This is a genomic window from Pseudoalteromonas sp. ABE4_541, from assembly GCF_056312285.1.
The window spans coordinates 115,344-173,014 of sequence record NZ_JBSVEM010000003.1 but is presented as its reverse complement, the minus strand read 5'-3'; the positions used below and the strand labels follow the sequence as shown (position 1 = coordinate 173,014).

50 protein-coding genes (2 of these 50 cut by a window edge) are annotated in these 57,671 nt (G+C 41.7%); 19 read left to right on the top strand and 31 right to left on the bottom strand.

Going from position 1 to position 57,671, the window contains the following annotated elements; genetic code table 11:
• A protein-coding gene (locus ACW689_RS04705; RefSeq protein ID WP_476288824.1) for an Ig-like domain-containing protein crosses the window boundary here: on the bottom strand, nt 1-7,970 show its 5' portion. 2,929 nt of this gene lie to the left of the window's left edge; the window shows 7,970 of its 10,899 coding nt (coding positions 1-7,970); the start codon lies at nt 7,968-7,970; its stop codon lies beyond the left edge, outside the window.
• A gap of 256 nt (nt 7,971-8,226) precedes the next feature.
• Here ACW689_RS04705 and ACW689_RS04700 point away from each other — a divergent pair, with 256 nt between their 5' ends.
• Both ACW689_RS04700 and feoB read left to right on the top strand, forming a co-directional pair.
• Nucleotides 8,227-8,484, top strand: a complete 258-nt coding sequence (locus tag ACW689_RS04700) for a FeoA family protein (protein ID WP_476288822.1) — start codon at nt 8,227-8,229, stop codon at nt 8,482-8,484.
• A gap of 13 nt (nt 8,485-8,497) precedes the next feature.
• Nucleotides 8,498-10,600: a ferrous iron transport protein B gene (gene feoB / locus ACW689_RS04695; protein ID WP_476288820.1), complete on the top strand. Its 2,103-nt coding sequence runs from the start codon at nt 8,498-8,500 to the stop codon at nt 10,598-10,600.
• A gap of 45 nt (nt 10,601-10,645) precedes the next feature.
• Here feoB and ACW689_RS04690 read toward each other — a convergent pair whose 3' ends face one another.
• A complete protein-coding gene (locus ACW689_RS04690; protein ID WP_476288818.1) occupies nt 10,646-11,482 on the bottom strand; it encodes a trypsin-like serine protease in 837 nt (278 codons plus the stop codon).
• 207 nt (nt 11,483-11,689) lie between these two features.
• Here ACW689_RS04690 and ACW689_RS04685 point away from each other — a divergent pair, with 207 nt between their 5' ends.
• Nucleotides 11,690-12,541, top strand: coding sequence for a DUF417 family protein (locus ACW689_RS04685; protein WP_476288816.1), 852 nt, complete (start codon nt 11,690-11,692; stop codon nt 12,539-12,541).
• 78 nt (nt 12,542-12,619) lie between these two features.
• Nucleotides 12,620-13,348 (top strand): substrate-binding periplasmic protein, encoded by a 729-nt coding sequence (locus ACW689_RS04680; protein WP_476288814.1) that lies wholly within the window; start codon nt 12,620-12,622, stop codon nt 13,346-13,348.
• A gap of 7 nt (nt 13,349-13,355) precedes the next feature.
• Here ACW689_RS04680 and ACW689_RS04675 read toward each other — a convergent pair whose 3' ends face one another.
• Nucleotides 13,356-13,787 (bottom strand): Lrp/AsnC family transcriptional regulator, encoded by a 432-nt coding sequence (locus ACW689_RS04675; protein ID WP_476288812.1) that lies wholly within the window; start codon nt 13,785-13,787, stop codon nt 13,356-13,358.
• A gap of 340 nt (nt 13,788-14,127) precedes the next feature.
• Here ACW689_RS04675 and ctlX point away from each other — a divergent pair, with 340 nt between their 5' ends.
• The 3 genes from ctlX (at nt 14,128) to ACW689_RS04660 (ending at nt 18,831) form a co-directional block, all read left to right on the top strand.
• A complete protein-coding gene (gene ctlX, locus ACW689_RS04670) occupies nt 14,128-15,036 on the top strand; it encodes a citrulline utilization hydrolase CtlX (protein WP_476288810.1) in 909 nt (302 codons plus the stop codon).
• A gap of 38 nt (nt 15,037-15,074) precedes the next feature.
• A complete protein-coding gene (locus tag ACW689_RS04665) occupies nt 15,075-16,490 on the top strand; it encodes an alanine/glycine:cation symporter family protein (protein WP_476288808.1) in 1,416 nt (471 codons plus the stop codon).
• 133 nt (nt 16,491-16,623) lie between these two features.
• Nucleotides 16,624-18,831: an immune inhibitor A domain-containing protein gene (locus tag ACW689_RS04660; protein WP_476288806.1), complete on the top strand. Its 2,208-nt coding sequence runs from the start codon at nt 16,624-16,626 to the stop codon at nt 18,829-18,831.
• Between the two features lie 76 nt (nt 18,832-18,907).
• On the opposite strand, the gene ACW689_RS04655 is transcribed toward ACW689_RS04660, so the two are convergent.
• Nucleotides 18,908-19,324, bottom strand: coding sequence for a VOC family protein (locus ACW689_RS04655; RefSeq protein WP_476288804.1), 417 nt, complete (start codon nt 19,322-19,324; stop codon nt 18,908-18,910).
• Nucleotides 19,325-19,642: 318 nt separating this feature from the next.
• Between ACW689_RS04655 and ACW689_RS04650 the strand changes: the two genes are divergently transcribed.
• A complete protein-coding gene (locus ACW689_RS04650; RefSeq protein WP_476288802.1) occupies nt 19,643-20,065 on the top strand; it encodes a cupin domain-containing protein in 423 nt (140 codons plus the stop codon).
• On the opposite strand, the gene ACW689_RS04645 is transcribed toward ACW689_RS04650, so the two are convergent.
• The gene (locus ACW689_RS04645; protein WP_476288800.1) at nt 20,062-20,646 is read right to left on the bottom strand and encodes a DUF6151 family protein; all 585 of its coding nucleotides are present in this window, start codon (nt 20,644-20,646) and stop codon (nt 20,062-20,064) included. The genes ACW689_RS04650 and ACW689_RS04645 overlap by 4 nt on opposite strands.
• A 201-nt stretch (nt 20,647-20,847) precedes the next feature.
• Between ACW689_RS04645 and ACW689_RS04640 the strand changes: the two genes are divergently transcribed.
• The 4 genes from ACW689_RS04640 to ACW689_RS04625 all read left to right on the top strand — a co-directional run bounded on the left by ACW689_RS04640 (nt 20,848) and on the right by ACW689_RS04625 (nt 25,359).
• Nucleotides 20,848-21,492 (top strand): DUF6058 family natural product biosynthesis protein, encoded by a 645-nt coding sequence (locus ACW689_RS04640; RefSeq protein WP_476288798.1) that lies wholly within the window; start codon nt 20,848-20,850, stop codon nt 21,490-21,492.
• Between the two features lie 130 nt (nt 21,493-21,622).
• Nucleotides 21,623-22,780, top strand: a complete 1,158-nt coding sequence (locus ACW689_RS04635; RefSeq protein WP_476288796.1) for a PKD domain-containing protein — start codon at nt 21,623-21,625, stop codon at nt 22,778-22,780.
• Between the two features lie 127 nt (nt 22,781-22,907).
• Nucleotides 22,908-24,053: a PKD domain-containing protein gene (locus ACW689_RS04630; protein WP_476288793.1), complete on the top strand. Its 1,146-nt coding sequence runs from the start codon at nt 22,908-22,910 to the stop codon at nt 24,051-24,053.
• 130 nt (nt 24,054-24,183) lie between these two features.
• On the top strand, nt 24,184-25,359 hold the full coding sequence (locus tag ACW689_RS04625; RefSeq protein ID WP_476288790.1) for a PKD domain-containing protein: 1,176 nt from the start codon (nt 24,184-24,186) through the stop codon (nt 25,357-25,359).
• Between the two features lie 69 nt (nt 25,360-25,428).
• Here the strand turns inward: ACW689_RS04625 and ACW689_RS04620 are convergent, their stop codons facing one another.
• The 14 genes from ACW689_RS04620 to ACW689_RS04555 all read right to left on the bottom strand — a co-directional run bounded on the left by ACW689_RS04620 (nt 25,429) and on the right by ACW689_RS04555 (nt 37,413).
• Nucleotides 25,429-26,295: a Hint domain-containing protein gene (locus tag ACW689_RS04620; RefSeq protein WP_476288788.1), complete on the bottom strand. Its 867-nt coding sequence runs from the start codon at nt 26,293-26,295 to the stop codon at nt 25,429-25,431.
• Between the two features lie 214 nt (nt 26,296-26,509).
• The gene (locus ACW689_RS04615) at nt 26,510-27,214 is read right to left on the bottom strand and encodes a Hint domain-containing protein (protein ID WP_476288786.1); all 705 of its coding nucleotides are present in this window, start codon (nt 27,212-27,214) and stop codon (nt 26,510-26,512) included.
• Between the two features lie 372 nt (nt 27,215-27,586).
• Complete coding sequence (locus ACW689_RS04610) at nt 27,587-28,111, bottom strand: hypothetical protein (protein ID WP_476288784.1); 525 nt, start codon at nt 28,109-28,111, stop codon at nt 27,587-27,589.
• Between the two features lie 41 nt (nt 28,112-28,152).
• Nucleotides 28,153-29,022, bottom strand: a complete 870-nt coding sequence (locus tag ACW689_RS04605; RefSeq protein ID WP_476288782.1) for a hypothetical protein — start codon at nt 29,020-29,022, stop codon at nt 28,153-28,155.
• 72 nt (nt 29,023-29,094) lie between these two features.
• On the bottom strand, nt 29,095-29,499 hold the full coding sequence (locus ACW689_RS04600; protein WP_476288780.1) for a hypothetical protein: 405 nt from the start codon (nt 29,497-29,499) through the stop codon (nt 29,095-29,097).
• A gap of 70 nt (nt 29,500-29,569) precedes the next feature.
• On the bottom strand, nt 29,570-30,103 hold the full coding sequence (locus tag ACW689_RS04595) for a hypothetical protein (protein ID WP_476288778.1): 534 nt from the start codon (nt 30,101-30,103) through the stop codon (nt 29,570-29,572).
• Nucleotides 30,104-30,258: 155 nt separating this feature from the next.
• On the bottom strand, nt 30,259-30,702 hold the full coding sequence (locus ACW689_RS04590) for a hypothetical protein (RefSeq protein ID WP_476288776.1): 444 nt from the start codon (nt 30,700-30,702) through the stop codon (nt 30,259-30,261).
• Between the two features lie 48 nt (nt 30,703-30,750).
• Nucleotides 30,751-31,278 carry a hypothetical protein gene (locus ACW689_RS04585; RefSeq protein ID WP_476288774.1) on the bottom strand — a complete coding sequence of 176 codons (528 nt, stop codon included), beginning with the start codon at nt 31,276-31,278 and terminating at the stop codon, nt 30,751-30,753.
• Nucleotides 31,278-32,075: a hypothetical protein gene (locus ACW689_RS04580; protein ID WP_476288772.1), complete on the bottom strand. Its 798-nt coding sequence runs from the start codon at nt 32,073-32,075 to the stop codon at nt 31,278-31,280. Before ACW689_RS04580 ends, ACW689_RS04585 begins: the two co-directional genes overlap by 1 nt.
• Before the next feature lie 46 nt (nt 32,076-32,121).
• On the bottom strand, nt 32,122-32,988 hold the full coding sequence (locus tag ACW689_RS04575; protein ID WP_476288770.1) for a Hint domain-containing protein: 867 nt from the start codon (nt 32,986-32,988) through the stop codon (nt 32,122-32,124).
• 14 nt (nt 32,989-33,002) lie between these two features.
• Nucleotides 33,003-33,836, bottom strand: coding sequence for a hypothetical protein (locus tag ACW689_RS04570; protein WP_476288768.1), 834 nt, complete (start codon nt 33,834-33,836; stop codon nt 33,003-33,005).
• A gap of 928 nt (nt 33,837-34,764) precedes the next feature.
• Nucleotides 34,765-35,634 carry a Hint domain-containing protein gene (locus ACW689_RS04565; protein WP_476288766.1) on the bottom strand — a complete coding sequence of 290 codons (870 nt, stop codon included), beginning with the start codon at nt 35,632-35,634 and terminating at the stop codon, nt 34,765-34,767.
• A gap of 10 nt (nt 35,635-35,644) precedes the next feature.
• Nucleotides 35,645-36,478: a hypothetical protein gene (locus tag ACW689_RS04560; RefSeq protein ID WP_476288764.1), complete on the bottom strand. Its 834-nt coding sequence runs from the start codon at nt 36,476-36,478 to the stop codon at nt 35,645-35,647.
• A 419-nt stretch (nt 36,479-36,897) separates the two neighbouring features.
• The gene (locus tag ACW689_RS04555; protein WP_476288762.1) at nt 36,898-37,413 is read right to left on the bottom strand and encodes a flavodoxin family protein; all 516 of its coding nucleotides are present in this window, start codon (nt 37,411-37,413) and stop codon (nt 36,898-36,900) included.
• Between the two features lie 170 nt (nt 37,414-37,583).
• Here ACW689_RS04555 and ACW689_RS04550 point away from each other — a divergent pair, with 170 nt between their 5' ends.
• The 3 genes from ACW689_RS04550 (at nt 37,584) to ACW689_RS04540 (ending at nt 40,910) form a co-directional block, all read left to right on the top strand.
• Nucleotides 37,584-38,459: a LysR family transcriptional regulator gene (locus tag ACW689_RS04550; protein ID WP_476288997.1), complete on the top strand. Its 876-nt coding sequence runs from the start codon at nt 37,584-37,586 to the stop codon at nt 38,457-38,459.
• A 97-nt stretch (nt 38,460-38,556) separates the two neighbouring features.
• The gene (gene ltaE, locus ACW689_RS04545) at nt 38,557-39,570 is read left to right on the top strand and encodes a low-specificity L-threonine aldolase (protein WP_476288760.1); all 1,014 of its coding nucleotides are present in this window, start codon (nt 38,557-38,559) and stop codon (nt 39,568-39,570) included.
• Between the two features lie 23 nt (nt 39,571-39,593).
• Complete coding sequence (locus ACW689_RS04540) at nt 39,594-40,910, top strand: serine hydrolase domain-containing protein (RefSeq protein ID WP_476288758.1); 1,317 nt, start codon at nt 39,594-39,596, stop codon at nt 40,908-40,910.
• A gap of 90 nt (nt 40,911-41,000) precedes the next feature.
• Here the strand turns inward: ACW689_RS04540 and ACW689_RS04535 are convergent, their stop codons facing one another.
• On the bottom strand, nt 41,001-41,393 hold the full coding sequence (locus tag ACW689_RS04535) for a hypothetical protein (RefSeq protein ID WP_476288756.1): 393 nt from the start codon (nt 41,391-41,393) through the stop codon (nt 41,001-41,003).
• 54 nt (nt 41,394-41,447) lie between these two features.
• Between ACW689_RS04535 and ACW689_RS04530 the strand changes: the two genes are divergently transcribed.
• Nucleotides 41,448-41,921, top strand: coding sequence for a MarR family transcriptional regulator (locus ACW689_RS04530; RefSeq protein WP_476288754.1), 474 nt, complete (start codon nt 41,448-41,450; stop codon nt 41,919-41,921).
• Nucleotides 41,922-42,103: 182 nt separating this feature from the next.
• Here ACW689_RS04530 and ACW689_RS04525 read toward each other — a convergent pair whose 3' ends face one another.
• The 6 genes from ACW689_RS04525 to ACW689_RS04500 form a co-directional block, all read right to left on the bottom strand.
• Nucleotides 42,104-42,418 carry a hypothetical protein gene (locus ACW689_RS04525; protein ID WP_476288752.1) on the bottom strand — a complete coding sequence of 105 codons (315 nt, stop codon included), beginning with the start codon at nt 42,416-42,418 and terminating at the stop codon, nt 42,104-42,106.
• Nucleotides 42,419-42,750: 332 nt separating this feature from the next.
• Nucleotides 42,751-44,781, bottom strand: a complete 2,031-nt coding sequence (locus ACW689_RS04520; protein WP_476288750.1) for a tetratricopeptide repeat-containing sensor histidine kinase — start codon at nt 44,779-44,781, stop codon at nt 42,751-42,753.
• Between the two features lie 82 nt (nt 44,782-44,863).
• Nucleotides 44,864-45,265: a hypothetical protein gene (locus ACW689_RS04515; protein ID WP_476288748.1), complete on the bottom strand. Its 402-nt coding sequence runs from the start codon at nt 45,263-45,265 to the stop codon at nt 44,864-44,866.
• Nucleotides 45,266-45,484: 219 nt separating this feature from the next.
• Complete coding sequence (locus ACW689_RS04510; protein WP_476288746.1) at nt 45,485-46,036, bottom strand: hypothetical protein; 552 nt, start codon at nt 46,034-46,036, stop codon at nt 45,485-45,487.
• 32 nt (nt 46,037-46,068) lie between these two features.
• Nucleotides 46,069-46,212: a hypothetical protein gene (locus tag ACW689_RS04505; RefSeq protein WP_476288744.1), complete on the bottom strand. Its 144-nt coding sequence runs from the start codon at nt 46,210-46,212 to the stop codon at nt 46,069-46,071.
• Between the two features lie 390 nt (nt 46,213-46,602).
• Nucleotides 46,603-47,496 carry a LysR family transcriptional regulator gene (locus tag ACW689_RS04500; RefSeq protein ID WP_476288742.1) on the bottom strand — a complete coding sequence of 298 codons (894 nt, stop codon included), beginning with the start codon at nt 47,494-47,496 and terminating at the stop codon, nt 46,603-46,605.
• Nucleotides 47,497-47,645: 149 nt separating this feature from the next.
• On the opposite strand from ACW689_RS04500, the gene hutH reads away from it, so the two are divergent.
• Entirely contained in the window at nt 47,646-49,139 is a 1,494-nt protein-coding gene (gene hutH / locus ACW689_RS04495; RefSeq protein WP_476288740.1) for a histidine ammonia-lyase, read from the top strand.
• 11 nt (nt 49,140-49,150) lie between these two features.
• Nucleotides 49,151-51,151, top strand: coding sequence for a urocanate hydratase (locus tag ACW689_RS04490; RefSeq protein WP_476288738.1), 2,001 nt, complete (start codon nt 49,151-49,153; stop codon nt 51,149-51,151).
• A gap of 49 nt (nt 51,152-51,200) precedes the next feature.
• Here ACW689_RS04490 and ACW689_RS04485 read toward each other — a convergent pair whose 3' ends face one another.
• Nucleotides 51,201-52,868, bottom strand: coding sequence for a hypothetical protein (locus tag ACW689_RS04485; protein ID WP_476288736.1), 1,668 nt, complete (start codon nt 52,866-52,868; stop codon nt 51,201-51,203).
• A 309-nt stretch (nt 52,869-53,177) separates the two neighbouring features.
• Nucleotides 53,178-53,564, bottom strand: coding sequence for a RidA family protein (locus ACW689_RS04480; protein ID WP_476288734.1), 387 nt, complete (start codon nt 53,562-53,564; stop codon nt 53,178-53,180).
• 193 nt (nt 53,565-53,757) lie between these two features.
• On the opposite strand from ACW689_RS04480, the gene ACW689_RS04475 reads away from it, so the two are divergent.
• Nucleotides 53,758-54,666 carry a phytanoyl-CoA dioxygenase family protein gene (locus tag ACW689_RS04475; RefSeq protein ID WP_476288732.1) on the top strand — a complete coding sequence of 303 codons (909 nt, stop codon included), beginning with the start codon at nt 53,758-53,760 and terminating at the stop codon, nt 54,664-54,666.
• A gap of 55 nt (nt 54,667-54,721) precedes the next feature.
• On the opposite strand, the gene ACW689_RS04470 is transcribed toward ACW689_RS04475, so the two are convergent.
• The 3 genes from ACW689_RS04470 to betA form a co-directional block, all read right to left on the bottom strand.
• Nucleotides 54,722-55,417: a TorF family putative porin gene (locus ACW689_RS04470; protein ID WP_476288730.1), complete on the bottom strand. Its 696-nt coding sequence runs from the start codon at nt 55,415-55,417 to the stop codon at nt 54,722-54,724.
• Nucleotides 55,418-55,430: 13 nt separating this feature from the next.
• Nucleotides 55,431-56,648, bottom strand: a complete 1,218-nt coding sequence (locus ACW689_RS04465; protein ID WP_476288728.1) for a BCCT family transporter — start codon at nt 56,646-56,648, stop codon at nt 55,431-55,433.
• A 176-nt stretch (nt 56,649-56,824) separates the two neighbouring features.
• Nucleotides 56,825-57,671: the 3' portion of a choline dehydrogenase gene (gene betA / locus ACW689_RS04460; RefSeq protein WP_476288726.1), read on the bottom strand. The gene runs 821 nt beyond the window's last position; the window shows 847 of its 1,668 coding nt (coding positions 822-1,668); the start codon falls outside the window, past its right edge; the stop codon is at nt 56,825-56,827.

Genomic DNA, 57,671 nt, shown 5'->3' with positions numbered 1-57,671 from the left:
CTAGTTACAGGCGTACCTGAGATCTCAGGTGCATCATTGATGTTCTCAACCGTGATTGACACCGTTGCTGGCGCTGAGTTTAGCGCACCGTCATTCGCCACATAAGTAAATGTGTCAGTGCCAAAGAAATCATTGCTTGGTGTGTAGGTTACGCTATCGTTTGCCAAAGTAACTGTACCATTGTTAACGTCACTCACTAGCTCAAATGACAAAGACTGACCATCAATATCTTCGCCTTTTAATACAATAGTGACCGACTCTTCTTCTGCGGTTGATGTACTTAGCGCTTGGGCTTTTGGTGCATCATTGACGGGAGTAACCTTAATATCCACTAATGCAGGTTGAGAATTTAACTTGCCGTCATTGGCTGTGAAAGCAAAGCTATCAGTGCCATTAAAGTTGGCATTAGGTTTGTACAACCAAGTTATATCAGTCGCTTTAGTCAATGTACCTTTGGATGGTGTTGTTGTAATACTGAAGGTCAGTGGTGACTTTTCAATGTCACTGCCCGTTAAGGTAACAATAGATTGGCCATCCTCGACGACGGAGATATTTGTGCTGTTGGCAATAGGCGCATCGTTTACGGCATTTATTGTGATTAGCACTTTCGCTTTATTAGAAATAGCACCATGCGCATCTTCCACAGTGTAAGTGAAAGAGTCTTCTCCACTGAAGTTAAGCGCTGGTTTGTAAACAATGGCACCACTTTCAAGCACTTCTACAGAGCCATTCTCAGGTTGCGTGACTACAGTTACACTTGCTGCATTCAGAGAATCGAGTTTTTTCTCCTCATCAATATCAACATCGGTATCATTACCGAGTACATTAATTTCAAAGGAGCCATCTTCATCAACTTGCACTTCATTGTCATTGGCAATAGGCGCGTCGTTTACTGAGTTGATGGTCAAAGTTACGGTTGCAGGCTGTGAAGCGAGCTCTTCTGAGTCAGTTAACGTGTAGGTAAATGTAAACTCACCGAATATATCTTTAGCTGGTGCAATATTAAGCTTGCCGTCGGCTAGAACAGTGACGGTTGCAAAGGCGTAAACACCCGCGCCTTGTCCTTGGTCTTCTAAGGATATATTGGCACCGTTAAAGCTAGTGTCTTCGATATCGGAGTCATTAGCTAAAACAGTCAGTTCAGTGGTAACGTCTTCATCGGTAGTGATGATGTCATTTTCAGCGACAGGGCGGTCATTGACAGCACCAATGTTGATGGTGATAGTCTTTTCTAATGAAGTTAGCCCGTCATTATCGTGGATAACATATTTGATGCTTTCATTGACACCAGACACATTCAGGTTAGGAGTATAATCAAAAGTCCCTGCATCTTGGTTGAGAATCAAAGTACCAAACTTGGCTTCATCAATCAGTTTAATTGAGCCAAGTGGTTTACCCCCCTCATCTTCAATGTCTTTAGCTATGTCTCTGATTGCAACATCTGAAACTGGCGTATCTTCTTCAATAGAAAGGTTGATGTTTTCAGCATTAGGCGCATCGTTTACTGCACTAATGGCGAGGTTTACACGGGCGATGTTTGAAACAAGTTCTTCAGCGTCTTTAACGGTGTAACTAAAGCTGTCTTCACCATTAAAGTCTTGGCTCGGTGTATAGGTGGCCACGCCGTTTTCTAGTGACACACTACCATGTGCTGGTTGCTGTTCGATTTGTACAGACGCAACCACAAGGTTGTTTTCCGCATCGCTATCATTGTCAACTAAGTTGATTTTGACGACTGTATCTTCTTGTGTTGATGCTTCGTCATCTTGTGCAATCGGCGCATCTTCAACTGGGATGATGGTTAGGTTGACCGTTTGTACCTCAGATGCCGCGCCAACTTTGTCTTTCACTACAAATTTAAATTCATCGTTAAGCGTTTCCGAACCATCATGAGTGTAATTAAATGAGCCATCCGCATTGAGTGTTAGCGCACCATGTGCTGGATTGCTGACCAGCTCAACTTTAAGCTCATCGTCTTTATCGTCATCATGAGCCGTGCTGAGCAAGCCTTCTTTGGATGTAATAGCCAAGGTGGCCGCTTCTTTTACTGAAAAATCAAACCCATAAGCAACAGGTGTATCATTGACATTAGTAACTTCAAGAGTGAAGGCTGTGAGTGAAGCACTGGCTCCCGCTTTGTCATTCACAGAAATAACAATTTGCTCAGTTTTGCCAACGTGTTCATTTTTCGGCGTACCACTTAACTGGCCTGTTGCCGTATCAAAGTCAGCCCAGCTTGGTTTGTTCACGATTGAGAAAGTAACAGACTCTGTGGAGTTGGGGATATCCAAGTCAGGATCACTAAACGTTGGCTTAAAGCTATACGCAGTATCTTCGGAAACCGTGTTAGCTGGCTGACCACTAATAGTTGGTGCGTCATTGACATTGTTAACGGTAAGATCAAACGCGTCTAAAGAGGCTTTTGCACCTGCTGTGTCAGTTACAGAAATAGTGATGTCTTGATAAGTTTTTACATGCTCGTTATGAGGTGTACCAGAGAGTTCACCAGTTTTGGTATCAAACTTTGTCCACTCAGGTTGGTTTTGGATGGAGAAAGTATGAGAGTCGCCTTTATCGACATCAATTAATGTTGGTACAAACTGGTATGTATCGTCTTGGGCAATCGTTGATAGTGGGTTGCCGGCTAATACGGGTCTGTCGTTAACGTTATTTACTTCAATGGTAAACGCATCAAGTGAAGTGACAGCTCCTGCATTATCTTTTACAGAAATGATAATTGGCTTAGATTTACCAACATGCTCATTTTTTGGAATACCTGATAGTGTTCCCGTCGATGTATCGAATGTAGCCCACACAGGTTTGTTGTTTATAGAGAAACTATGTGTATCGTTGTCATCTACGTCATTCAAAGTCGGCGTAAAGCGATATTCTTGGTTTTCTGCAACGTAAGTGTGTGGAACACCCGAAAGTGAAGGTGCATCATTTGTATTTTTAACATGTATCTTGATGGTCGCTGGATTTGAATCTTCCGAACCATCACTAGCGATGTAACTTAACGATTCTGTGCCAACAAAGTCGACATTAGGTGTGTATAAGACAGTATTACTCTCTACAATTACTGAGCCATTGCTTACGCTGCCTACGATAGAATAAGTAAGCGTTTGACTGTCAATATCACTCCCTAATAAGGCAAAGCTAATCTCAGTTTCTTCATTGGTGTCAACCTCAATTTCAGATACAGTTGGAGCATCATTAACAGGAACAATGTCAATCTCGATCTGAGCAGGCTCAGAACTAAACTCGCCATCATTTGCAATAAACTCAAAGTAGTCTGAACCATGATAATTGTTATTTGGCGCATAAATCCAAGTTGTTTTATCGACTTGTTCTAATGAGCCATATGAAGGTGGCAGGGAAATGTGATAGCTTATTTCGCTGGTTTCATCGTCTGTTGCAGTTAGTGTAACAGTCACATTGTTATCTTCATTGACAGATACGTGAGCAGGAGTCGCTTCTGGGGCATCATTAATGGGAATGATTGTTACAATCACTGTTGCTACGTTAGAAATCGCATCGTGAGAATCTTCCACCGTGTAGGTGAAAGAGTCTTCTCCACTGAAGTTTTGTGCTGGCTTATAAACGATAGCACCTGTTTCTAGCACCTCTGCAGAGCCATTTTCAGGCTGATTAGCTAAGGCGACACTGGAGGTATCTAATTTATCTAGCTTTTGAGCATCATCGATATCAACATCGGTATCATTACCCAGTACATTGATTTCAAAAGAACCATCCTCGTCGACCTGTGCGATATCATCTTTTGCAATAGGTGCATCGTTTACTGAGTTAATGGTTAGTTTCACTGTTGCTGGTTTTGAAGCTAACTCTTCACTATCAGTCAGTGTGTAGGTAAATGTAAATTCACCAAATACATCTTTAGTCGGCACAATGTTGAGCTTGCCGTCGGCTTGAACTGTGACGGTTGCAAAGGCGTAAACACCAGCACCTTGACCTTGGTCTTCTAAGGTTATATTGGCGCCGTTAAAGCTTGTGTCTTCGATATCGGAGTCATTAGCTAAAACAGCCAGTTCAGTGGCGACATCTTCATCAGTCGTAATGATGTCACTTTCAGCGACAGGGCGGTCATTGATGGCGCCAATGTTGATGGTGATGGTCTTTTCTAGCGAGGTGAGCCCATCATTATCGTGGATAACATATTTGATGCTTTCATTGACACCAGACACATTCAGGTTAGGGGCATAATCAAAAGTACCGTTATCTTGGTTGAGAGTCAAAGTACCAAACTTGGCTTCATCAATCAGTTTAATCGAGCCAAGTGGTTTACCACCCTCATCTTCAATGTCTTTAGCGATAGCTCTGATTGCAACATGTGAAACTGGCGTGTCTTCTTCAATAGACAAGTTGATGTTTTCAGCATTAGGGGCATCGTTTACCGCACTAATGGCGAGGTTTACACGGGCGATGTTTGAAACCAGTTCTTCAGCGTCTTTAACGGTGTAACTAAAGCTGTCGTCACCATTAAAGTCTTGGCTTGGTGTATAGGTAGCCACGCCGTTTTCTAGCGACACACTGCCGTGCTCTGGCTGCTGTTCAATTTGTACAGACGCAGCCACAAGATTGTTTTCAGCATCGCTATCATTGTCAACTAAGTTGATTTTGACGGCGGTATCTTCTTGCGTAGTGGCTTCATCATCTTGTGCAACAGGTGCATCCTCAACAGGGGTGATGGTTAGGTTGACCATTTGTACCTCAGATAAAGCGCCATGAGTATCCCGAACAACAAAGCGGAAAGTACTCTTAAAGGATTCGGAACCATCATGTTGATAGCTAAATGAACCATCAACGTTGAGAATTAATTCGCCCACAAAGTCCATTTTGTCCAACAGTATGGTGACAATGTTATCACCTGAGTCTAAATCATCATCATTTGCACCCGTCAACAAGCCTTGTTCGGCAGAAACGGTCAATAGTTCCCCTTCAGCCAAAGTGAAATCAGCGCCAGAAGCGGTTGGTGCATCATTGGTGTTCGTAACTTCAATAGAAAATGCTGGCAATGAGACTTTTGAGCTACCTTGCACACTGTCTTTTACGCTGATTGTTACCTCTTCAGTCTTGCCTACATGCTCATCAAGCGGTGTACCGCTGAGTGTACCTGTGGTGACATCAAATGTGGCCCAATTGGGTTTGTTTTCGATGGAGAAAGTATGTGTATCCCCCTGATCAACATCATGGAGTGTTGGGGTAAACACATACGGGCTATCTTCAGCTATTTCGTGTGCAGGTTGACCGCTTAGCTCTGGCAAATCATTGGTGTTATAAACTTCAATACTAAAAGTAGGAAGATAGGCCATGGCACCTGCTGAATCGGTAACTGCGATGCGAATGTCGCTGTATACACCAACATGCTCGTTCGATGGTGTGCCAGTTAAAGTACCTGTCTTTGTGTTAAACCATGCCCATTCCGGTTTGTTTTCGATTGAAAAGGTATGGGTATCGTTTTTATCTGGATCTCGAAGAGTCGGTTTAAAATTATATCCACTGTCTTCATTAATATCTCTGATTGGGCTGCCATATAGCATAGGGGTGTCGTTGATATTAATGACTTCTAAGTTAAATTCTAACGGCTCCGATATTGCGCCAGCTATGTCCTTAGCAAATACAAAAAATTTATAGATGCCAACGTCACGATCTGTCGGAGTACCTGAAACTCTTCCTGTTTTAGGGTCAAACTCTATCCAGTTCGGTTGGTTTTTGATTATGAAGCTATGGGCATCATTGGGGTCAACATCAAGTACCTGCGGCTTATATGTAAATTTATAATCTTCTTTGACACTGGTGGGGGGGCTTCCATAGATCAATGGAGCATCATTGACATTTATAACCGTTAGAGTGAATTCTTCAGATGAAACCATTTCTTTTCCATCCCACACTCCATATCTTAAACTAGTATAAGTATCAACATCTCCTTGCCTTGGTCGACCATAGATTGTCCCAGTTGCTGTGTTAATTTTAAGCCAATCTGGCTTATTGTCTATACTAAAAGTTAGCTCATCATTATCTACGTCATCAGCTTCTGGGGTGTACGTGAAAAACTCGTCCTCTTTGGTTGCGAGTGAACTCAACACAGTCACAGTGGGGGCATCTTGTACTGGGCGTACAGTCACTTTCACTTCGGCTTCGGCGGTAAAGCCAGTTGGGTCTGTAATGCGATATGTAAAGCTATCTTCACCAAAGTAATTAGGTTGTCCGATATATAGATTCTGATCTCTTTCAATATTGTCAGTAAAGGTCACTGTCCCGTGTTTTGGTGGATTAACTAGGGTAATAGCCAGACCGTAAGGACCATCGGGGTCATCTGCGTTTAGTTTAAAGTAAATAGATTCATCTTCATTGACAAAAATGCGCTGAGGGCCGGCTGTTGGTGGATCTTCATGACCAATCACAGTGATTGAAAATGCGGGTAAACTAGCAGAATAAGTGCCATCAGACACAGAAATGATAATATTGCTATAAGTGCCAATATTACCACCCGAAGCAAAGCCCGATAGCTCGCCTGTGTTTGTGTTAAAATGAGTCCAACGAGGTTGGTTTTCTATTGAGAATACCAGCGATTCAGGAGTATCTGGATCTTGCGCTACGGGAGTAAAAGAGTACGACGTCCATTCATCAATTTGTGTTGTAGGTTCACCACTGATAGAAGGCGCTTTATTTGGTGGAGGTGGCGGCTCAGCAATAACCTTAACGGTAAACTCACCAATTGTTGTGTATTCAGCGTCTAACGACTTGATATGCACTTTACCAGTAAATGACTTTCCTAGCGTGTTTAATGGTGGCGTTCCTACAACCTTGTTATTTTTGACAGACAACCAATCAGGCATGCCTGTGATGGATAACTTAATGTTACCAATATTTTGGTTATCCTCTGACGGGAAGTAAAATTTAAATTCGCTTTTTTTATCTACAATTAATTCAAAGTCTTTATAAATACTGGGTTTCGGAGAACGAATGGGATTAATTACAGAAACCTCAAATGGGGGGAATACAATAGTCTTAGTGTCAGAATGTGCACTTAATTCTATATTCGAATACAGCCCGACCTCTTTTTTACTAAAAACTGTAAGTAAACCACTCTTTTCAATTAAAGATATCCAGCTTGGGTTGTTTTTAATAGAGAAACGGTAACTTGAAAGATCACTAACGTTTAACTTTGGCTGGTGGTGAAAATTATCAGCCGGATTATAATGTATCGACACGACGTTATTTACTAACAAACGAGGTGTTGCTTTCGATTCTTCCACGACCTCAATATCGATTGTTTTTGATATTTCATGCCACTGATTGGAAGCAATGACATGCACTTTGTAATGCCCAGGTTCAGCATTAGTAGCTCTAAGCTCATTGCCCAAAATGCCGAAGTTGTCGTTATTTAGTGTATTATTAGCTAGTTGGAAGTCATAGTCAGCAGCGTAGTTGTGAAGTTTGTCCTTGATAAAAAGCCTGATAGGTTCCCCTCTTTTTTTAAAACGATTACCATCGACAACAATATCTTGTGGTGCATTGTCAGATTCAAAAACACCAGTATGTGCCTCCCAGCCAGATGATGACATCCGGATTTTAAAAGTCTGTTTAGGCTCTGTGGTAGAAGCTGTATTTACAAATGTGTAATAACTATGGCGTTCTGAGGGCGTGTAGATGTGTTCGATGGAATCCTTTGAATACAATGAGTAGTACTTAAACGTAACCGAAGCCACTACTTTATCATTTTGCGTTTCATCAATACATTGCACGGTTCTATATTGGCTAATAAAATCAAATGATGACGAGGGGGAGCCTTCGTTAATAACATGTAATTTTGTACACTCTTCAGCATACGCCGCTGTACCATTAAACAGAGCACATACACTTAAAATGTAGAGTAAACAGGATGGTTTACGTAGTGAATTAAACAGGGGTAGGGCTAAGCGCAACCACTCCCTTTGGTTAGTATTCATAATAGTCCTTTCTATTATTTCCTAGAGTCTGTGTATTTTTTGCACACCGACAGTATTCAATTGATATTTACGCGCGGTAGTGTGCCTTTTTTGGGTATGAATAATTTCATATAAAATAGGAAGTTAGACTATTCCTATTGTTTGAAAAGTGGGCGATAGTTTACTTTCCATCGATAGATGTTGGGGCTTTGTCTGTAATACGCTTTTATTAAGTTTAGGAGTGCGTTATTATCCAAGAAAATGGTAATGGGAACTATTGTCACTTGCAATAGCGTTATTTTCTATGACTCTGAACGAATTAAAACCAAAGCAAAAGGCGGTGATTGACGCCTTAAATTATCAAGATATTGCACTTGCAAGCCGTATTATGGCGCTTGGAATTGTGCCGGGTGAGCAAATCGAGTTGATGAACGTGGCACCGATGGGCTGTCCGCTGCAAGTGAAGGTGGGTGATACTCTAGTGAGTGTGCGCAAGAGCGACGCAAATTTTATTTCTTTAACAACAAATATTTAACTAAGGATTGCGGGTGAAGATTGCATTAGTTGGTAATCCTAATTGTGGTAAAACCACATTGTTTAACCGTTTAACGGGTTCCAAGCAAAAAGTGGGTAACTGGCCAGGGGTCACAGTTGAGCAAAAAACAGGTCAATTTACTTTAGAACATGGCGACGTTGCCGAATTGATTGACTTACCGGGTTTGTATAGTTTAGAGCAACTAGAGCCGGGTCAAGATGAGCAAATAGCGATTGATTTTTTACGTGACGGTGGCGCTGATTTTATTATCAATATTGTTGATGCGGCTAACTTAGAGCGTAATCTTGTATTGACCACACAACTGCAAGAGATTGGCACGCCCATGTTGGTTGTGGCCAATATGGTAGATGTGGCTACGCAACGTGGTAAATCTCTCAATGTTGATTTATTGAGTGATCGGCTTTCGCTTCCAGTGGTCGCTATGGTTGGCTCTACAGGTAAAGGTACAGAGCAACTAACAAGGGCATTGAGTGCAGCGCTTGATAAACCAGTAGAAGCAAGTGAAAAACCTTCAGAGCAAACACCCGAAACAATTAACAATGCCGATCCTATTGCGGCAACAACGGCACGATTCAAAAAGGTCAGAAGCCTCACACACGGTGTGAATGTCATTTCTCCCCAACGCTCTGACTTAACAGATAAAATCGATAAGGTTGTACTTAATCGATTTTTAGGTGTGCCGATATTCTTAGCCATGATGTATCTGATGTTTACCATCGCGGTTAATTTTGGTGCCGTATTTATTGATTTTTTTGATATTTTTGTTGGTGCTTTGCTTATCGATGGCGTTAAAGAAGTACTCGGTGGCATTGGTGCACCAGCTTGGTTGAGCGTGCTACTCGCCGATGGCTTTGGGGCTGGTGTACAGCTGGTGGCAACCTTTATTCCGGTGATTGGCGTACTTTACTTGTGTTTATCTTTACTTGAAGATAGCGGATATTTGTCTCGAGCTGCATTCGTTATTGATCGGCTAATGTCGTCAATTGGTTTACCCGGCAATGCGTTTGTGCCCTTAATTGTCGGGTTTGGTTGTAATGTACCTGCGGTGATGTCGGCGCGTACCATGAATAGAGAATCGGACAGGTTGCTCACTATTATTATGGCGCCGTTTATGTCTTGTGGTGCGCGGCTAACTGTATATGCTTTGTTTGCGGCGGCATTTTTCCCAACCAATGGCGCCAATGTGGTATTTGCATTGTATTTATTGGGGATCGTGGTTGCGGTAGGCAGTGGCTTTGTATTCAGAAAGCTTGTTTTCACAGGGGAAAAAACACCCTCGTACACTGAAATGCCAGCCTACCACATGCCGGTTTGGCGCAATATTTGGCTTACGACTTGGCATAGATTGAAGAACTTCATAAAGCGTGCAGGCAAAACCATTGTGATGGTGGTCATGTTGCTCAGTATGCTCAACTCCATTGGTACCGATGGCAGCTTTGGTAATGAAAACACTGACCGATCTTTACTGGCCAAAGGGGCGCAGATTGTAACACCTGCCTTTAAACCACTGGGGATCGAAGAAGATAACTGGCCGGCAACGGTAGGTATTGTTACGGGACTATTTGCTAAAGAAGCGATTGTTGGAACGCTAGACGCGCTTTACATTGGTCAAGAGGAAGAAAGTACGGAGTATTCACTCTTTGATGCGACGGTTGAGGCGGTAAGCACAATTGGTACTAATTTTGTGGATTTGTTAAGTAATTTAGGCGATCCACTTGGTTTAGGTGCTTTGGAAGAGACCGATGCCAATAGTAATACGTTACTTACACAAATGGCCAGCCAATTTAATGGCCAAATAGGCGCGTTTAGCTACTTAGTGTTGATCTTGCTATACACCCCATGTGTTGCCGTATTGGGGGCTGTGAAGCGTGAGTCTGGTGCGCGTTGGATGTGGCTAGTGATTGGTTGGACAACGTCGCTTGCGTACATTTTGTCTACCAGTATCTACCAGTTAGCCCATTTTGCGCAGAATCCTGTTTTTGCAAGTACTTGGTTGGCGGTTATGGCCGTGCTCACCTTAGCTTGGTGGTTTGGTCTAAAAGGTTTGGGCAAACAAATGAATAAGCCACCGACTTATCAAATTAATTTGGGTTAGGCTCGAGTGTTGGGGGGCCTTCCCCCCAACAAACGCGTTTTATGTTTATTGCTTTAAATTGATGTCGTTGCATACAGCTGGTAGTAGTTTATCAGTTAGCCCTGCTGGTAACTTGGCTAGTTTCGAGGTAGATAGCCGGTTTTGCGTTTGGGCGTCTCCATCAACAATGTTATTTATCCACTGACTGAAATAAGATACGCGGGTATAAATTTCAACAATACCGTATTTTCCAATACCAGAGCCGGTAAACCGAGAGCTGATCCCTAAAATGTGCAGCCCATCTTCGTTTTCTAGATATGCGGGGCCACCACTATCGCCACCACCTGAAACGCCTTCAAGCGGTAATGCGTCTGTCGCTTTATCAAACTTAAATTTGAGCAAAGGACCAATTGCTTGCTCTACTTTGTTTTGCGCCTTGCGTAAGATGCCTTTGTTTTCAAAATTATCAATGGTTTGCCCTGTTTTACCATTGCCTGTACCACCCACACCAATAAACCAAACAACTTGGTTTCTTTCGTTCTCGCCAACGTAAGGGATTGCAGGTTTAATGTCGAGAATAGGCTGTGCCAATTTTATCAGTGCAATATCATGGCTTTTTCCTGGTGTGTACGCTTTATGTATAAAAATTTTTTCAACTTTATGTAGTTGATTGTTGATAGCAATCAACTTGTCTGATCCTAAACAAAAAGTGGCATGTGCCGCAGTCACGACCCATTGTGGTTTGATAAGCGTGCCATGGGCACCATCGATATAAAATGTGGCTAAGGGGGGAAAGTCCGTCGCGTTCGCTAAATACTTTTTACCGTCCACATCATGTCGAGTAACAATAGCGGAGCAGGGAAGGCTGAATGAGAGCAATAAAAGCGCTAGAGTTTTTCCCATGAAGATTATTCCTATATGGTTGTTTAATAAACATACTTACCTCAATAATAGGCGCAATACAAGCGTTTACTTGCGTATTCGACAAGCACTAGAAGTAAGTGACTAAGTGCTAAATTGAGCGCAATTTTCCAGATAAATGGATGGAATGAATGTAAATATGCGTTAACTCGGTCTATCTTGGTCATATCCGTTTATTGAGCAAATATAATGAATCATCAAAATCTCAACCAAGCTATTAAAATATGTTTAGTGATCAGCCTTTCGCTACTCGGCATTGCTTATTTATTAAATGGCAGCCCTAAAGAAATGGCTTTGATGGTAAACTTCTATCACCTTGAGCGCTTTCTTGATGCAACTCATTTTAGCTACCTATTTGGTGCTTTAATGTTGTGTATGGCTATTTTAATTGCATTCGAGGCAAAATTCCGAAATGCAAAAGTTGCGATGTGTCTTCTCGTTGGCATTGCAGCACTCCCTCTGTTTACTTTGCTTGATGCTAGTCGTTATATCCAAGATTTAGGCGGTTTTCCCATTCTTGGGTCAGGGCAGGGGGTGATTAAGTATTTGGCTTTATTAGTGCTTGGGCTTAGCCTGTTTTGTGCTGCTCGGTTCTCTCAGGCGCAGTTAGCGTGGTTAAACTATATCCCTGTTGCAATGGTGTTGTTTTGGATTGGTGGACTTAAATTTTACGAGTTCGAGGCAAAAGGCATTGTGCCACTGGTGAGTACATCCCCTTTTATGTCATGGCTTTATGAACTTTTTTCGGTACAGTGGGCATCTAATCTGATAGGTACCTACGATATTTTGATGGCAGCTTTGCTGGCTGTTGCCATCAAGGCCAATAATAAGCGTTTACAGTTGCTTTCCATAATGGGTTGCGGTGCCGTGTTTGTTATGACGCAAAGCTTCTTATTTACCACTGAGGGGGCGTTTAGTTCACAAACAGTGTTGGCAGGCCTCGGTCAGTTTGTGATCAAAGATCTATGGTTTATTGGCAATTTATTGGTGATTTTACAATGCACATATTTACGTGATACTTGCGTAATAGAGCGCCAGTAACAGGTCTGTTTTGTACATAAATTAAGCTGAATGCTATAACTACAGAAGGTATTACACGTCGTACGTTGAGGTTATGCAATGAGGTTTTGGCTCTTAGGCTTTTTATTTTTTCTGAGCCCTGCTTTTTGTGCAACCTATAATGTTCTTGTTTATCATGGCGCTAATCCACCTTATAGTTTCAAAGAGCAACAGCAAGTGGTGGGGATTTTTGCGGATATTTTTAAGCGTTTGGCTGAGCTGACGGGGCATGAATTTAAGTTCGTCGCGACCTCCGTTGCACGAGGGCAACGCTTTTTTGATACCAAGCAAGTTGATATTGAGCCCGGTGTTAGCCCACACTGGCGTGCACATCAAAAAGTACCTGGTATATATACGCAAACCTACGCTACATCGACAGAGGTGTTACTCGCAAATCATGGGAATACGTTGGAAAATATAACTCAAGCCTATGGTAGCGTGGTTGGCAAAGTCAGAGGGTATCGATATGGTTCCTTTGAACAGCATTTCGATGAAGATAAACTGTTAATCTATGAAAACATTTCCGAAAAAGAACTACTTGGCCAACTTGCCTATGGCAGATTAGATTATGTGTTAATTGGTAAAGATACTGCGAATTATTACATGGCCAACAACCTACCTTATCGTCAGTTTAAGTTCGCCTACACAGTTGAAACTGCTGAGGTCGCGATGCGTCTGCAACCACATTTAACCACTTTGCAACAAGAGCTCAATCAAGCACTACAAGTTATGGTTGAGCGCGATGAAATAAACGAAATCTACATCAAATATACCGGCCAAAGAAATTAGCGTGGGCTTAAGTTGTTGATAGCATAATGCTCGTTTCACTATTCAAAATACCGTTAATTTCTCTTACCTCTCTTAGTACACCGTCAAATTCACTGAGGTTTGCCGCTTTGATCTCGACAATAAGGTCCCAAGCGCCATTGGTGGTATGGATCTTAACAAGCTCTGGGATGCCTCTGAGTTTGTGGATCACTTGAGAGGTGGACTGGCCAACAACTTCAATCATCATAATGGCTCGCACACAGTCACTATCAATTTGTTCGTGGACCCGCACGGTAAACCCTAAAATGGCGCCACTACTTACGAGTCGATCTAACCGGTTTTGAATTGTGCCTCTGGAGACTTTAAGAGAGTTGGCCAGCGTTGACACTGATGCTCGACCGTCTTTTCTCAACGCTGAAATAAGCGCTTTATCTAACGAATCATATAAATAAGGTTGCACGTTTCACCATATCGAATATAGCTGTGTTCAAAAATAGAAATATACATTTTGCACTAAATGAATGTACAAAACGTCAAAAAATGGTGCGATTTATATATATTTTTAGCATTTTAACTGCTTTGTTGCCAGTTTATAGTATATCTCTCTTTTGCTCACTGCGATTGATAGCAAAAGAGTATTTGGTATGAACGGGTATCTAGCATGCTGATCTTGCAAGTAATTCGGAACGCTGAAAGCTCGCACGATACACTTTGTTCATCTATGGTAATGAATTATGACATGACTTTGTTAGGTGAAATACCTCGCACACGAGAAGTCAGTAGTGAGTACAGGTTGTAGTATGAATCAATTACAAACGCCCAATGCCGTGGTGATGATCCGCCCTCACCATTTCGTATCTAACCCACAAACGATGCAAGACAACGCCTATCAGGTTAGCGCTGATAGTAAAAGGGTGAGTGAAAAGGCTTATCAAGAGGTGTCCAATGTTGTGCATCTATTACAAAGTGCAGGTGTGACGGTACATTTATTTGAAGATAAAACCCAGTTAACACCGGATTCCGTGTTCCCAAATAATTGGTTTTCCACCCATAGTGATGGTCAACTGATCACCTATCCTATGTATGCCTCAAATCGGCGAGCAGAGAAACGAGAGGACATCATTGAATTCTTACATCAAGAATATAAGGTTGTTTCTAGTACGTATTTGAGTCGGTTGGCAGATAGTGGGTTATTTTTGGAAGGAACCGGCTCCATGGTGCTCGATCATCAGCACAAAGTAGCTTATGCCGTGCAATCTAAACGTACGAACCCACAGTTGGTGGAGCAAGTTTGTGAGCAATTAGGGTATAAAGCGGTGGTTTTTAACGCCTTTGACGAACAAGGCGTTGCGATATATCACACCAATGTGTTGATGTGTGTGGCAAGTGAATTTGTCATGATAGGAATGGCGTTAGTTGAAAAGCAACAGCAAAAAGCGTTACGGTTAATGTTCAAACAACAAAATAAAGCCATTGTTGAATTAACCCCTAGGCAAATTGCGCAATTTTGCGGTAATGCATTAGAGCTACAAGGGCGCGATGGCAGAATATTAGCATTATCTCAAACTGCTTATGATGCGCTTTCAGAAGAACAACGTGCGCTTATTGAATGCTCAACAAAAATGCTGCCAATGGCAATCCCAACGCTTGAGTCTGCTGGTGGTTCAATACGCTGTATGCTAGCAGGCATTCACTTGAAAAAACGATAATAATGAAGCATATAAAAGTGCTCTAACGGGAGCTTATTATGGTTAATGAAGTCATCACCGGTGTTAATGGCCTTTTGTGGGGAGAAGGCCAACTGCTGATATACCTGCTACTTTTTGCCGGGATTTGGTTTACAACGCGACTTGGTTTTATACAAATACGCCAATTTGGCCATATGTTTACATTGCTCAAAAGCAGCGGCAAAGCCTCTAAAGAGCAAGTTAGCTCATTTCAAGCGTTATGTACGGGCTTGAGTGCAAGAGTGGGAACGGGCAATTTAGCTGGGGTTGCTGTGGCAATTTCGCTCGGTGGTAGTGGAGCAATATTTTGGATGTGGGTTATTGCTTTACTTGGCATGGCAACAGGCTTTGCAGAAAGCGTGTTAGGCCAAGTATACAAGGTACGAGATAGCCAAGGTGAATTTAGAGGTGGTCCGGCCTACTACATCGAAATGGGGCTGAATAAGCGTTGGCTGGCGATTGTATTCGCTGTGTGCTTATTTCTTGGTTATGGTTTTAGCTTTAGTGCAATGCAGACTAATACTATTACTGATGCTTTGTCTTTTGCCTTTGATATTCCTCGCTTTTATTCCGGTTTAGTGATCACGGTTCTTGCTGGCTCAATTATTCTAGGTGGTTTTAAAGCCATCGCCCGCTTTGCCGAACGTGTAGTGCCAATAATGGGGATTATGTTTGTTAGCGCGGCATTATTAATTACTATTATTAACATTGCAGACGTGCCCGCGATGCTCAAAGATATTTTACTCAGTGCATTTGGATTGCAAGAGGCCGGCGCAGGCGCAATGGGGGCCGCAATAAAAAATGGTGTACAACGAGGCCTGTACTCTAACGAAGCTGGGGCTGGTAGTGTTCCCCATGCTTCTGGCGCTGCTAGCCCTGTGCCAAATCATCCGGTGACCCAAGGTTACATTCAAATGTTAGGTGTCTTCTTCGATACTATTGTTCTGTGTAGCTGTACCGCTGTTATTATCTTATTGGCCGATATTGATATTAGTGGAGAAATGGAGGGGATCCGCTTAACGCAAAATGCAATGATTGCCCATCTTGCTCAAGGGGGCGTGTACTTTGTTGCAGCAGCCATCACTTTGTTTGCGTTCACCTCGGTGGTTGCCAATTTCGCATACGCAGAGAGCAACTTACACTTGTTTAAACTTGATAATAAGGTGGGAAGAAGCATTTATATTTTAATGTATCTGAGCATGATGTTATGGGGCGCAACGGCTACTTTAAAAGAAGTATGGAGCCTTGCTGACATGGCGCTCGGCCTGATGACACTGGTTAATATTTTTGCAATAGTGCAATTGACGCCTACTGTTTTAGCTTTAACCAAAGACTATCACACACAAAGACTTCAAGGAAAAGCCCCTGAGTTTGAAGAACAAGTTGTTGCTATACAAGGTCGTTGTGAATCAGGAGTTTGGGTCAAAGAAGGATAAGCTATAACAAAAAGAGATAACAAAGCTTGTTAATCAATTATTAAATTAATTGACAAGAGATTTTAATAAATCTATGTTTGTACCTTCTTTAGGCCCTTTGGGCCTCATTATAATAATAAAGAAGGATGTCACCATGGCAAAACAAGCGTTAGTCGCTTTAGCCGTATCACTTGCATGCGGTTACTCATATGCTCAACCTATTGATATAAAAATAAAACCTCTTCTAGATAACCAAGGCGGTAAGGCTGAAATCAGTCGAAATCAATTACTAAAAAATCAGTGGCACTTAGCTCGAGGTAAAGCCAGTGGCAGCGGTTTTGATAACTCAAAGCCATTAACAGCACAGGGCCGCTCTTGGTCAGGTAAAGTGACAACAGATAGAGTCTTAGCGCTTCTAATCGATTTTCCAGATTATCCAGTTAATGCGGTGACGCCAGATTTAACTAAAAACTATTATTCTGACTATTCGCCAGAGCACTATTATGACATGCTATTTTCGTCGACTGGCTATGTAGGTCCGTCTGGTCAAAATCTCATGAGCATGAAGCAGTACTACTTAGATCAAAGTGGTGGTTCATACCAAGTAGAAGGTCAGGTTTTTGGCTGGTATACCGCAAAACACAATGCGGCTTACTACGGTGCGCCGGGTGGTCCTGGTGAAGTAGACAGCAATGCACGTGATCTTGTTTTAGAAGCGATCAATCACTTAGCCAATGATCCAAATGTTGACCTGAGCTATTTTGACCAAGAGGATCGCTACGATTATGACGGTGATGGTGACTTAAGAGAACCTGATGGCGTCATTGATCATGTGATGGTTTACCACTCATCAATTGACCATGCAGCTGGTGGCGGTGCGCTAGGTGCTGATGCGATTTGGTCACACCGTTCTTCAGTTGGTTTTCAACCAGTTGGTAATACCGGTTACTACATTAATGATTATACTCTTCAGCCAGTTGATGGTGCAGCGGGTGTCTCGGCGCACGAATACGGCCATGACTTGGGTTTGCCAGATGAGTACGATGTTAACTATACCGAAGATGGTTTAGGTGAGATTGATAAAGCGCCTGGCTCGTTAGTTGGGTATTGGTCGGTTATGTCTGGTGGCTCTTATGGCGGTGAAATATCAGGCACTGCACCAACAGGCATGAGTCCATTTGCGAAACAATTTTTACAATCGTCTTTAGGTGGTAACTGGTTCGTGGGTACAGATATTCACGAAAGCGACTTGAATGCGGCTGGTAGTATTTTTAAATTGGACGCTGCATCAGTGCGCGGTGACAACAATGACTATATTCGTATTGATCTAGAAGATAAAACGGTACAGAAGTTAGAGCCAAGCGATAATAAAGGCTTTATCAGCTCTGAAGTTGTTGGTTCTGATTTAGCTATTTATACACTAGATTTTCCTGTTGCTCTGTCAAGTCAAACGAAACCAACTTTGTCGTTTACGGTTGATTATGATACAGATAGCAATAACTCACTGGTACAAGTACGCGTGAAAAATACCGCAGGTGATGAAGTTGTATTAGATGGTAACATTACCGATACTTCAAGTCGCTTTTCAAGTTATATCGGTGCTGGGTTTACTGGATATTCAGGTGGCAAGCGCCAAGCTAAATTTGATCTATCGGCTTTTGCCGGCCAAGACGTAACCGTGTCAATACAATATTGGACATTCAACACAGGTTTCATCGGTGTCATGTTTGATGATATTGAAGTCGCTTCTGATTCAGGTGTATTGGCAAGCTTTGATGCAGATAATGCAAGCAATCCAGGGCTAACGGTTAATGGCTTTGAAGCATCAAATGGTGAGTTTGATTACCCTCATTATTACTTGGTGGAGTGGCGTCAGCACCTAGGTGTAGATAAGTCACTTGAAAATACCTTCCGCAATATTAGTTATGAACCAGGTATGTTGGTTTGGTATGTTGACACATCATATCGTCCAGAAAGCACAGATGGTAGCAACACACTTGTGCAAGGTGATAATCATGTAGGTAACCACCCAGGTGATGGTTGGTTAGGTCTAGTTGATGCTGATAGAAATCCAATTATGTACAGCACGGGTGAAATGGCAGGCTCTGAAATTCAGATCCGTGACGCAGCATTTAGCTTAGATGTACAAGCACCGTTTGATTGGAAGAGTATAACTCGTGGTGTGACTTTGTCTGATCCATTCGTAAACAATAATCCTCGTTTCATCGATTGGGATGATTACTCAAACTATCGTCGCCCTGCAACAGGCCGTAATATTCCTAAAAAAGGAATCATTATTGATGTATTAGAGCAAAGTGATGACAAATCAGTTGCTTCAATTCGCGTATCAAAAGTGTGGTAATGTAAGTTATTACTAGAATAAAAAGCCACAGCAGTTATCGCTGTGGCTTAATTTCTTTAACCTAAGGTGCGGCTAATTAATCATCATTATTTCGTTCAGATGGTATATCACTAAAATACTCAACAAATTCTACTTCAAATCCATCAGGGTCAATAAAGTATGCATTGTGTCTGAATGGGTTTGTATTACTGCCTTTGTCGACGGGGTAGCCAGCTTCCTCTAGTCTTGTGATGAGCGCACTTAGATTATTTACTTCAAAGGCGAAATGACCCAATCCAACTTGATGGCCTTCCAACACGCGGTTATTACCTTCCCCGTGATCACTGAATGCGATGTAATTGTGCTCATCACCAAAATGAAGCCAGTGACGTGCTTTTCCATACCACTCACCGTGGCCTTCACTACGTATTTTCCAATGTGGAAATGCAGCTTTATAGAAATGTAATGATTTCTCCATGTTAGAGATAACGATATTTACGTGTTCTAGTCTCATGTTTTTCTCCCTACTTGTTATTCATGGTGTTATTTATTAACTCGATAATTTTGTCTAACCAATCTTGATTCAGTGTCTGTGTAGGCATCATCTTCGCGTCCTCCACTATGAGTTGCGATAACTTTAAAAGCTCAAGTTAGCTTTAGGTAAAGGGCTTTTTTTACTTTTTTGACCTCTTAAAGGCGGCGTGTAAATCCGTCCCAAGAGGTACGATCTGCTAAATGTAGGTAGTTCTTAAATGGAGAGTTACGATATGCTTGATAGAACAAAGGGATCGGGCGATGAAATGTCCGAATTTAGACGAAGGTAAATAAGTTAATGAAAGCAATTTCTGTATTAGGTGTGATGGTCGTGTTATTGGCAAGCTTTGGTGTAAGTTCACAATCAGCCCCCGTTACATTTAGTGAAGTAGTCAAAAGTACCAAAAGCTGGGATGGCAGCGAGTTACCACCATACCCAGAGGGAAAGCCTGAAATTACTATTTTAAAAGTCACGATCCCTGTTGGTGCTAGTGTTGTGGAACATAAACACCCTGTAATTAATGCGGGGGTGATGCTCTCGGGTGAATTAACAGTCACATCGCAAGAGGGGAAAGTGCTAAAGTTAAAAGCGGGCGATCCGATTGTTGAGCTTGTGGAACAATGGCATACCGGCAAAAATGTGGGCACTGAGCCTGTAGAAATCATGGTATTTTATGCGGGTGTGGAAGGTCAGCCATTAAGCATTAAGCACACTGACTAGTGTGCTTGTACTGTTGGTGTGACAATTGGCTTATTACTTTTGCCAAAAAGGCAGTTGGGGTTTGCTTTTCCTTGCAGCTTCCAGCGCAACAGGTTTAAAAGAGTGAGCAGGACTAATTTTTGATGTGAGTGAGTACCTAAATATGAAGCAGGGACTTGACCTAGTGCGCTGTTAAGATGAACAGCACCTTTTACCGGCCCAACTTTTACCTCCAATTGCTCATCGCTGATAAAGTTATGGATCAAGCCAATGAAGGGCCATCCTGCACCTAATGTATTGCCTATGGGTGTGTTACAACATTGTGCATACCAGCGAAATAAACCAGATTCAGATAAACGTAAACACGCCACATGTTCAAGCCCACTGAGGATCTTAAAATCTCCAATGGGTACTTGCACTATTCGTGTGCCGCCATATTCATCTAGTACACTTTTCGAACCATCTAGCACATGTGCAAATTTTTGACAATCCTTGCAGTAACAACGCAGGTGATTTGAACGAGTAACACTCGTATTTTCGACATGTGCGTGAATATTGCCACATTGACAGTGAAGAGATAACGAAGAAGTGGTATTTGCCATTATATTTTCCGTAACTTGGCTGATGATTCTGGTGTTTTGATGAAAACCCTACTTTTTAGGTTTTATCATATCATTATGCGTTAATAAACAGCCTATAACACGAGTATGATATTTATTATAAATTACTGTGGTATTATACAGTGTATTTAAATGTATCGCGCTTAGAATAGAGTGCGAGCGTGATTAAGGAAGATATTCACATTGCAACTTTTAGACTATTTAAATGATTCATTTTTAACCTTATCGCAATTGCTTAGCAATTCCCATGTCAGTGAAACACAACTAAGGCAATACCAAGCTCAAGGTGTAATGCCTAAGGCTTCCTACCGATTGAAACTAACCGTGAATTGCGATTCATTTTTTGGTCCTCATGAGCAGAATGACGAAGTTGAATATTATGCAAAAGGCTACACATATTGGCTTGGAACATTGCAGCCGATGTCATCTATTGAAAGTGCTTTTGAGTTATTCTCTTCGCGTTATGAGCAAAAAATCCAAGAATTAAAGCTGCTGGAATATCGTTGTCAAGATCCCAAACTTAACGGTGAGTTAAAGGCACATATTAAGTCGGAATGGCTGCACTTTTTGTCGGGCACTTATGGCCTTTGTACTCGCTCAGGCTTACCTGAAGATATTGCAGCTAAAGAGTTGGCAATAGCACAAATTAATGAATTAACGACGTTTGAATATCTTGATAAAGTACAAATTCTAGCGTTAAAAAAGGCCGTAGATTTGTTAGATGCTGTCAGTTCACAATTTGCACCGCACGAGCGCTCATGCAGTTCTCGCCATCGTTTAATTGATGAAATGAGGCGACGGTATCAACTTGAAGCAAGAAAAAGTTAAATTGTGAATTGAATGTAATTAATTTGTGTTTTAAAATTCGCGACAAAGGAATGTTTTTACTCGGGCTTTATTTATCCTGCCAATAGCCGCCCGAGTATGATGTATAAAGCCATCAGGAGTGTCGGCTACTATGTTTAATAAGAATCCCAATAAAAAACCGTCGTTTAAAATCACCTTGCTTGTAGGTGCTTTAACCACCTTATTATGTGCCTGTGGTGGCAGCGATAGCGCTAGCCCTGTTAAAGAAACTGAGAATAAAAATCCGACTGTGGTGATAACAGGCACATCTGATGTTGAGTCTGGTACTGAAGTGCGTTTAACCAGCACCGCGAGTGACCCCGATGGCAGTATTATCAGTTATCAATGGTCACAAAAGTCAGGGGATATGGTGTTTATGCGCGATAAAGATCAAGCGAATACCACTTTTACCGCACCAGTTGTAGACACAGACACCACCTTAGAGTTTGAACTGGTAGTAACCGATGATAAAGGCGCAAAAGCGACGGATACGGTTAGCATCAAAGTCAAAGGGGCAGTTCAGGTGTCGAGTCATTACGACAGCTGTAACGAACCCTTGGCTTTAAATGTTTTTAAAGTGCGTAACGACACTCTGAGCTTTGGCGCTCTCCTTGCGCTTAAACAGTGGTTGTGTAGCGCGCCAAAGTTCAATAACGCCGAGTTTGCACAGCAGGTTATGACGACATTGTCGCTTGAAGGTAATGAGCAAGATGTTGAGCAGTGGAAAACCGCATATTGTTCTGATGATGATAAAGCGTTTGGTGGTAGCAAGTCTGCCCATGAATTACTTCAGTCGGCAGAAAAAGATGCCGTGGCGAATTGGTCCAGCTGTATTGCGCAACAACAAGCACTGTCATGCTACATGATGGAGGATATAAAGTTACAAGATAGGGAGCTGTATTTAAAATATGGACTTAAACAGGGCAGCAGCCGTTTAATCAACGCTGACATTGTGGCCTCTAATTTATCAACAGTGACCGCGCTTCCCACCACATTAGAAAATAATGGCACTGATATTGTTATAAAACAGCAAGACGCATTGAGTGAAGCTTATTTTGAACTCAGCGGTATGCTGGATAACGACAATGTGTCGTGTACTTATACAAAGCAACCTGTCCATTCTTATGGTGCTGAGTTATGTGAAGTACAAAGATTACGAGCGTTAGAACTAGGCAAAATATCTGAGCGTGAATACATGGGATATAAGGAACAAAATTTTGTTCCTTTATTAGAAGATGGCAAAGCAAAAGCAGTCAAGTGTGTTTTGTAGAGAAACTTAAATGTATAAAGGGGCCACACAATGGGACCCCTAAAATTTCACTAAAAAATACCGGAGTAACCTTGTTCAGTCATGGCTTGGGCATGTTGCTTTAACTTAACAAGGAAGTAGTTCCAAAATGAATAACTCAATAGAACCGTATAAATTTTCGTTACTTGCCGTGACATTTATCACTTTGCTATCGGCTTGCGGTGGTGGCAGTGATAACAGCAGTCCCATTAAAAAAGTTGAAAATAAACGCCCGACTGTGCTGATAACAGGCGCACCTGACGTTGAGTCTGGCACCGAAGTGCGTTTAACCAGCAACGCGAGCGACCCCGATGGCAGCATTGCCAGTTATCAATGGTCACAAAAATCAGGCGAAATGGTGTTTATGCGCGATAAAGATCAAGCGAATACCACTTTTACCGCACCAGTTGTAGACACAGACACCACGCTAGAGTTTGAACTGGTGGTAACCGATAACAAAGGCGCGAAAGCAACGGATACGGTGAGCGTCAAAGTCAAAGGGGCAGTTCAGGTGTCGAGTTATTACGACAGTTGTAACGAGTCTTTGGCTTTAAATGTTTTTAAAGTGCGTAACGAAACTCTGAGCTTTTGGTCCCTCCATGCGCTTAAAGGGTGGTTCTGCAGTGCGCCAAAGTTCAATAACGCCGAGTTTGCACAACAGGTTATGACGACATTGTCGCTTGAAGGTAATGAGCAAGATGTTGAGCAGTGGAAAACCACACATTGCTCTGATGGTGATAGAGCGTTTGGTAGTAGCAAGTCTGCCCATGAATTACTTCAGTCGGCAGAAAAAGATGCCGTGGCGAATTGGTCCAGCTGTATTGCACAACAGCAAGCACTGTCATGCTACATGATACGGGATTCAAAGTTAGAATTTGGGGAGCGGTATTTAAAATATGGTTTTAAGCCAGGCAGTAGCCGTTTAGTCAACGCAGACATTGTGGCCACCAACCTATCAACAGTGACCGCGCTTCCCACCACATTAGAAAATAATGGCACTGATATTGTTATAAAACAGCAAGACGTACTGAGTGAAGCCTCTTTCGAACTCAGCGGTATGCTGGATAACGACAATGTGTCATGTACTTATACAAAGCAACCTATCCATTCTCATGGCGCTGAACTATGCGAAGTACAAAGATTACGAGCGCTAGAACAAGGTAAAATATCTGAGCGTGAATACATCGCTTTGAAAGAAACCGATGATGTTCCCTTACTTGATGGCACAGAGCGTCTACTCAAGTGCGACTTATAGAGAAGCCTAAATTAATAAAAGGGCACACGATTTTGGTGCGCCCCTAATTTTGTACAAAAAATACAGGAGTAACCTTGTTCAGCCATGGCTTGGGCATGTTGCTTTAATTTAACAAGGACTTGGTTCTAAAATGAACAACTCAATAAAACCTTATAAATTTTCGTTACTTACCGTGACGCTCATCACCTTGCTATCGGCCTGTGGCGGCAGTGGCGATAACAATACTACTGTTAAAGAAACTGAGAATAAACACCCGACTGTGGTGATAACAGGTATATCTGAGGTTGAATCGGGCACAGAAGTGCGTTTAACCAGCACAGCGAGCGATCCTGATGGCAGTATTGTTAGCTATCAATGGTCACAAAAGTCAGGCGATATGGTGTTTATGCGCGATAAAGATCAAGCGAATACCACGTTTACCGCACCAGTTGTAGACACAGACACCACACTAGAGTTTGAACTGGTGGTGACCGATAACAAAGGCGCGAAAGCAACGGATACGGTGAGTGTCAAAGTTAAAGGGGCCGTTCAAACACAGAGCCGTTATGCTAGTTGCAACGTTGAATTGGCAAGTAGTGTGTTGGAGACCTATCAACAAACGATGAACTTTGAGTCGAAAATTGCGCTGAAAAAATGGCTATGTAGTGCGCCTGTACAAGAGGGGGATGCGCTTGCAAAAAATGTGCGTGATATATTCTCGCTAGAGGTTAACGATGCAAAACTGAATGGCTGGAAGTCAACCCATTGTTCGGATGAAGACCGCGATTTTGAAGGCAGTAAGTCATCTCATGTTTTACTACAAAACGCCAATGAAAGCGCCTCGACCTCATGGACACAATGTATGCAAAATACCAACGCGCTTGCATGCTACGCCACGCAGGCTGATCGAACTCTCTCCCACAACGCAAGTTCAATTGTGTTTAAAATAGATGTCAAAGCAGAGGGCGGTAAATTACTTAACGCGAATGTTGTGACAACTAACTTAACAGCAGTTGATAGCGTACCAAATGCTTTAGAGACGGGTGAAACGGATCTGCATTTTAAGGTGGATGATGTTACCAGTGAGTCGCACTTTGAGCTAACTGGCAATACTAATAATGAAAATGTGTCTTGCACTTACAGCGTACCAACAAAACCCACTATCGACGCAAGCGCTTGTGAAGTGTTCCGTGCACAATCTTTAGCGCAAGGTAAGCTTTCACAACGAGAATATGATTATTTGAAGGAAAGCGAACAGGTGCCGCTATTCAGCTCTAAAAATGGCACACTGATTGGCAACTATTCCTGCTCACTTTATAGCAACTAATATTCAGCATTAACACCTAATCATTAAAAGGGCACAGTGGCGCGGAGCGCTCACAGTGCCTATAAGTGTTTAGCGTATTAGTGATTCAGGCAGACTATCGCGCAGCGCTAAGCGTTGTCCCATTTCTTGTTCACCACTAGGTGCTAAATAGCCTGATAAAAACCCTTGTGTGACAACGAGCTGGTTTTTACCTTCGCGTTTGGCATCAAGCGTGTTGATTTGCGTGTTGTATAACTGTGCCTTAGCGATTGATGTAGCAACTGAGGCGATGTTATCAAGCGACCCATCTTGTGCGATTAACGCATCTTGTGTGTTGAGATACTGAGCATTTTTCAAAATACCACTTGAAAGTAGTAATGGGTGGTCTTGAGTCACCGTAAGGGTTTTGCCGCTTTGGGTGTGAATAGTGACTACATTGACTTGTTGCACTTGTGCTTTTTTCGCGTCAATAGATACAGTTTCTTCACGATAGTGTAGGTTGTCTAGCGTTGCCTCTTCATCCACCACAACTAGCTGCCGCACTTGTTGGGTATAGGCGTCAAAAACGGATAGTTCGCCGGGAGCGAATAGAAGCTTAGCTGCTAGATTACCACTGGTTGACACACACTCAACAGTTGGTGAGTAACCAAAGGTATTACAGGGGGCCATTTTGATTCTAGGCGCAGCAAACCAATCAGAAAAGTTCTGTCCCTTAGTAAAAACAGGGTAAGTAAGACGTGTGCGGAAGTTTCCATAGTCGTCATTAACATACCAGTCATAAGTTCTTCGGCTGATAAGACTACATCGTAAAGCCCAATTATTTCTACTCAGGGCCTCAAAGAAGTTGAGTGAGTCTTTTGCGCAAAGTTGTTTAATATCTACTAGATCGGATGCTAGAGCATAGTCACTCAATATAAGTAATGAAGCTGTAGCTATAACAAAGCTTTTTTTTATCATAATCAATTCCTTGATTGTTTAGATGGGTTGGAAGGTATAAATACCGTATTTGTTTTATACTTAAATTTAATCGTGAGTAGGGTGAAGTTGCTGCTCCCCAATCATTGTTGCCTGAGACCTCCACCAAGGTGAATGCAGTGATGGCAAGTAACAAATCATCCCAACTCAAATAAAAGCACTATGACTCATCACAGTCACAATGCGTTAAGTGTATTTAGCGCAGTAGCGAGTCAGGCAGATTATCGCGTAGTGCTAAGCGTTGTCCCATTTCTTGTTCACCACTAGGTGCTAAATAGCCTGATAAAAACCCTTGTGTGACAACGAGCTGGTTTTTACCTCCGCGTTTGGCATCAAGCGTGTTGATTTGCGTGTTGTACAACTGTGCTTTGATGGTTGATGTGGTGACTGAGGCGATGTTATCCAAAGAGCCATCTTGCGCGATTAACGCATCTTTTATACTGAGATACTGGGCGTTTTTCAAAATACCATTTGAAAGTAGCAATGGGTGGTCTTGAGTCACAGTGAGGGTTTTCCCGCTTTGGGTTTGAATAGTGAGCACATCGACTTGCTGCACTTGTGCTTTTTTGGCGTTAATTGCGACGTTTTCTTCACGATAATGTAGGTTGTCTAACGTTGCCTCCTCATCCACTACAACCAACTGTTGTACTTGCTGGGTATACGCGTCATAAACCGACAAATCACCAGTAGTGAACAGGAGTTGTGCATTATCAAAACCACTGGTTGATAAACAACTATATGTTTGGTGATGACCATATTTATCACATTTAGCCATTTTTACTCTTGGGGCAGCGAACCAGTCGTCAAAATTACCTGGTTTTGAATATGTGGGGTAATAAGGGCGGGAGCGTCTATTACCATAATCGTCTTGGGTGTAGAAATTATAGGTTCTAGAACTCATATATTTACACCTTAAGGACCAATCATTTCTGCCCAGTGCTTCAAAAGGGGTAAGGGAGTCTTGTATTTCACATCGCTTGTAAAGTTTTATTGGGTCTGTTCCGAATGCTAAAGCGGCATTGCCGAATATAAGTAGTGAAGTTACTGTAATAGAAACAAAGCTTTTTTTTATCATAATCAAGTCCTTGATTGTTGTTTAGGGTTGTAAAAGGTACAAATGTTTCATGTTATTTGTACCTGGATATTGTTATTCTGCGGGGTTAAGTCGCTTTCATTCAGCTTTGGTCAGCTCTGTATTGAATAAGTATATGTAGCTGTAGCAAGTAACGGTTCACCCTACGCGTAAGTAAAGTTCGTAAATGTGCTGAACTCATTAATGCTCTGGGACGCTATTTGTATAGCTAAGCGTTTTCATACTTTCTCCACGATAATGTAGGTTGTCTAACTCCTTTTCATCCACCACAAGCCGTTGTTGCATTGGCTGGTTATAGGCGTCTAAATAGGGGAGTTCACCAGAGGCCAACGGGAGTTGGGCATTAAGATGATTAGAACTAACGGTACAATAAACTCGTTGAGAGTATCCAAAGGTATTACATGGTGCCATTTTTATTCTAGGCGCAGCAAACCAGTCTTCAAAGTCATATCCCTTGGTAAAAACTGGGTAGCTAGGACGCAAGCGTCGATCACCTTCGTTGTTAAAAAGGTAAAATTCATATGTTCGGCGGCTGATATGCCCACACCGTAAAGCCCAGTCATTTCTAGCCAGGGCTTCAAAAAAGTTGAGAGAGTCAGTTTCACAAAGCTTTTTTATTCTGCTAGATGCAGAGTCTGCATATGATAGGTTGCAAATAATGGCCAATGAAGTAGCAAGTAATATTGGGTTATATTTTTTCATCATAGTTCAGTCCTTGATTATTGTTTTGGAAAAAGCATGAATGATTAACGAAGTAACTGTTCAGGCACGTTATCGCGCAGTGCTAAGCGTTGTCCCATTTCTTGCTCACCACTAGGCGCTAAATAGCCGGATAAAAACCCTTGTGTGACAACGAGCTGGTTTTTACCTTCGTGTTTGGCATCAAGTGTGTTGATTTGTGTGTTGTACAACTGTGCTGTAACGGTTGATGTGCTTAATGAGGCGATGTTATCCAAAGAGCCATCTTGTGCGATTAACGCATCTTTTATGCTGAGGTACTGGGCGTTTTTCAAAATACCATTGGAAAGTAGCAGTGGGTGGTCTTGAGTCACCGTGAGGGTTTTACCGCTTTGGGTGTGAATGGTTACCATATCGACTTGTTGCACTTGTGCTTTCGTGGCGTCAATTGAGATGTCTTCTTCTCGATAATGGATGTTGTCTAGCGTCGCTTCATCGTCTACTACAATGAGCTGTTGTACTTGCTGGGTATAGGCGTCGAAAACGGATAGCCTTCCAGGCGCGAACAATAACTGGGCTGCAGCAAATGCATTACTTGACGTACAGCCGTGGGTTTTGGTGTAACCATAAAGTTCACAACTGGCCATTTTTCGTCTTGGCGCTGAAAACCAATCATTGAGGTTGCCTGGCTTAGAGTAAGTTCGATACATTATCTGCCGGCGCATATTTCCAACATCGTCGAATAAATAATAGTCGTACGTTCTTTTTGAAATATAGCCACATCGCAACGACCAATCATTTCGTCCCAACGCTTCGAAAAAAGTCAACTTATCAGCATTGCAGCGCTTTACGATATCTTCGTCACCTTGGGCATATGCATGATTACAAAGTGCGACTAAAAGTGAGGCAAATACAGAAGGGTATAATATTGATTTCATTTGTACTCCTAATTTTTTAATAGACAGTGACTCTGATTGATTCCACCACTGTCCAAAGCGCTATGCCTATGTTTAGTAACGTTCACATGGTGTTGGATATACGGGTCTTGGTGGGTATTCAGGTCGGCCTGGACATGGTTCAGGATCTGGGATTTCGAATATTTTTGATTTACAGATCACATGTTTAGTATATTGCCCTAGATTGCAACTTGCTCCTTTGGCTGTGGGCGCTGAGTATCTTAGCGTTGGGCTACTTGGGTTGTAATAAGCATTATAATATTTAGCAAGTCTAGCCCTACCATTATCATCAGTCATATAATAATCATAGGTCCTCTTAGAGATATGCCCACAGTTATAGGCCCAACTGTTTCTTCCCACTGCACTAAAATATGAGAGGTCGTCATTACGGCAAATTGATGCTGCTTGATCCATTGTGATGGCATAAGTAGGGTTACTCATGGCTAGTAGAGTTATCATTACGGCACTTGGTATTTTTAATATAAATATACTGTTTTTCATTTTTTATTCGCTCATTTTTTATTTTTGATTAGAAGCTAATTTTGGATCCAGTTCTATATGTTTTTTGGAGTGAATAGTTATTAAAAATGTTTTTCATATGCTTTTCATTAACATTATTTAGAGAGTTACCCACTATTTTAAATGTGCCATCTTTTCCATATAAAGGTCGGTCTATTTTGAAGATAATACCGTCTAAAAATTCATCTGAGTAATTAGGGAGTGATGCTAAGTCGTTTTCCGGATCTGGGCCGGGTTCAATACCCACGCCAGGGAAGTTTTGTGCATCTGATTTACAAGTGACGTTTTTAACATTCGTTGGGATTGTGCAGCGAGCTGGGGCTGAACGTGAAGAAGTCGGCGCCATAAACTTCTTGCTAGGCTCGTTCACATAATAATAAGCATTATAAATGACTCTAAATCGAGTGAAGCCTGCGTCTGAATATTTATAATATCGGTAAGTTCTGAGTGTCATGTGCCCACAGTAGAATTCCCATGCGTTTCTGCCAATAGCTTGATCGCGATATAGTACATCGTTTTCGCAAACCTGTTCAGCTTGTTGCATTGTTAATGCATACGAAACGTTATAGGAAAATATAAATGAAGAGATAAATATGGTTTTTATTGTTGTTCTTAAGGTCATTTTATTAATTCTATTTATAGTTTTAAGTTAATGTTTGGTAGTTTATTTTGTGATTTTTAATTAGCTAGTCCAGGTTTTTATGGGTATATATTAGGTCGCGTTTGTAAGTTATTTAATGTGTTATGGAGCAAGCCAGAGTACGTGTGGTAACCTGGTCCCGTATATGAAGGCTTAAATGAACTGCACACGATGCTTTCGGTAAATTCTCTAAGATCGCAACTCGCATTTGCATTCGTCGGAGCTCTAAACTCGAGAAGGTTACTCGGGTTGTAATACGAGCGGTAGAGTACAGCGAGTCGAAGTCGACCCTCATCGTCAACTGTGTGGTAACGCTTATCTCTTTCAGAAATACGATTGCAAGCGAGGTCCCAGTTATTTCGACCCCATGCTTGTGCATGAAGTAACATATCGTTTCGGCAAATTTCCTTATACTGCTCTGCAGTTAGCGAATAGGTATTATGGCTGAACGTAATGAGAGCTGATGCTAAAATAGTACTGATAATAATTGCTATATTATTCATTTTAAATCCATTTAAAAAGGTGCAATATAAATTGCACCATAAACTATATTAGTTGTAATCAGCACAACTATAATAACCAATCATTGTGTTTGTTCGACTAGAGAATAATGGAACTTGGCTAGTCGCTTTTAGATATTCATAATCATAAGCGGTGATTTTGTTCTCGATAAATGATTGTAATCTAAAATCCTCACAGCGTTGCAATTGATCTCTAGGTAAAGCAGTGTCAGCCAAAACAGTACATGTTAGTGCTTCGGTATACTGGTTGTCTGCGCCTAGGCTACAGTCTGCACGTGCATTTGTTGGTGCTCTAAACCAACTATAGAAATCATAAGGCACATGATAGCTATTGTAATTTGGCGTATCTTTTAATGAGCCATCATTGTTATACATATAATCATTATATGTCGCGCGACTAATATGGCCGCATTGGCGAGCCCAATCGTTACGAGCTTTCGCTTGCGAAGCCGTTAGTTTATCGTCTAGTTGACAGCGTTTATCTTTTCTTGAGATATTTGCATCAGCATTAAAGCATAATGCGAGTAAACCCATTAATGTAATAACCTTGACTTTCATTATCCTTCCTTAATTTTCTTAAGTCTTTGTGCTAGTTTGAGTGCATTACTACTGAGCTGCTCAGCCTTTACTAGCGCGAGTTGATCAACATATTCTACAAATTTTGCTTGTTTATCAGTGTAAGTCGCATTTGTTTTATAAGATTCCCATGCTTCTTTGTGATAAACAGCTAACACCATGCCCAATTCGACTTTGTCACCTATCAGTGAACGCTTTAAATCAAGGTCTTGCTCTGCTTTTACGTTGTCATGATAAAGCGCATCCAAGGCAAGTTGTTTTGCATTGTCTAGCTGGGGTGAATTGTATTTGCCAACAAGTACTGTCGTAAGATACTCAATAGCGTCTAGACGTTGTCTTTCTTGAACGAGATCCAGCTCCTTCTCATTCACATCTTTGAGTAAAATCTTGCGGCTAGCCTCAACGAGTTTTGTCTCATACATCAATTGGGCAAGTCTGTCTTTGTCAGCAATACTCATGAGTGGCTTGTTCGATAACTCCATAAATTCTTTAAATTCAGGAGTGACCTTTCTCCATTCAAGTTTATTTTCTTCAATACGGTTTTCACGGATCGTGGTGTCAACCTCATCGCCTGCAACTTCATTATTCAGAGCAAGTGCAGCAGTGGTGTCAGATGTAGACGGCGATTGTGCCACTGTTAACGACTCTGCTTTTTGCACGTTGTTTGGTGTTGAGACCGTATCCGGCGAAACGTCTGTTTCACTACCACTTTTGCCAACGAGAGCAAAAATGACGAGTGCAACAACTGCAACTGCTAATACCTTTACGAGTGATTTCAATGTAACCTCCAATCTAATGAGCAGGCCGAGGCCTGCTCTGATTCAATTAGATCAAATCACTTGGTAGGCTATCGCGTAACAATAATCTGTTTACGTGATTAGCACCGGTATTTTGGTAGTACATTGAGCCAGAAAGGAAGCCTTGTGCTACTACGATTTGACCATTTAGGATCACACCTTCTTCACCGTCTGAATCAGGACGAACGTTGTAAACTTTACCGAAGAACTCGATTTCTTCGATTGATGTGATTTCATCAAAGTCACCGTTTTCAGCAATCAAAGCATCACCGATTTGAATGTCTTCAGCATTTTTCATATGACCTGTAGACAAGATCAATGGGTGGTTCAGAGTTACTTTGATTGAACCGCCATTTTTAGTTTTGATCTCAAGGATACGGTGTACAACGTCTTTGATTGACTCACTGTAAGCGTCAACATTACGTACTGTGTAAGAGATGTTATCTAGGTTTGCGTCGTCATCGAGTGTAACGATGCGGCTTACACGACGAGAGAATGCGTCAAAGATAGCCAACTCGCCTTCTGCGAATAGTAGCTTTTGATCAGGTGTATAACATGAAGAAAGACACGTGATCATTGATGTGTAACCGTTTAGGTTACATGATGCACCTTTAGCCGTTGGTGCACGGAACCAATCGTCAAAGTTACCAGGCTTATAGAAGCTTGGGTAATATACGCGAGAGCGGCGGTTACCCCAGTCATCATTAATGTTGTAGTCGTATGTACGAGCAGAAATGTGCTTACATTGTAGCGCCCAGTCGTTACGGCCAATACCATGGCTTGTGTTGATTGAATCGTCTTCACAACGTTGCTCGATACGAACAGGGTCTAGAGCAAACGCAAAATCAGATACTAGAACTAATGCTGCAGAAGCAGTTAATAATTTAAGTTTCATCTTAAAAGTCCTTTTTAGTTAGTGAATAGTGAACAAGAGTAGTTACCAATTAAACCACCGTGACGGCTGCTAAATAGTGGTACTAGGTCATAATCACGTAGGTAGTTGTAGTCATAAGCTGAGATCTTGCCTTGTGATAGAGATTGCTTTCTGAATACTTCACATGCGTCTGCATCAATAGTGGCTTTCTTGGGTACAGTGTAAGAACAAGACACGTTCTTATAGTCAGTATTACCATTTAAGTCGAAGTAAGCTTCTCTGCTTTTATCGTTAATGGTATATCTGATGTTCGCTTCACCCGGCCATAGTTCTGTAGGTACACGGTTTACCGCGGTCATGTTAGTTCCCACGATATCTGTGTTTTGAACATTACCACTACCGTATTTTACATCGATCTTCATAAGTAAAGAGTCGTGCGTTTCTTTAGCGTAGCAAGATAGTGTATTGTTGTTCTTGTTCTGCATACACTGAGACCAAGCGTTTACGATAGTATCACTCGCTTTTTGAATAAGAACGTGTGAAGCTTTACTTCCCTCATATGACATATCGTCTTGAGAACAGTGCTCTTTTTTCCACTCTTTGACGTTACCGCCGCCACCACCTAGAGAGAAGATACCGATCACGTCTAAAGATAGGTTACCGCCTGCATCACCTTTGCTGTACTCAGAGCTACATACCCACTTTTTAAGTGCAATTTTAGACTCAAAGTTCATGGTTTCTTCGTAGTTATCGAATACACCGCCAGCTAGAATAGCATTACAGCTCTCATATTGATCTGCCGCTTGTGCAGAGATTGATGCTGCTACAGAAGATAATAAAAGTGGTAAAATATAACGTTTGTTTTTCACGATTAATTTCCATTTATAAAGTTAAAATTCAAATGTCGTACATCTTTTTTATTTTAATGCCGACATCCTTGATTTCCTTGTTGTCTTTTCTGTCGGATTATAATCTTTTTTGTTGGTTTATAATCTTTAGAAAAAGCCAACGTTTAAGATGGTAACTATGTGTTTTTGTTTTGGCAACATGGTTTTTTTAATGTTTTTATGTTTGTTTTGTTTTTTAATATTTTTATATGGTTGCTTTTTCTTCTTGCTTTTTGCAATATTGTGATTTATGGGGTTTTTTGATTTTCAGTTGGTTGGTTTTTTTGATTATTTTTTATTGTTGTTATTTTTGCGTTATTTGACTTTCTTGTTTTTTGAACTTCTTTGTTTATAAAATTGGAAGTAAAAAGCAACTATTTTTTTTGGTTTTTTCTCGTTTACTTATTCTGTATTGTTTTTTTGTCTAAGTGATGGTTTATTTGTGCGGTGTAAAGGCTGTTTATGTTTCAGTTTTATTTTTCATTGGTTTTTTAATGGGGTTTTTTAAGGGGGGTATATTGAGTTAAACTCTATTGGTGTGGCGTGGGTTTTGAAATGAAGCTTTAAAAATGTCATTTTTAAAGATAATGATAGGTACGGTTTATAAAAAATTATCTACAAACCTTTTGCCAACTTTTTGAAGTTGATTCGTCATATTTTTATTTATAAGAATCTTTGAATGGGGCTGTAGGTTAGATTTATCATAGATAAGCCCAGTAAATGCTTACGTCGCTCATTTAATAAGATGAGATCCTAAAACAAGCTGAGAATGACCAAATTGGCTCGACTTTGAGATCAAGTAGAATGATAACAGTAGTCAGAAAAACCTTTTGCCATTCCAATGAAAGTTAGGATCTCCTAAACGATTTGCATTGAGCAAGTGGTGGGTTTATCACCTTCTTACATCAAACTAAATCAAATCATCGGGTATGTTATCACGTAGTAAGTACTTGTTTACGTGGTTTAATCCGGTATTTTGGTAGTACATAGATCCTGATAAGAAGCCTTGTGCTACAACAATTTGACCATTCAAAATAACGCTATGTTCACCATTTGAATTTGGTTCTACATTATAGACCTTTCCGAAGAACTCGATTTCTTCAATTGAAGTGATTTCGTCAAAGTCACCGCTCTCAGCGATTAGTGAGTCGCCAATTTGAATGTCTTCGGCGTTTCTCATTTGCCCTGTAGATAAAATCAGAGGGTGATTTGGTGTGACTTTTAAAGAACCACCACTTTTTGTTTTGATGACTAAGATATCATGCATTACATCAACAAGAGATTCACTATATGCGTTAAGATCCCTTACCGTATAAGTAATATTATTGAGGCTTGCGTCATCGCCTAAAGTAACAATCTTACTTACCTTTCTTGTGAAGGCATCAAAAATTGCAAGCTCCCCTTCTGCGAACAATAGTTTTTGATCTGGTGTATAGCAAGATGCCTCACACTCCACGCGGGCGAAGTAGCCACTTTTTATAGTGCAAGAAGCATTTTTTGTGGTTGGCGCGATCCACCCCTGATTATAATCCCACCCTTTTATAAATGTTAAATAAGTAGGTCTCGTTCGTTGATTTCCATAATCATCAATCATATAAAAATTATGAGTTCTTGCAGAAATAACCCCACACCTTAGAGACCAATCGTTGCGGCCCTTAGCTTGAGCAACATTGAGAGAGTCAGATTCACATCTTTTTTTAATACCTACCATGTTGGCTTCGGCTACCATGCTCGTCAAAAGCATTGTTGTTGCTGATAATACAAATAGCTTTAATTTCATCTTAATTTCCTTATTGTATGAAGATTTCACAGGCAAACATGCCTATAAGGCGACCATCCACATAATCGAACAAAGGCACCTTGTTATGTTCTTTCATAAATTCGTATTCACGTACTGAGATTTTTTCTTGTACTAAAGATTGCTTGCGGAAGACTTCGCATGCAGCTCTTTCAATTGTGGGTCGAGAAGGAACTGAATAGGAGCAAGACACAGGTCCATTATCATTGCTACCAATTATTTCAAAATATGATCCAACGTTTTTATCATCGATTTGATAGCGAATGCTGGTGACACCTTGCTCAACGGTGTTTGGTGTATCAGCTTCTGGCGTGAGGTTATTCGTACGAGTCGTGACATCTACTAAGCCGCCAGCAATAGACTTTGCATTAATATTCATGACAAGTACGTCACCAGCTTGCTCAGCATGACATGTAAGCGATGTGCTGTTTACGTCTTGCATACATTGAGACCATGCAGACACTGTGCTTATACTTGCTGATTGAATTAACGCATGGGTTGCTTGACTGCCCTCGTATGCGCTGTCGTCAGCTGAACAATTGTTTGCTTTCCATTTGTTCAGGCCGCCAACATGACCATCTACAGAAAAAATACGAGCGACGTCTTTCGCTAAATTTCGAGCTGAATCATCTGAGCTAAAATCAGAACTGCATACCCACTTCTTTAGTGCGATTTTTGTTCTGAATTCCATCGTGTTTTCGTAAACATTCAAAGCATTATGAGCGAGAATTGCGCTACAGCTCTCGTATTGTTCGGTAGCCGATGCTTGAATTGAAGCCGCAGCACAAGTTAGCGCAAACGGAATAATATAGCATTTGTTTTTCACTTTTAATTTCCATTTAAATAATTAAATAAAATGCCTTAACTATTTTATTTTTAGTTTCGACATCCTTGATTATAAAGTTGGGTTTTTGTTTTTATAACATACAAAGTCCACCCAACTGTTTCGATGTTAACCACTAGTATCTGAATTGGCAACATCGTGTTTTTTGTGTTTCTCCTCCATTATTTCGATTTTTATTTTAAATCTTTTTGTTGGTTTTTTTGATGTTTTTGCAATGTTGTGGTTTTTTGGTGATTTATTTTTTTAAGTTGCTGATAGGTTGGGATATTTTTTAATGTTTTTATTTTTTGTTTAATATTATTTATCTCGACTGCATGCTTTTTATTTATACTGATTAAACAATAATTTTTTAAAATGGAGTGAACTTTTTTGTTCTCTCCATTGAGGCGAGTGTTGAACGGCTATGTACGCAGTAATTGGACAAACTTGTTCAAGTCTTGTTCGTTGTAAGTAAAGCCATCACGACAGTTAGCATGAAGTATTGAGGCATTATCCATGTCAAAATAGTCAAAAAGCTTTACAAAGAAACCTTCTAGAATAGGACACATTTGGGGTTGTGAAGAGGTAGTAATTACAAAACCTCGCTTATTCTTTAAGCCTTTACCAATGGGTTTAACTTGTGGGTTTTCAGTTAATTCGGTCATACGGTCAATAAAGCGTTTCATATTTGAAGTAACGCTGTGCCAGTAATTTGGAGATGCGAAAATGATATTTTGTGCCCAGTCAAGTGTTTCAGCAATGGCATAGAAGTCATCATATGGATAGTCATTCGCGTAGTTATAATCTTGATAGGTAAGCTTATCTAGCTCAATGACTTTTACTTTGCCCTCATCAAGCTGCGTTTGAACCTGCCGTAAGAGTTTATAAGTATTACCTTGTTGGTCGGCGCTTGAAAATAAAATAACAGTGTTTTGCATATTGTACTCCTTTGAATATGCAAGCAAGGTTAAAAGCTTAAGCTAGGTTGAGGTAAAGAGCTGTTTTATTTTTTCAAAAATTAATAGGGACAAGTTTTAAATCTATTCACCAGATCAACGAGGTATGTTTTACTTGTTAGTAGGTGTTAAAAATGAAAACTAAGGCTCAAATGCTCAGAATTACATTAGAACAATGGCGCATGTTTCGCATGGTGGCAGAACATGGTGGCTTCAACCAAGCAGCTGAAAAAATTCATAAAAGCCAGTCGAGTATTCATAATGCAGTGAGCAAGATTGAGCAGTCGCTCGGTGTAAAAGTCTTTTTCGTTGAAGGGAGAAAAACCAAGCTAACGCCATCGGGTGAAATGTTGTTAAGGCGTGCTAATTATTTATTGGATGAAGCACAAAAAGTGGAGGCAATTGGTCATACGCTATCGGCAGGCATTGAAACCGCATTGCGTATAGCAGTGGATGAGGTTTTCCCGCATGCTATTTTGTATCAAGCATTAGAAGCTACTTCTTTGCAATATCCATTGCTGAGAATTGAGTTGATGGAGTCTGTTTTAACGGGAGCACACGAGTTGATAGAAAATGATCGCGCTGATATTGCCATTTCTCCGATTAACTTGGTCGAGGGGTTTAATGAGCAGCTATGTCAAATTGAGTTTACCCCTGTATCGAGCCCAGATCATCCATTACAAAAGTTAAATAGAGAACTTACCCTAGAAGATATTAAAGCATTTAGGCAAATCGTGATCCGAGACTCGGCACATAGTAAGAATACTGATTCAGGCTGGCTTGGCGCAAACCAACGTTGGACCGTCAGTCATTTGAAAACGTCTATTGACATGATAAGCAACGGGCTAGGCTTTGCTTGGTTACCTGTAAGCTCGATAAAAACGCATCTAGACGCTGGTAAACTCAAAGAACTACCGCTCAATAGAGACACTACGCGCACCACTCCTTTATATTTGGTGTATAAAGATGATGATCGTTTAGGCCCCGCTGCGCGAGTCTTTATCGATGTATTGCGGTCGTTATGTTAGTAGAGCAATTGTGAGTACTACTCTCACGCGTTAATTTATAAATAGTAAGCAAACTAAGCGCTTACAAATGATTTGAATAAGAAAGGAAGTAAACCCAATGATAGATTTTCGTTCAGATACCGTGACCCAACCATGCCAAGAAATGCGCCTGTTAATGAGTAATGCCAAAGTGGGTGATGACGTATATGGCGATGACCCAACGGTAAACGAGCTTGAACAGTGGGCAGCAAAACGTCATGGATTTGCCGCGAGTTTATTTGTAAGTTCAGGTACACAGGCTAATTTACTGGGCATCTTAAGCCATTGTGAAAGGGGTGATGAGTACTTGTGTGGACAAAATGCACATAACTATCGTTGCGAGGCCGGTGGCGCTGCGGTACTTGGATCGGTTCAACCTCAACCCATAGAAAACGAAGCTGATGGTTCATTGTGTTTTAAAAAACTCGCAGCTGCCATTAAACCTGATGATAGTCATTTTGCTCGTACCAAGTTACTCAGCCTAGAAAACACCATTGGTGGAAAAGTGCTGAGCATACAGTACATGGCTCAAGCAAGAAAATTCACCCAAGAAAATAATCTAGCATTACATCTAGATGGTGCCCGTGTATACAACGCGGCTGTTGCGCTCAATGTTGATATTACAGAGATCAGCAAACATTTTGATTCAATGACAATTTGTTTATCTAAAGGGTTGGGAGCGCCAGTGGGCTCTTTACTGTTAGGTGATGAAACATTTATTAAAAAAGCGCGCAGGCTGCGAAAAATGCTCGGTGGTGGCATGCGCCAAGCGGGTATTTTGGCTGCGGCGGGTAGCTATGCGTTAACGCACAATGTTGCTCGCTTAGCTGAAGATCATGACAATGCGCAGTATTTAGCACACCAACTGAATAAATTGTCAGGGTTTAGTTGTGACAATTACCCTGTTCACACCAATATTGTGATGGTAGATATTGACCAAAGTATTGATATTAAGCGCATAAGTGAACAATTGAAAGAGCAAGATATTGTGATCACACCCGGTTATCAGGGAATGCGTTTTGTGACGCATAAAGACATTAGCAGAGAAGATATTGATATGCTGATCCAAGCCTTAACAAGGTTGGTTGAGTAGCAATTCATTGTAAGGAGCACAAGATGAAAATAATGGGATCGCTGCTAGTTTGTGTAGCAGCCTTTTTGACTAATGCTGCAGAAGCTGCCCAATCTAGCGGACGCTATTTAAGCGCAGATGAGTCAGATCCTAACAAACAGGGCTGGATGGTTGGCTTCCCACCTGCTAGCGATAAGCTAATATCGCATCCACAAACAAACTATTTTAGTTTTCCAAAATTACGTTGGACGGTTTGTCATATCCGAGAGTTTTTGCCAACAAAACAGGTGAGTAGGGGGTTAAGTGCGCCATTGCCTTTAGCCTATTCTTTGGACGACAGCATAGACTCACTAACATTTACGCCCACAAATGCAAACAAGCCCATGACTTGGCGTGACTCCCTTAAAGCAAATTACACCGATGGTATTTTGGTTTTACACAAGGGCAAAGTTGTTTATGAGCAGTATTTTGGGTGCTTAAATGAACAGAGCAAGCATGCGGCGATGTCGATGACAAAATCTTTAACGGGCTTATTGGCGGAAATTCTTATTGCACAGGGTAAACTGAACGAGCATGCTAAAGTGACAGAGATTGTTCCAGAACTTAAAGGTAGCGCATTTGCCAGTGCCACGGTTAGGCAGGTAATGGATATGACCACAGCGTTAGATTACAGTGAAAACTATGCCGATCCAAAAGCCGATATTTGGCAATACTCCGCAGCTGCGAACCCTTTGCCAAAGCCAAAAATGTATCAAGGCCCCAATGGCTATTTTGAGTACCTGCAGGAAGTTAAACAACAAGGTCAGCACGGCAAAGTATTTGGCTATAAAACTGTCAATACGGATGCATTGGGTTGGATTATCTCTCGTGCAACGGGTAAAGACACTGCGCAATTATTATCTGAGAACATTTGGCAAAAAATTGGTGCGGAGCAAGATGCTTACATGACTATCGATTCTAAAGGAACGCCCTTTGCCGGAGGAGGTTTGAGTGCAGGGTTAAGAGATCTAGGCAGGGTAGGCCTGCTGATGTTGAATGAGGGTACGCTTAACGGTCAACCAATATTTCCCAGCAAGGTAGTAGATAGTATTGTGCAAGGAGGTGATAAAGACGCATTTAGCCAAGCTGGGTATCAGTCTCTTAAAGGAGGCAGTTACCGTAGCATGTGGTGGATATTAAACAATAAACACGGCGCTTATGCCGCCAGAGGCGTGCATGGGCAAACCATCTACATCGACCCTGCCGCACAAATGGTGATTGTGCGCTTTGCGTCTTTCCCAGTGGCAAAAAATGCGCAGATCGATCCTACGTCATTACCAGCGTATCAGGCATTGGCCGAATACCTGATGACAAAACCTTAATCATCAAAAAGCCAAGGGGGCGTGTTGCTCTTTAAAGAATACATACAGTAAAGATCAACACACCCTAGTTAATTAATGGGCTCGTAATTTTCATGGTTTGTTTGTTTTTTCAGGCAATAGGCGAAGTTGTAAAAAACCAAATATTCCTACCATCAATGCAATAACTAACGCAGCGGAAATACCTAAATCAGTTGTGACCCATATGTTAAAGCATACTAATCCAAGGGTAGCCAGTACCCATATAAAGTCTCCAAGACAAAAATAGCCAATCAGTAATGCAGAAGGGGACGCTTTTAAAGAGGCCCATATGAGGTGCAAGCCATTAAATAATAGAATGCCCCCTAAGCCAATTAGCGCCAGGGTGGGAGGGCCTAATTCAGCACCAAGAAAGTTCGACACCGAGTGAGGGTACAGCAAAAATATGATCGCAAAGCTCGCACAACTGAGTGCATTGGCGCGCATAACAGACTTAAGCGTGAACATAGTAAACACCTTATGTATACTTGGTTGACATAAGAATATCGATGAGACCCCACTATGTCAACAAGGTTGACAATTTCTGGTATGCCCATGGTTGCCAGTCAGTCACTACAGCTAGTTAAAAGTGCATCTCTAGTGCATGATGTTATGACAAACTATTTATCTCACCAATTGCTTGCTAAGGGCTATGAACATGCTACCCCATCGGCGCTGATGTTTTTGGGGACGTTAGAGTGCGCAGATAACTATGCCTCACAAATAGCCAGAAATTTAGGTGTTTCAAGGCAAATGGTAGCAAAATTTGTAAAGAGCATGTGTTCGGCTGGTTACTTGGAACAATTGGAAGGTATAGGTAAGCAAAAGCGTATTGTATTTACAGCACTTGGTGAGCAGCTTATGTCCGAAGCGCGTATTTGTTTAAGTGACTTTGATCACTTATTACAAAAGAGTTTGGGTGCTGAGCGGCTTGATAAAACGTTAGAGAACTTAAAAGAGATACATCAGGTGATGGCTAGTTTGAGTGGAGAATAATTGTTAAGAACCCACTTATGAGGATAAAAAGCCGCAGGTCCGGCTTTTTATCCTAAACCAAGTGCACGAAGAGTCAGTGTTGATATTGCGATAGGGAGATACGCAATAGAAAACACACATGGCCTTATATTAGGCCGGCCAACTAGTTGGTTAGATCGCACAATGGCTTAATAAAATGGCGATTACTGCTCGATGTAACAGATAACTGCTTTTTGCTCTGGGTTATCTTGTGTATCTTCGATTAGATATGACGCTTTTTTAGAGTTTTGACATAAACACATGTCGTAGTGGTTGATCATGTAAGCATTGCCTACCGCATCTTCATCTGTTTTTTGGATGCTACAAGTTGGCTCGCGCCAGATTGGGTCCCAGCCGCTTTGGCCAATAGCAACGATTTTAATGTTTTTAGGTGCAGTTGCAGCTGCTTGCTCAAGCTCTACGTTAGCAGTTGCGTTTAAAGCGGTACATGCAAGTAAAGTTGCGAATAACTTTTTCATTTTTCTTCCTTAATTTAAACGGGTAGTGATAGAGCTCAAACTCTAATCGGTCGCTATTCTAATGCTGAAATTGAATAATTCAAGTATGAATATATTAATAAATGAGTCTCTTTTAATTTTATAATTATTTGATATTTTAGTTTTTAAGGATTGTTTGTTGGGTTTTTATCTTGTTATGTTGTGATAATGTAAGCCACCTTTTTGATAAGTATTATCTGTTGCCATGCAATCGAAAACTGTGCTTGCCTCTCTTTTAATGTATGAATAATCGTTATTGCAAGCATGTATGCGAAGTGAAATGAAATAGAATAGCACCTATCGTTACTAGGATATTATTGATGATGTAATGTTTTAGGAATGTGAATAATAAAGTGTGCGCCTTCAACGTCGTCTATGCACTCAACGCTTCCTTGTAAAATGTGCACGACCGAGTTGTAAATGATATTCAGGCCTAAGCCTAAGTTACCTTCTCCCATACGAGTAGTGTAAAAAGGATCGAATATTATTTTGCGCTTGTCTTTGTCAATGCCTTCGCCATTATCAATGTAGTGGATCAGAACATGCTGTGTATCATCTTCTTCCACTTTGATAGTGACACGAGGCTTTTCGGTGTTTGCAAACCCATGTTTAACGGAATTTTCAACCAACTGAGTGATGACTTTGAGTAATACGGGGGCGTAAGAAGTGATCTCAAGTTTATTGCCGCAAATTTCAAATTTGACGGGTAACGCTAATGTGGAAGTCAGGCTTTTGATATTCTCTTTTAAAAATAAGACGGGTGAAAAGGTGGTAAGCTCGCTCATTTGCAATTTGGCCGACATCATTTTAAAGCGCTGGATCATATCGGCGGCTTTTTCACTGTTTTTTTGGCTTAGTTTAAGTAGCTCTGTGGACTCGTTAATAAACATGCCTAATTGTTCGGGGGTTAATGTACGCTTATTAAACTGTGCAGCGAGCTTTTCGACTAATGACTGCAAGGTAGAGTCGGCGGTGATCACTAAGCCCAGTGGTGTATTAAGCTGATGTGCCATACCTGATACCAAGGTCGTCATGGCGCGCATTTTTTCTGATTCAACCAGTTTTTCTTGGGTGCTTTGTAACTCATCGAGCAGTGTTTGTAATTGGCGCTTACGCTGATTGAGCCGAAACATAAAAAACCACGTTAGCACGATAATAAGCGAAGCACTTAAGAGTATTAGCCAAGCTTGTCGGCGCTCTGATTCTGCCTTTGCTAGAGTGACTTGATGCGCTTGTTCAAGCTGTGCAAGCTCCATTTCCTTAGTGCGTAACTTAGTTTGCGATACCATGTAAGCAAGGCCAATGGATGCTTGTTTATCGGCGAACTTCTTGGCGACCCCACTATATTGATCTAGTGCTTCTAATGCGCCGTGGAGATCGCCTGTTTTTCGTTTTAACTGACTTTTTAGCATCAGCGCCTCTTGTAACGTTGAGAACTGTTGATGCTGCTTACCCAGTAATACGACTTCTTCAAGCATATTAACTGCGTCATTATCTCGGGCTTGTTCTGAATAAGATTTTGCCAACTCTAATTTCGGTTTGAGGGCTTTTGAATGAGCATTTTGCACTTGCCAATTATCTATCGCTTGTTTGAGGTGCAGCTCTGCTTGCTCATACAGCTTTTTATCGGAATAAACGCGACCAAGGTTATACAGCGACCATGATTCATGATACTTAAAGTTGTTTTTTTGCCTGATATCGAGTGCTTTTTCGTGTAGCGCTAGCGCTTTGTCTATATCCCCTTTTAAAAAAGCGACTTCACCTAGGTTATTCAGCCCTGTGCCTTGCTGTGAGATTAAATTTTCTTTTACTGCTGAGTCGTAAAAGCGTTGAAAATAGTGCTCAGCTTCGTCAAGTAAGCCCAGTTTTAAATACACATGGCCAATGTTGTTTTCAGTTTGGTAAATAAACTCGGGGCGACCCAGTAGCGGTGCTTCTTGATACGCTTTTAAGTTATATTCAAGTGCCAGTTCGTACAGCTGCGCATTAGAAAATGCACTGGCAGAAATACTATAGTAGCTGTACAAAATCCCCGGCTCATCAATGTCTCTGGCTAATAGCCTTGCTTGCGCCAGCGTGCTCATGGCCTCTTCAATGCGATCGGCATTAATTTGGTACCAGGATTTTAAATACAACAATCGAATCGTTTGTGATTTAGCGAGTGTTGTTGGATGCTCAGCCAGCGCTTTATCCACTTTGCTAATTCCGTCAATAGGTGATTGACCCGCTGCGCGACTGATGTCAGAGCGTAATTGACTAAAGGCCTCGTCGGGTAATTTGGCATGTGCATAAAAGGGGAGCAGTAAACTAAAAACAACGACAATAAACAAGCAACGTAACTTCATGTAAATACAGCTTTCGCGACTACAAGAGTATTAAGTCTAGTCAATGCTGAACTGTTTACGAGTTGTACCCGCTACTTAGAGTTCAGTTACTCCATTGTTCACGACGCTCGGCAAAATAATTTAGTGTTTGGCGAATGGGGTAGATGGATATCGCTGCGGTTTCTACTATATTGCAAAACCATCTTCCTATTTGGTAAATGGCACTAAGTTGGTGGTAATTAAAATAGCCTCTGGCGATTAATTGCATAAGCATAAGTGCAATAAAAGTCAGAGACATATACATACAAACTCGCGCTGTTCTGGAAAAGAAGCACCCTTTTAATCGATGTAATAAGTACAGAGTTAGTATGAGTGTGAATTTAAATACGATAGTGCCAACATAAAACACTTTAATACGACCAATCTGCTCAAATTTAAGTGAAAGCAAGTATGCTTCAGTCTCAGCACCAAAGCACGGAATACAGCAAAAACAGTTATAAAGCATGAATGCAACTCATGAAGTTGCAACGAATAAAGGGAGCGATGGTGGGCTGTAAATAATGCCCATTTATGGGTTGGAAATTGCGTGATAATAAACCAGAGGAACACGAGTAAAAAATAGCTGTTGATTATCCATGCAAACTTATATAAAACTTCATTCATCAGGCTTGCTTGCAAGGTAAATGTACCTTTATGGTTAGGGCTTTGTTTTTGGAGCTTTGCTTCACACTACTTTCTCTGTTGCTGCTTTTTTTAAAGATTTCAGTGGATACGTAGCTAACACGCTTATTGCGACTAATTTACATACCCAAACACCTGTAGTATAGATTATACCTAGAGCATGAAAGCCATAGTAACCACGCGCAATTAAGTCCATGAATAACAAAAGCATATAAACGATAGTCATATATGTACACATTCTTGCTGTCGGAGAAAATGTACAACCTCTAACAAGGTGTAAGCAAAATAGTGTCAGCACAAGTGCAAGTTGAACTATCATCATACTTGGATAAAACAACATTATTTTATCCATTTTACTCATTTCTAGCGATAATAAGTATTGCTCAGTTGAAACGCCAACTAGATTAAAAATTAAAAACGAGAAGGTGGTTAAAAAGCATGAATGAAGTTCATGGTGCTGGACTGAATATAGGTCTCTTTTAGAGCCGAAGAAAAGCTTCCATTTAATTTGAGAAAACTTTTTCACCCAAAAGATAACAATAAAAAAGATACATATATTAAATACCCACCCCAAACTGAATAAAAATTCATTCATACTTATATTCCTTTATAGCTCTAAATTAACTTTTAAGTATTTGCGGGAACAAGTCTAGCCGCTTGATATGGGCGTCCTCCAGCACCACCTGTCCCACCTACGACTTTCTCTGTCTGCTCTTTCGAAAGCGACTTTAATTTCTTTGCTTTTAAATTTAATTTAATTGAGGTTTTCATAATCCAGTCCTTATTTTTTGGCATACATCCCTGACCTTAGAGTGTGAATGTTAACCTTAAGTACACAAAATGGCAACAAAGCTAATGTTAATTCCCACGTACTCGGTTGGTTTGTATGAATTTATTTATATGTATATACCTGCCAGAGCTCAATAGTAAGCGGCAGTCAAGGTTATGTTACTTTGCCGAGATTAGTTCAACAAATAAAATATTTAAGACGTTGGTCGCACGGTAATTGAGGTATGAGCAGTTTAGGTGTTTTGTGAACAGTAATAGCGTGATTACACTTTCACTTATATTTTTGATTTCTAGTCATATTTTAATCTTTTATATACTTTTCTAGTTATTTAAATTCAATGGGTTATAAGTGAGGCTAAAAACTCATACTCGTTAACGATGGCAACGCTTTATTTCTTCAATGAGTGCGTTAGCCAGTGGTGAAGCAGTATTATTTTTAGACGAAATTAGCATCACTGGAATTTGGTAATTGTATTTATCTGGCAAAATGGGCTTAAACAGGCCCTTTTCAACCCAAAAGCTGGCGTAGTGCTCGGGCAGGTAACCAATAAATTGGCCAGATAAAATGAGGTGGGCAATGCCTTCGTCGTGATAAGCGGTGGCGCTATTTTGATAGTTGAGGCCATCGTTGCGGGTTTCTTTATCGCGCATATAGTTACTGGAGATCACTTCGGCATTTTTAAGGTGTTTGCTAATCTCACTGGTTTTGCAATTAAACAATGGGTGGCCAGCCGCACAGTATAAAAAGTTCGTTTCGTTGTATAGCGGGTAGTAATCTAAACCACGCAGTTGATGGCGGCTTACGCCAAGGCCCACGAGTGAGCGGCCGTTGACTACAGAGGTTTCTACCTCTTTTGCTTCACACACATTGATATCAAACTGAACTTGGTCGCTTTTGGCTTTAAGCGCGGCAATGGCGTGGGGCACGCCGCAGCGAGGATCGCTGACCATGGTATCAATAATAGCCAAGGTAACACGCCCCGATAATTCGTTTTTAGAGCTGGCTACGGTGCTGGCAAAGGCCTCACATTGTTGCAGTAATTCTAGTGATGCTTGATAAGTCACGCGGCCAGGCTCTGTGAGTTCAAAGCCACTGCGGCCGCGCTTGCACAGTTTTAGCCCCAGCCGTACTTCTAAGTCAGATAAATGCGAACTAATGGTTGAACGGCCAATATTTAAGCGTGATTCGGCCGCTGAAAGGCCACCGCATTCTACTATGGCGACAAATATTCTCAATAAGCGTAAATCAACGTCTTGAACCTGCATGGAGTTCCTTACAAACAATCAAACTTTTAGTTCGATAAAATCGGAATGAATTACGATTATTATGCATTTATAAAACATCTTGCACAAGTTAGCATTAGCGCATAATAGCGAGAACAACTATCGCAACAAGATGATATTTGGAGAGTAATATGACGTTTAGATATGGTGTTGACCGTCTAAATTTAGATATTGTAAATGGTATTGCTGATGGCAGTATCAAAGCGGAGCTTTGCCAAAAAGCATTAGACAAAATTAATAAAAGCCGCAGTAATGTTGATAAAATGGCCGCCTCTGACAAAGCAATATACGGCATTAATACCGGCTTTGGCCCTCTGTGCGATACACAAATTTCTCCTGAAGAAACCCACCTGTTACAAAAAAACCTGTTGATCACCCATGCTGTGGGTGTGGGTGAGCCAATCGCCAAACCAATCTCAAAACTTATGCTGATCACTAAGGTTCATGCGCTAAGCCAAGGTTTTTCAGGCATTCGCTTAGATGTAGTCGAGCGTATGTTGAAGTTCATTGAACTTGATTTAATTCCGGTTGTGCCTGAGCAAGGCTCTGTTGGCGCATCGGGCGACTTAGCGCCACTCTCTCACCTATTTTTACCGCTACTTGGTGAAGGTGAGTTTTGGCAAGGTGAGCGAATTGTTCCTGCGGCACAAGCACTCAAAGAACATGGCTTAGAGCCGCTTGAATTACACGCTAAAGAAGGTTTGGCACTGATCAACGGTACGCAATTTATTTTATCTCACGCCATTACCGCGCTGACTAAAATGCGTTACTTACTTGATTTAGCGGATCTTACTGGTGCCATGAGCATTGAAGGTATGCAAGGTAGCCAATCGCCGTTTAGAGAAGAGTTACACCAAATTCGTGCGTTTGCAGGCAATATTGAAGTGGCTGCACGTATGCGTCGTTTCTTTAAAGGCTCGCAAAACATGGCGGCTCATGAAGAGTGTGATCGTGTACAAGATCCATACTCATTACGCTGTATCCCACAAGTACACGGTGCATCTCGTAATGCTTACAATCACTTAAAAGAGCTTGCTGAAATTGAGATGAACTCGGTCACAGATAACCCTATTGTAATAAGCGAAGAAGAAGCTATTTCAGGTGGTAGCTTTCACGGTCAACCTCTGGCTATGGTTCTGGATTATGCCTCTATCGCGGCGGCAGAGTTAGGTAATATTTCTGACCGACGTTGTTACTTATTGCTTGAAGGCTTACACGGTTTACCACGTTTGTTAACCACATCGGGCGGCTTAAACTCGGGTATGATGATCCCGCAGTACACCACGGCCGCATTGGTGACTGAAAATAAATCACTGTGCTTCCCGCCCTCAGCAGACAGTGTACCAACCTCAATGGGCCAAGAAGATCACGTGTCTATGGGCAGTATCTCGGGCCGTAAGCTGAATCAAATTTTAGGTAACCTTGAGAAAATCTTCGCTATTGAATTGATGTACGCAGCGCAAGCGATTGAATTTAGACGCCCGAATACGTGTTCAGATTTAATTGAAGAAAACTTTAAAGTGATCCGTAACAAGGTTGCCAAACTAGAAGAAGACAGACTATTAAAGCCTGACATCGACGCCATGATTGCATTGGTGAAATCTCAAGCATTTACTGTGAATTAAGGGAAGTTGTGATGAATTTTCAAGAACAAATTAAACAAGGTATCCCAAGCGTTTTGCCTGCACCTAAGCCATATCCGGCTGACGCAAACCGTGCGCCAAAGCGTAAAGACATTCTAACGGCTGACGAAAAGCAATTAGCTATTCGCAATGCGTTGCGTTATTTTCCAAAAGAATGGCATCAAGAGTTAGCCGCCGAATTTGCCCAAGAGCTCAAAGATTTTGGCCGTATTTACATGTATCGTTTTAAGCCAAACTACGAGTTAAAAGCACGTTCAATTTCAGACTACCCAGCTAAGTGCGAGCAAGCTGCCGCAATCATGCTGATGATTGACAACAACTTAGATCCAGCGGTTGCCCAGCACCCTGAAGAGTTGATCACCTACGGTGGTAACGGTGCGGTATTCCAAAACTGGGCACAATACTTATTGGCGATGAAGTACCTAAGTGAAATGGAAGAAGACCAAACGCTACACATGTACTCGGGCCACCCTATGGGCTTGTTCCCATCATCAAAAGATGCGCCGCGTGTGGTTGTGACCAACGGTATGATGATCCCGAACTACTCAAAACCAGATGATTGGGAGCGCTTTAACGCACTCGGTGTAACGCAGTACGGCCAGATGACAGCAGGCTCATTTATGTACATTGGCCCGCAAGGGATCGTGCATGGCACGACTATCACGGTCATGAACGCGTTCCGTAAAGTTTTAAACAAAGGCGAAAGCCCGCAAGGTAAGATCTTCTTAACAGCAGGTCTTGGTGGCATGAGTGGTGCGCAGCCTAAAGCGGGTAACATTGCAAACTGTATTACGGTGTGTGCGGAAGTTAACCCGAAAGCCGCGACCAAGCGTCATCAACAAGGTTGGGTGGATGAACTGATCGATAACATGGATGAGTTGATCGCCCGTGTGAAACAAGCGCAAGCGAACGAAGAAGTGGTATCGATTGCTTACATCGGTAACGTGGTTGATGTGTGGGAAGCATTCTATGAGCAAAATATCTTTGTCCATTTAGGTTCTGACCAAACATCGTTACATAACCCTTGGTCTGGCGGTTATTATCCGGTTGATATTAGCTACGAAGAATCAAACCGTTTGATTCGCGAAGAGCCCGAGCAATTTAAAGAAAAAGTACAGGCAACGCTTAAGCGCCATGCTGATGCGGTAAACAAGCACACGGCCAAAGGCACATACTTCTTTGACTACGGTAATGCCTTCTTACTTGAAGCATCACGCGCTGGTGGCGATGTCATGGCAGAAAATGGTATCGATTTTAAATACCCGTCATACGTGCAGGATATTCTTGGGCCTATGTGTTTTGACTATGGCTTTGGTCCATTCCGTTGGGTATGTACCTCAGGCAAACCGGAAGATTTAGATAAAACCGATGCGATTGCCGCTGAAGTGCTGAATAAGATCATGGCAGAGTCGCCAGAGGAAATTCAGCAACAGATGCAAGACAACATCACTTGGATAAAAGACGCGAAGCAAAACAAGCTGGTAGTCGGTTCACAAGCACGTATTTTATATGCGGATGCGCAAGGCCGAGCTGAAATCGCCAAAGCCTTTAATGATGCAATTGCACGCGGCGAAATTGGTCCTGTGGTACTGGGCCGAGACCACCACGATGTAAGTGGTACGGATTCACCATTCCGTGAAACATCAAACATCTACGATGGCAGCCGTTTTACGGCGGATATGGCGATTCACAACGTGATTGGTGATAGCTTCCGTGGTGCAACTTGGGTGTCTATCCACAACGGTGGCGGTGTAGGCTGGGGTGAAGTGACAAATGGCGGCTTTGGTATGCTACTTGATGGCACACTAGAAGCGGAAGGCCGCTTGAAGTCAATGCTGTTGTTTGATGTAAACAATGGTATTGCACGCCGCAGCTGGGCACGTAATGAAGAGGCCAACTTTGCTATCAAACGCGAAATGGCCCGTACGCCGAAGCTGAAAGTCACGTTAGCCAATAATGTTGATGACGAGATTTTAAATAACTTGTCGTTTTAAGTGGTGATTTGAGCTGCATCGATTGGCGCAGCTCAGTGTTTTAATTACTTTAAAATGGTGCACAAACCAGTCTTACGCCATTGAGTGCAGTATCGTCGTCACCGCCTTGAGTGTCTTCAACTCTCGTAATAATGCCGGTTACGGCCTGGCCAGATGGACATGAGTATTGACTACTCCAGTCTCCCCAGCTGCTATTTGCGCCCGCTGAGATCAAAGTACCGTTCTGACAGTACAGTTGTACATCGTTGGCCGCTGTGTCATCACCTCCTCCTTGTGGTGGCTCTGTTTGCATTCTAAACCCGGTAACAGGGTTATAACCCCCCGAGCAAAATGCATCTGAACTCCAGTTACCCCATGAGGCGTATTTGCTGTAAATTCTGTAGTAACTGCTACTGCCTTTGGGAGCACAATATAGCTCGATATCGTTTAGTGCAGTATCATCACCCCCTCCCTGAGGTGGTTCGCTGCGTATACGGTAGCCAAAGACATAATTATTTGCGGCGCACTTGACGATATTACCCCATCCACCCCAGTAGCCATCAGTGGCTTGGCGTTGCGCATAATAGCCTGATGGGATCATAGTGCCCCCGCGAATTTGATCGATACAGCTACGAGTATCACCGTCAAAACTACAAGTGAGTGCTGCGCTTGAGCGATAAGGCTGGTTATATCCATTGCTATCACCATGAGTGGTGATTTGGTTGATAATGGTGTTAAAGTCCCCGCTTGAATAGGCTGATGCATTACCTATGTGTGCTCGATTATAGCGTTTAAAAGAGATTTTATTGGTTGTTGTGTTTAAGGAGATACTCCAAAATATATTGTGAAAGGCAGCATTAACATTCACAACGGGAACTGGGCTGCCGTGCTTGTTTTTGATGTTGTTGCCAAAAGCATCTATTACAAAGCCTGGACTATTTTCCTTGTAGTCACAGTGATCGCCACCACCACCTTGGTTACAGTGATAATGTCCATGAATGATAGCAGCTAAGTTGATGTTCCTTACCGCAGCCTGAAAATCGCCAGAATAACTGCCGCCTGGGTAGTGGCCAACAATGATTACGGGTTTGTCTGTACCTATTTTACTGATTGCACGTTTTAAGTAGGTAACGGCATTTTGAGAGTAAATTTGGTTATGTAGCTGGATCAAATATGCAGCCGCATTGCTTGAAGATGTGCCTGGCTGGGCAAGCGCAGCGGTATAGTAATACGCATCTGCACTCGTGCAGTAATGCTTAGGATTATGGTTAAATCCAGAGCAATTTCCACCATCGATATTGGTGTGGTATTCATCAAAGATTTTCCAACCTTTGTTATAAAGATCTTCGTATGAATGTAGTTCACCGTAGTTGTCAAAGCTTGTTTCATCGTCGGCTAAATCATGTGAATCATGGTTACCTAGCCCGTCTAGCACTTTCACACCAAAACTTTCCATGTATTTATGTGCATTGCCGTATGTAGTTCGTCCATCACCATCCATTGTAAGGTCACCAGCAATAGGAATAGCCTTAATACAATTCGTACACTTTGATGCTAATATCGCCGCATCTCTCATGGTGTTTTGCGCCCTAGCTGTTCCTGCGCTATCAGACCAACCAAATTGCGGGTCAGCGATAGCGAAGAAGTTGATTTCTTGAGCTTGGATGGTGCTACTAAAACAGCCTAGTAATGTTACAAAAGCAAGTTTTTCTAACATTCTTACTCTGTTATATTGCATTCTTCTCTCCTTAGTTGCAGTTGTATAAAAAGGGGCACCTGTTTTCAGGTTTAGAAATTATTAGACAGGAAAGTGAAAAAGGTTAATTACATAAGATTACATGTGCGGCATAACTGCAGGAGATTATCCGGTGGTGTGAACTGGGCTTGGGGTGTTTGTGCGAGATTCGATAAGAGCTTGATGGGCTGGTAAGTGAGTTGAAGCGTCATACAGCTTAACAGAGCATGCATAATGGGCTCAAAGCTTGGGTAAGAGAGTTGGCAAATAAGTTACGCGCCTGTGGCGTGGCTTGATACAATACGCCCACGATTATCCATCACTCACAATCGCATCCACTTCAGTCTCTACCAGCCAATCTGGGTCAATAAAACCTTTTACCTCCACAAACGTACAAGCAGGGCGTATGTGTGAGAACAGTTCGCCATGGGCTTTAGCTGCTTGTTCCCATTGCGTTATGTCAGTGAGCATAATGCGCGTTCTGATCACGTCTTCCATACGACCACCCGCTTGTTCAATGGCATGAATCGATAACTCTAAGCAGTATTTCGTTTGTACATATACATCACCAATATGTACGGATTTCCCTTCTTGAATTGGCGCTGTGCCAGCGACGGCAATATGGTTACCAATACGGCACGCCCGTGAAAAGCCGATAGGCTGTTCTAGGTGTGAGCCCGAGCTGATGTTTTTTCTCATTGTAACCCTTATTTAGTATTACTCCTGACTGACTATAAGGTGTTGATTGATTGAGGTCAAAGTTTGCCATCTCGGGTTGCTAATCTGATTTTCTATATTGCTGATAAAGATGTATAACTTATTCTTTAATAAATACAGCTGGTCGACTATTTAACTTAAGGCCTAAAGTAGAAAATAATACAGAGAGTGGAGTATGACAAAAATAAGTAAAGATAAATTAGAGTTTTATGATAAGCATGGCTTTGTAAGGCTTGAAAATGGGTTGAGTGATGAACTGCTTAAGCGGCTGAGAGATTTATCCGCAAAGTTGGAGGAGTTAGCCAAGCACGAGTTTTCAAAAGGGGAAGTGAGCAGTCAATATTGCATGTCGGTAGAGTCGGGTGAACCGAGGTTATTTCGTTATAACGACTTACTATATGATGCGCCTGAACTGGTGATTGAACTGCTGGCAACACCTTGCATGATGGCAGTGTGTCATCAGCTTTGTGGCATTGGTTGTGTGCCAATGGAGTTAGACCTGTTGTACAAGTACCCTCATCCACACCCACATGTAGCTTGGCACCAAGGGGCAATGCATCCTCGTAACTACCCATATTTAAATGTAGGAATTTATCTAGATGATGCGGATATCGATGATGGTTGTTTACGGTATGTACCTAATACACAGCACCAGCTTCAAGATATTTACCAATTATCCAGTGTGCATGGCTGGGAGATCCCTGGGGTCGTGCAACAAAACGCCAAAGCAGGTGATATTTTGGTGCAAGATATGATGATTTTACATAGCTCTGAGCCTAAGCGTTCACCGGGCGTGCGTAGAACCATTTACGTAGAGTTACGGCCGATGGCAGGGATTGAAGAAAGCAAAGCGCAGAGCAATGAGTGGGCAGAGTTAAGAAAGCAATGGATGGCGCATGTTATTGCTGCTGCGAGTGAAGCTGACGTACCCGAAGGTTGGGCTGAGTTTTACGGTAAACCACAGGTTGAACTCAAAGAATTAGTTGAAAAAATAAAGCAAAGGGAAGAACCCCCTATTCCAGCTGTGTGGGCGCCAAGGCCTGTTGCGCATCCTGATTATCCAACTCGGGCAGATTTACGTTAAGAATAAATAAGGCCAAGCAAACGCTTGGCCTTATGACTAGGTATTGTGGTTTGTCTTACAAACCAAAAGTGCGTGAAACGCTGAACACGATGCGCTCATCCGCTGTATCTGAATCAATACTGGTGTTTTCCGCAGCCACTTCAATATCAAATCCTTCAACATTGGTTTGGTAGGCTAATCGGTAGTGTTGATAAGATTTATCACCTGTATCCCACATAAACTTGTTACCATCTAACGAGTTAGACACATCAAAGCTTGCACGCAATGTGTGACCTGGCGCAACTTCTACGCTGTGGGCAACCATATAAATGATTTGTCCAACATCTAAGCCAAAGTAATCCCAGCTATACCAAAAGTTAAACTCGGTTTGACCCAGCGAGTTAGCAAAGCCAAACTTGGTGTAGGCTTCAAAGTAGTTCCCATCACTTGAGTTACTATCGCCATGGTAGCTGTAATAAGCTAAACCGTAATCGACACTCCATTGATCGTTCAAAGTTACAAACTTACCTAAGTAGAAATCCCATTCTATGTCGGTGTTACCGAAGTCTACATTTGAAGCCCAAGTGCCAGCATAAACGCCATTATCAAATGCGTAATCTAGGCTACCTTGCAAAGCAGGATCGTTCTGCGTTTGACTTACACCGTTAAAGGTATAGTCAGATGCTGCTGTAACGGTTGCAGACCAGTCTGCCATTGCATGGCTTGAAGCGAGAGTTAATGCACCTAAAAGAAGTGTTCTAGTCGTTGTCATTATGTTGTATTCCTTAGCTAGCAGTTTCTATTTTACTGTAGTCAATTTTGTTGTCTTTTGGTGAGCTATCAATTTGACTTACCGTTTTGAGCTTGTTGTATGCGATATACGCTGCACATGAGAAGAACAAGCCGATGACCAATGCGCCTACCCATTGAATTTGTAAAAATTCAAGTTTAAACAATAGCGTTAATAATGATAGTGCAACAATGTTAAATAACATATAGTTGCGCATACCTAAGCGCTGAACAGTCATGTTTAAGTTATCTGTGTAGAGCCTGATCAAAGAGTCGAGCGAGTTGATCACAAACACAACGCCGACAAACACCATGGCAAAGTTCTTGATGCCCGCGGTCGAAATACCCGCTTCGTGATAGTGATAAAGCACGCTAAACCACACCGCAATTGGAATGGATGGAAACACCAACATAGCCGCAAGCACTTGATAGGTTTTTAAGCCACCCACAAAACGTGATGTAAATTGACCGATCATGATACTCCAAGCAAACCACCAGAACAGGTAAAACTCGTGATAGTCATTCAATGGCAGCACAAACTGGTGAATGTTTGTGAAATAGTCACCAAGTAAGGCAAACTTATTGGTAAAGCTGCTCATGCCGCTCTCGCCAAAAATAAATGCAGCACCCCACATAAATGCAATTAAGCCAATAAATAGCCAAGTGGTTGAAATGCTTAAAAAACGTACATATTTCAAGCTGGTACTTGAATACACAGCAAAGCAAATTGCAGCGAATACCACAAAATAAAATGTCGGTATGATAGAGCTACCATCACCCACCTCAGGTAAATACCAAGGTAAATTCGATAGCAATAAGTAGGCTGTAAAAGCACAGGTGCCGATAATGATCACATTATTGACTAATTTCACCCAAGGAATTTCAAAGAACTTCACTTTGGGTTCTATTACGCAGAAATAAAAACAGGTAAGGAAATAAAATCCCCAGATCAAAAAGCCCCAAAAACCAAACTCAATGGCCAAAGGGTTTGCAAACGCATACTCTGGGCTTGCTTTTATGTCTGCGTAACCCGCAAACTCCGTTAAAGGAAACATGATCAGTCCGACATCTAGGCCTGACGTGAACAATATGGCGATAAACGTAAAAGTTTTAACTGGTGTGACGCCAACACACTGTAAATTACCCCATTTAAACAAAATTAAAGCAATTGCCAATAGGGTGAAAATGATACCAGCACTAAGCCATAAGGTCATTGTCACCCTCCCAAAATAAGTAAAAGTAACTCATTATTTCTCCGTTGTTTTTCTATTATATTCTCGCATTAATGCTTAAGGAGTAGCGTATTAATCTACTCCCTTGGGATAACCAATTTATCCCGCACGCCACTGCGAGTCCCACTCAGGTATGGCTACCTGAGCGAGTGGCCAATTTAGATCTCCGAACTACGCTGCGTTTGTTGCCATTGTGATGTCATAGCAACGGGTGCATTAAGGTTGTTAATTGGTGTTTTGCCCAAAATATGGTCTGCTGCTTTTTCAGCAACCATAATGGTAGGGGCGTTTAAATTGCCGTTTGGTATGGTTGGGAATATGGACGAATCAACCACACGCAAACTGTTAATACCGTGAACCTTGGTTTGAGAATCAACCACGGCCATATCATCCTCACCCATTTTACAAGAGCAAGATGGGTGATAGGCGCTTTCAACTGCTTTGCGTACAAAAGCATCAATTTGTTCATCGGTTTGTATGTCTTTACCCGGTTGAATTTCACCATCACGGTAATCATCAAACGCACTTTGCTCGATGATCTCACGTGTAAGACGCACACAAGCTCTGAAGCCTTCAATATCTTCTGGGTGTTGAAGGTAGTTAAATTGTATTTTAGGCGCGTCTTCTGGGTTGCTTGAAGCAATCGTCACTGAACCGCGGCTTTTTGGCTTATTGTGACCAACATGAACTTGGAAACCATGGCCATCAAACGCGCTTTTACCATCATATCGAATTGCTGCCGGTAAAAAGTGATACTGAATATCTGGCCATTCCACGCCCGGTTTAGAGCGAATAAAGGCACATGACTCAAAATGGTTTGTCGCGCCTAAGCCATCTTTGTTTAAGATCCAGCGTGCGCCAATTAAACCCTTAGAAATAAGCCCAAGCTTACCGTTGAGCGTAATGGGTTGCTTGCACTTGTATTGGAAATAAAATTCCAAATGGTCTTGTAAGTTCTGCCCAACGCCCGGTAAATGATGTTGTACTTCAACGCCTGCTTTTTCG

What these genes read in the sequence shown, in the direction of transcription:
- ACW689_RS04480 (WP_476288734.1), bottom strand. Translation starts at nt 53,564, where the DNA reads ATGAGAAAAAACATCAGCTCGGGCTCACACCTAGAACAGCCTATCGGC.
- ACW689_RS04535 (WP_476288756.1), bottom strand. Translation starts at nt 41,393, where the DNA reads ATGTTCACGCTTAAGTCTGTTATGCGCGCCAATGCACTCAGTTGTGCG.
- ACW689_RS04610 (WP_476288784.1), bottom strand. Translation starts at nt 28,111, where the DNA reads ATGATGAAAAAATATAACCCAATATTACTTGCTACTTCATTGGCCATT.
- ACW689_RS04530 (WP_476288754.1), top strand. Translation starts at nt 41,448, where the DNA reads ATGTCAACAAGGTTGACAATTTCTGGTATGCCCATGGTTGCCAGTCAG.
- ACW689_RS04605 (WP_476288782.1), bottom strand. Translation starts at nt 29,022, where the DNA reads ATGAAATCAATATTATACCCTTCTGTATTTGCCTCACTTTTAGTCGCA.
- hutH (WP_476288740.1), top strand. Translation starts at nt 47,646, where the DNA reads ATGACGTTTAGATATGGTGTTGACCGTCTAAATTTAGATATTGTAAAT.
- ACW689_RS04655 (WP_476288804.1), bottom strand. Translation starts at nt 19,324, where the DNA reads ATGAGACTAGAACACGTAAATATCGTTATCTCTAACATGGAGAAATCA.
- ACW689_RS04510 (WP_476288746.1), bottom strand. Translation starts at nt 46,036, where the DNA reads ATGAATGAATTTTTATTCAGTTTGGGGTGGGTATTTAATATATGTATC.
- ltaE (WP_476288760.1), top strand. Translation starts at nt 38,557, where the DNA reads ATGATAGATTTTCGTTCAGATACCGTGACCCAACCATGCCAAGAAATG.
- ctlX (WP_476288810.1), top strand. Translation starts at nt 14,128, where the DNA reads ATGAATCAATTACAAACGCCCAATGCCGTGGTGATGATCCGCCCTCAC.
- ACW689_RS04650 (WP_476288802.1), top strand. Translation starts at nt 19,643, where the DNA reads ATGAAAGCAATTTCTGTATTAGGTGTGATGGTCGTGTTATTGGCAAGC.
- ACW689_RS04615 (WP_476288786.1), bottom strand. Translation starts at nt 27,214, where the DNA reads ATGAGTTCTAGAACCTATAATTTCTACACCCAAGACGATTATGGTAAT.
- ACW689_RS04645 (WP_476288800.1), bottom strand. Translation starts at nt 20,646, where the DNA reads ATGGCAAATACCACTTCTTCGTTATCTCTTCACTGTCAATGTGGCAAT.
- ACW689_RS04550 (WP_476288997.1), top strand. Translation starts at nt 37,584, where the DNA reads ATGCTCAGAATTACATTAGAACAATGGCGCATGTTTCGCATGGTGGCA.
- ACW689_RS04625 (WP_476288790.1), top strand. Translation starts at nt 24,184, where the DNA reads ATGAACAACTCAATAAAACCTTATAAATTTTCGTTACTTACCGTGACG.
- ACW689_RS04595 (WP_476288778.1), bottom strand. Translation starts at nt 30,103, where the DNA reads ATGCAACAAGCTGAACAGGTTTGCGAAAACGATGTACTATATCGCGAT.
- ACW689_RS04520 (WP_476288750.1), bottom strand. Translation starts at nt 44,781, where the DNA reads ATGAAGTTACGTTGCTTGTTTATTGTCGTTGTTTTTAGTTTACTGCTC.
- ACW689_RS04465 (WP_476288728.1), bottom strand. Translation starts at nt 56,648, where the DNA reads ATGACCTTATGGCTTAGTGCTGGTATCATTTTCACCCTATTGGCAATT.
- ACW689_RS04500 (WP_476288742.1), bottom strand. Translation starts at nt 47,496, where the DNA reads ATGCAGGTTCAAGACGTTGATTTACGCTTATTGAGAATATTTGTCGCC.
- ACW689_RS04585 (WP_476288774.1), bottom strand. Translation starts at nt 31,278, where the DNA reads ATGAAAGTCAAGGTTATTACATTAATGGGTTTACTCGCATTATGCTTT.
- ACW689_RS04665 (WP_476288808.1), top strand. Translation starts at nt 15,075, where the DNA reads ATGGTTAATGAAGTCATCACCGGTGTTAATGGCCTTTTGTGGGGAGAA.
- ACW689_RS04540 (WP_476288758.1), top strand. Translation starts at nt 39,594, where the DNA reads ATGAAAATAATGGGATCGCTGCTAGTTTGTGTAGCAGCCTTTTTGACT.
- ACW689_RS04680 (WP_476288814.1), top strand. Translation starts at nt 12,620, where the DNA reads ATGAGGTTTTGGCTCTTAGGCTTTTTATTTTTTCTGAGCCCTGCTTTT.
- ACW689_RS04600 (WP_476288780.1), bottom strand. Translation starts at nt 29,499, where the DNA reads ATGATAACTCTACTAGCCATGAGTAACCCTACTTATGCCATCACAATG.
- ACW689_RS04620 (WP_476288788.1), bottom strand. Translation starts at nt 26,295, where the DNA reads ATGATAAAAAAAAGCTTTGTTATAGCTACAGCTTCATTACTTATATTG.
- ACW689_RS04685 (WP_476288816.1), top strand. Translation starts at nt 11,690, where the DNA reads ATGAATCATCAAAATCTCAACCAAGCTATTAAAATATGTTTAGTGATC.
- ACW689_RS04470 (WP_476288730.1), bottom strand. Translation starts at nt 55,417, where the DNA reads ATGACAACGACTAGAACACTTCTTTTAGGTGCATTAACTCTCGCTTCA.
- ACW689_RS04565 (WP_476288766.1), bottom strand. Translation starts at nt 35,634, where the DNA reads ATGAAATTAAAGCTATTTGTATTATCAGCAACAACAATGCTTTTGACG.
- ACW689_RS04690 (WP_476288818.1), bottom strand. Translation starts at nt 11,482, where the DNA reads ATGGGAAAAACTCTAGCGCTTTTATTGCTCTCATTCAGCCTTCCCTGC.
- ACW689_RS04630 (WP_476288793.1), top strand. Translation starts at nt 22,908, where the DNA reads ATGAATAACTCAATAGAACCGTATAAATTTTCGTTACTTGCCGTGACA.
- ACW689_RS04490 (WP_476288738.1), top strand. Translation starts at nt 49,151, where the DNA reads ATGAATTTTCAAGAACAAATTAAACAAGGTATCCCAAGCGTTTTGCCT.
- ACW689_RS04485 (WP_476288736.1), bottom strand. Translation starts at nt 52,868, where the DNA reads ATGCAATATAACAGAGTAAGAATGTTAGAAAAACTTGCTTTTGTAACA.
- ACW689_RS04525 (WP_476288752.1), bottom strand. Translation starts at nt 42,418, where the DNA reads ATGAAAAAGTTATTCGCAACTTTACTTGCATGTACCGCTTTAAACGCA.
- ACW689_RS04515 (WP_476288748.1), bottom strand. Translation starts at nt 45,265, where the DNA reads ATGCTTTATAACTGTTTTTGCTGTATTCCGTGCTTTGGTGCTGAGACT.
- ACW689_RS04590 (WP_476288776.1), bottom strand. Translation starts at nt 30,702, where the DNA reads ATGAATAATATAGCAATTATTATCAGTACTATTTTAGCATCAGCTCTC.
- ACW689_RS04575 (WP_476288770.1), bottom strand. Translation starts at nt 32,988, where the DNA reads ATGAAACTTAAATTATTAACTGCTTCTGCAGCATTAGTTCTAGTATCT.
- ACW689_RS04660 (WP_476288806.1), top strand. Translation starts at nt 16,624, where the DNA reads ATGGCAAAACAAGCGTTAGTCGCTTTAGCCGTATCACTTGCATGCGGT.
- ACW689_RS04555 (WP_476288762.1), bottom strand. Translation starts at nt 37,413, where the DNA reads ATGCAAAACACTGTTATTTTATTTTCAAGCGCCGACCAACAAGGTAAT.
- ACW689_RS04635 (WP_476288796.1), top strand. Translation starts at nt 21,623, where the DNA reads ATGTTTAATAAGAATCCCAATAAAAAACCGTCGTTTAAAATCACCTTG.
- ACW689_RS04505 (WP_476288744.1), bottom strand. Translation starts at nt 46,212, where the DNA reads ATGAAAACCTCAATTAAATTAAATTTAAAAGCAAAGAAATTAAAGTCG.
- ACW689_RS04475 (WP_476288732.1), top strand. Translation starts at nt 53,758, where the DNA reads ATGACAAAAATAAGTAAAGATAAATTAGAGTTTTATGATAAGCATGGC.